The organism is Amycolatopsis sp. WQ 127309 (assembly GCF_023023025.1).
Classification (GTDB): Bacteria; Actinomycetota; Actinomycetes; order Mycobacteriales; family Pseudonocardiaceae; genus Amycolatopsis.
In genome coordinates this window covers 8,058,252-8,115,922 of sequence record NZ_CP095481.1, presented here as the reverse complement: position 1 = coordinate 8,115,922, position 57,671 = coordinate 8,058,252, and the positions used below count along the sequence as shown (strand labels likewise).

General features: G+C 74.5%; 7 protein-coding genes (2 of these 7 cut by a window edge). 3 read left to right on the top strand and 4 right to left on the bottom strand.

The genetic code is table 11. The features are described 5' to 3' along the window. On the bottom strand, nucleotides 1-3,005 hold the start of the coding sequence (locus MUY22_RS36320) for a type I polyketide synthase (protein ID WP_247051692.1). It extends 5,392 nt beyond the left edge of the window; 3,005 of the gene's 8,397 nt are visible here — the first part of the coding sequence; the start codon lies at nucleotides 3,003-3,005; its stop codon lies off the left edge, out of view. 372 nt (nucleotides 3,006-3,377) lie between these two features. Between MUY22_RS36320 and MUY22_RS36315 the strand changes: the two genes are divergently transcribed. From MUY22_RS36315 to MUY22_RS36305, 3 genes are read left to right on the top strand one after another with little or no spacing between them, the layout of a single operon-like run. Further along, a complete protein-coding gene (locus MUY22_RS36315) occupies nucleotides 3,378-4,769 on the top strand; it encodes a glycosyltransferase (protein ID WP_247051691.1) in 1,392 nt (463 codons plus the stop codon). A gap of 25 nt (nucleotides 4,770-4,794) precedes the next feature. Beyond that, entirely contained in the window at nucleotides 4,795-5,784 is a 990-nt protein-coding gene (locus MUY22_RS36310; RefSeq protein ID WP_247051690.1) for an ATP-binding cassette domain-containing protein, read from the top strand. Further along, nucleotides 5,774-6,541: an ABC transporter permease gene (locus MUY22_RS36305; protein ID WP_247051689.1), complete on the top strand. Its 768-nt coding sequence runs from the start codon at nucleotides 5,774-5,776 to the stop codon at nucleotides 6,539-6,541. Before MUY22_RS36310 ends, MUY22_RS36305 begins: the two co-directional genes overlap by 11 nt. A gap of 279 nt (nucleotides 6,542-6,820) precedes the next feature. On the opposite strand, the gene MUY22_RS36300 is transcribed toward MUY22_RS36305, so the two are convergent. The 3 genes in view from MUY22_RS36300 to MUY22_RS36290 are tightly spaced (at most 26 nt apart) and all read right to left on the bottom strand, a layout consistent with a single transcriptional unit that may run on beyond the window. Further along, nucleotides 6,821-16,513 carry an SDR family NAD(P)-dependent oxidoreductase gene (locus MUY22_RS36300; RefSeq protein ID WP_371827525.1) on the bottom strand — a complete coding sequence of 3,231 codons (9,693 nt, stop codon included), beginning with the start codon at nucleotides 16,511-16,513 and terminating at the stop codon, nucleotides 6,821-6,823. Beyond that, nucleotides 16,476-41,948 carry a type I polyketide synthase gene (locus tag MUY22_RS36295; protein ID WP_247051687.1) on the bottom strand — a complete coding sequence of 8,491 codons (25,473 nt, stop codon included), beginning with the start codon at nucleotides 41,946-41,948 and terminating at the stop codon, nucleotides 16,476-16,478. Before MUY22_RS36295 ends, MUY22_RS36300 begins: the two co-directional genes overlap by 38 nt. 26 nt (nucleotides 41,949-41,974) lie before the next feature. Further along, on the bottom strand, nucleotides 41,975-57,671 hold the 3' portion of the coding sequence (locus MUY22_RS36290) for a type I polyketide synthase (RefSeq protein WP_247051686.1). Its footprint extends 11,450 nt past the window's final position; only the last 15,697 of its 27,147 coding nucleotides appear in the window; the start codon falls outside the window, past its right edge — the gene reads right to left on this strand; its stop codon occupies nucleotides 41,975-41,977.

The window sequence follows — 57,671 nt, the reverse complement described above, 5'->3', positions numbered from 1 at the left end:
TGGGTCCAGTCCGGCACGTCGGTGCCGGCGGGCGCGCTGTGGACGTCGATCGGGCGGCTGCCGTCGGCCTCGGGTGAGCCGACGCGCACCTGCAGGACCAGGGCGTCGGACGGGCCGAGCACCAGCGGCGTGGTGAGCGTCAGCTCGGTGATCTCCGGGCAGCCGAGGTTGCGGGCCGCACGCAGGGCGAGTTCGAGGAAACCCGCGCCGGGGAAGGTGATCCGGCCGTCGTCCAGGTGCGCGGCGAGCCACGGCTGGGTGGCCAGCGAGAGCGTCCCGGTGAGCAGGGACTCGGTCGTCCCGGCGACGTCGAGGGCGGCGCCGAGTAGCGGGTGGCGGACGGCCGCGAGACCGAGCCCGGCGGCGTTGCCGGCGCGGACGGTGAGCGTGGGCCAGTACCGCTCGCGCTGGAACGGGTAGGTGGGCAGGTCGACCAGGCGGGCCCCGGCGAGCACGGCCGTCCAGTCGACTGTCCCGCCGCCGACGTGCAGTGCGGCGAGCCCGGTGACCAGCGCGGTGTCCTCGTCGTGGTCACGGCGGGACAGGGGCACGACGACGGCCGCGTCGACCAGGCCGGACAGCACGGCGTCCGGGCCGACCTCGGCGAACCGCGTCACGCCGGCTTCGGCGAGCCGGGACAGGGCGTCGCCGAAGCGGACGGTGTCGCGGACCTGCCGGACCCAGTACTCCGGGTCGGTGACGTCGCCGGCCGAGACGACCGGAACGCGCGGGGTGGAAAAAGCGAGTTGCGCGACGACCTGGCGGAACTCGTCCAGCATCGGCTCCATCAGGACCGAGTGGAACGCGTGCGAGACGCGCAGGCGGCGGTGCTTGGCGAACTTGGCGGCGACCGCGACGACGGCGTCCTCGACGCCGGAGAGCACGACCGACTCCGGGCCGTTGACGGCGGCGATGTCGACGCCGTCCTCCAGCACCAGCTGAACGTCCACTTCGGACGCGCGCACGGCGACCATCACGCCGCCCTCGGGCAGCGCGCCCATCAGCCGGGCGCGGGCCGCGACCAGCGTGCAGGCGTCGTCGAGGGTCAGGACGCCGGCGACGTGCGCGGCGGCGATCTCGCCGACCGAGTGCCCGGCGACGTGGTCCGGGCGCACGCCCCAGGTGTCGAGGAGCCTCGCCAGCGCGACCTCGAACGCGAAGAGCGCGGGCTGCGCGAACTCCGTCCGGTCGATCCGGTCGTCGCCGAGGGCGTCGCGCAGGTCCGGGAATCGCTCGACGATCTCGTCGAAGGCGGCCGCGAAGGCCGGGTAGACCTCGGCCAGGCGGCGGCCCATGTCGCGGTGCTGCGCGCCCTGGCCGGAGAACAGGAACGCCGTCTCGCCGCGGACCGCGGACGCCGTGGTGACGCCGGGAGCCGCGCCCTTGTCGAGCCAGCCGCGCAGGGCTTCGCGCAGGGTCGCGGAGTCCGGGCCGACGGCGGCCAGGCCGTGTTCGAACCCCGCGCGCGTCACCGCCGACGACAGGGCGACGTCGGCGGCGGGTGTCGTGTGGGTGGTGGCGGCGAGAAGGCGCTCGACCTGGGCTCGCAACGCCGTCTCGGAGCGGGCCGAGGCGAACCACGGCACCGGGCCCGCGGTGGTCGTGGGCTCGACGGTTTCGGGCTCGGGGGCCTGCTCGACGATCGTGTGGGCGTTGGTCCCGCTGACCCCGAACGACGACACCGCCGCGCGGCGCGGGCGGTCGGTCTCGGGCCAGGACACCTGCTCGGTCACCGGGGTGACGGCGCCGGCGGACCAGTCCACCTCGGACGACGGCGTCTCGGCGTGCAGCGTGCGCGGCACTTCGCCGTGGCGGATCGCCATGACCATCTTGATGATCCCGGCGACCCCGGCGGCGGCCTGGGTGTGGCCGAAGTTCGACTTCACCGAGCCCAGCAGCAGCGGCGTCTCGCGGTCCTTGCCGTAGGTCGCGAGCAGCGCCTGGGCCTCGATCGGGTCGCCGAGCTTCGTGCCGGTGCCGTGGGCCTCCACGACGTCGATGTCGTTCGTCGTCAGGCCGGACGCGGCGAGCGCCGAGCGGATCACGCGCTGCTGCGACGGTCCGTTGGGGACGGTCAGGCCGCTGCTGGCGCCGTCGGAGTTCACGGCGGTGCCACGCAGCACGGCGAGCACCGGGTGGCCGTGGCGTTGCGCGTCGGAAAGCCGTTCCAGCACGAGGATGCCGGCGCCTTCGGACCAGCCGACACCGTCGGCGCCGTCGGCGAAGGCCTTGCAGCGGCCGTCCGGCGCGAGGCCGCCCTGCTTGCTGAACTCGGCGAACGCTTCGGGCGTCGCCATGACCGTGACACCACCGGCGAGGGCCAGGGAGCATTCGCCGGAGCGCAGGGACTGCGTCGCCCAGTGCGCGGCGACCAGCGAGGACGAACAGGCGGTGTCGACGGTGACCGAGGCGCCTTCGAACCCGAAGGCGTAGGCGATCCGGCCGGACAGCACCGCGGCGGTGTTGCCGGTGCCGGTGTGCCCTTCGACGGTCTCGCCGGACGCGGCGAGGAGCTTGCCGTAGCTCTGGCCGTTGGTGCCGACGAAGACGCCGGTGCGGCTGCCGCGCAGGCTCGCGGGGACGATCCGGGCGCGTTCGAGGGCCTCCCAGGTGACCTCCAGCAGCACGCGCTGCTGCGGGTCCATGGCGAGGGCCTCGCGCGGGGAGATGCGGAAGAAGCCGGCGTCGAAGCGGTCGGGTTCGTCGACGAAGCCGCCGCGCCAGGCGTCGACGTCACCGAGGCTGACGGTGCTGCGGTCGACGCCGGCGAGCAGCGCGTCCCAGCCGCGGCCCGCGGGCAGCGGCCCGATCGCGTCGGTGCCGGCCGCGACGAGGTCCCACAGCTGCTCCGGCGAGGAGACGCCGCCGGGAAACCGGCAGCCGATCCCGATCACGGCGATCGGCTCGGACGCGGCCGTCTCGAACTCGCGCACGCGCTGCCGGGACCGGTGCAGGTCGGCGGTGACGCGCTTGAGGTAGTCACGAAGCTGGCTCTCGCTAGCCATCCTGGCCTCTCGGTGTCGTCCGGACGGGTCCGGCGGCGCCGGATCCCGGGGCCGGGTCCGGATTCCGCATCGCGTGAGTCAAACCCACCCCACGCCCGCAAACCCTTAGTCTTTCCGGCCGCCCCCGGAGCCCACACCGGCCAACACACGCGCGAGAGCGGCCAACACGCCAACGCTTGGCCCCTCCGGACGCCGTGTCGGCCCTTCCGGGCGCCGTGTTGGCCGCTGCAGACGCCGTGTTGGCCGCTCCCGGCGCCGTGCCGGCCGCTCCCCCAGCGCCGCGGACCGCGCGCAACAGTAGGTAAATCACGGAAACTCCGCTGTTACGGTCGCCCGGTCCGCGCGCTTCCCGTCCGTGAAAGGTGCTCGACCATGAGCCGAGATCGGCGCCCGATCCTCTTCGTCAGCTCGCCGGACAGCGGACTGATCAACCCCCAGCTGGTGCTGGCCGCCGAACTTTCCCGGCGCGACGTTCCCGACCTGTACTTCGCGACGAGCGACAACCGCCGTGACGAGGTCGAGGCGATCGGCAGCGTCGCGTTCCGGTCGCTCGGCGCGCCGATCCCCGAGCTGTCCTCGGGTGCCTGGGACGACGAGACCTACGCGGCCGTCACCCAGCAGTCCCGCTGGAAGGCGCACAAGGCGCTGATGCGCCAGACCTTCGACACCCGCTTCCGCAACGCGACCTACCGCGCGCTCGAGGAGATCGTCCGCGAGGTCGAGCCGGCGCTCATGGTGATCGACTCCCTGCTGCACGCGGGTTTCGAGCTGGCCGTCACCTACGGCATCCCGTACGTCGTCAGCGCGCCGTTCTCGCCGAGCAACCTCGTCAACAAGCTCCCGAAGACCTACCCCGCCCCGCACTCCGGGCTGCCGCAGGACATGACACCCAAGCAGCGCCGGGAGAACAACGCCTTCCGCCGCCGCCGCGGCCGTCTGTTCATCGCGGACTCGCTGCTGCGCAGGCGGGTCGTCGAGTACGTCAAGTCCAACAAGGAGCTGGGCGTGTCGCGGCTGGCCGCGAAGTACACGTCCCGGATCGACCAGGCGAAGCTGGTGTTCAGCTACACCCTGGCCGAGCTCGACTACCCGCTCGAGATCCCGGAGCACTTCCGGATGCTCGGCGCGATCCTGCCGCCGATCCCGGAGCTGCCGGACGAGCAGGACGTCAAGGGCTGGCTCGACCGGCACGAATCCGTGGTGTACATGGGGTTCGGCACGGTCGCCCGGCTGGGTGCGACCGAGGTCGCGAACCTCGTCGAGGTCGTGCGGCGCCTCTACGGCGACCACTCCGTGCTGTGGCGGCTGCCCGCCGCGGCCCACAAGCTCCTGCCCGACGACCTGCCCGCGAACCTGCGGATCGAGAAGTGGCTGCCCTCGCAGCTGGACGTCCTCGCCCACCCGCACGTGCGCGCCCACTTCACCCACGGCGGCGGCAACGGGTTCGTCGAGAGCCTCTACTTCGGCAAGCCGCTGCTGACCCGCCCGCTGTTCGTCGACTGCTACGACCAGGCTGTGCGCGGCCGGGACCTCGGCGTCGGCCTGGTGGTCGACCGGCCCGAGATCGTCGACGTCGACGACACCGTCGCGAAGCTGACCGAAGTGCTGCGGAACCCCGAGTTCACCACCCGGGCCCGGGAAATCGCCCGGCTGCAGCACGAACCCGGCCGCGGCCGCGAAACCGCTGCCGACCTGCTGCTGTCCCTCGTCACCGGCGAGCCGGCCGCGCAGTCACCCACCCCGTCGGCCCGGCTCGCCCGGTGACCGGCCGGCGCACCCGGAGGTATCGATGATCAAGGCCCAGGGGCTGGCCCGGACGTTCACCGCGCAGGGCCGCACGGTCGAGGCGGTGCGCGGCGTCGACCTGGACGTCGGCGCCGGCGAGATCGTGGCGTTCCTCGGCCCGAACGGCGCTGGGAAGACCACGACCATGCGCATGCTGACGACGTTGATCAAGCCGACGGCCGGCACGGCGACCATCGCCGGTGCCGACCTGCTCACCGAACCGACGAGCGTGCGCCGGCACATCGGCTACGTCGCCCAGGGCGGCGGTACGGTCGAGGAGCGCAAGGTCAGCGAGGAACTGGTGCTGCAGGGCCGGTTGTACGGCCTCAACAAGTCCGACGCGCTCGAGCGGGCGCGGGACATCTCGCACCAGCTCGACCTCGACGGCCTGCAGGACCGCCTCACGGTGACGCTCTCGGGCGGCCAGCGGCGCCGGCTCGACCTGGCGCTCGGCATGGTCCACAGCCCGGCGCTGCTGTTCCTCGACGAGCCGACCACCGGTCTCGACCCGCAGAGCCGCGCCCACCTGTGGAGCCACATCCGGCGGCTGCGCGACGAGCAGGGCGTCACGGTGTTCCTCTCGACGCACTACCTCGACGAGGCCGACGCGCTGGCCGACCGGATCCAGATCATCGACAACGGCGTGATCGTCGCCGAGGACACCCCGGACGCGCTGAAGTCGCGGCTGCTCGGCGACGGCGTCGAGGTCACGGTGCCCGAGGAGCTCGCCGACCACGCCGAGCTGGTCGTCGCCGGCCTGGGCTCGGCGGAACGGCTGCGGCGCGACGGCGCGACCCTGCACTTCCAGGTCGCGCACAGCGAGGAGGTCCTGTCGCCGCTGGTCCGGGCGCTGGACCGGGCGGACATCCCGCTGGTCGCGCTGCGCGTCCAGCGGCCGACGCTCGACGACGTGTTCTTCACCCTGACCGGCCGGAGCCTGCGCGAGCCGGCCGCCGCCGGACTCGAACCCGACGGAGTCACCGATGCTGCGTGAAGCGACCCTGATCTACCGCAGCGAACTGGCCGTCACGCTGCGGAACAAGCCGTACCTGATGATGGGCATGATCCAGCCGGTGCTGTACCTGGTGCTGTGCGGGCCGCTCCTGGCCGTGCTGGTGACGCGCGCGCCGGGCACCCCGGCGGGCACGTCGTGGGTGGACCTGACCCCGGCGCTGATCGTCCAGATCGCGGCGACCAACGGCATCTACGGCGGCTACATCCTGCTGAGCAACCTCCGCAACGGCACCCTGGACCGGCTGCGCGTCACCCCGGTCAGCCGGACGTCGCTGAGCCTGGGCAAGGCCCTGCCGTCGGTGACGCTGTCGCTGATCCAGAGCGTGATCATCCTGGTACTGGCGGGCGGCGTCTTCGGCGTCTCGCTGAGCATCGTGGGTGTGCTGCTGGTGCTGGCGATCGCGGCGCTGACGTCGATGACGATCGCCTGCTGCTCGCACGCGATCGTGCTGAAGCTGAAGAACGAGGACGCGTTCTCGTCGCTGGTGAACATCGCGATCCTGCCGCTGACGCTGCTGTCGGGCATCCTGCTCCCGATCACCCCCGACCGCGCCCCGACGTGGCTGTACGTCCTGTCGCGCTTCAACCCGCTCGCGTACATCGTGGACATCAGCCGCGCGAGCTTCCGCGAGACCCTCCCGCTGGTCCCGACCCTGATGGGCGCGGTGGTCATCATCGCGCTGGCGGCGTTGGCCCTGCGCTGGAACACCCGCACGTTCCAGACCGAAACCGCTTAAGCTCCACACGAAAGCCGGGCCGGGGACACGTTCCCCGGCCCGGCTTTTGTCTGTCCGCGCCCGTGATCGGCGCCGGAACCGACGTGATCGGTCCCGTGACTCGCGTGATTGAGGGCGGAACTGACGTGATTGGGGCCGGAACTCGCGAGTTCCGGCCCCAATCACGTGGATTACGGGGCCAGACACGCGAGTTACGCGTCCAGTCACGCGGGTTACGGGTTTCCGCACACGCGAAACGGGGCCGACGGCACTTGCCGGCGGCCCCGTTTCGCGTTGGGGTTAGGAGAGTTCGGAGTCGATCAGGCGGAACAGCTCGCCGTCGCTGGCGGAGTCCAGGGAGTCGAGGAAGCCGTCGCCGCCGGCGTCCAGGCGGTCCAGCAGCGCGCGGAGGCGAGTGGTCAGGGTGGTCATCGCGGCCGGCGGGAGGTCCGGGGTTTCCGCCAGCTGTTCGAAGCGGGTCAGCTCCGACAAGACGCGCTCCGCGGGGTCGGTGTCCTCCGGGCTCAGGAGGTCGCGCAGGTGCTCGGCGAGGGTCCGGGGGTTGGGGTGGTCGAACAGGACCGTCGCCGGGAGGGTGAGGCCCGTCGCGTAGCTGAGGCGGTTGCGCAGCTCCACCACCGTCAGCGAGTCGAAGCCGATCTCGGTGAAACCGACGTCCGGGTCGATCGCCTGCGGGGTGTTGTGGCCCAGCACGCTCGCCGCCAGTTCGCGGACCAGCCCCAGCAGCTCCTTCTGCTGCGCCGCGGGCTCGAGGTCGCCCAGCTGCGGCACGAACGACCGCAGGCCCTCTTCGCTGATCTTGGCCGTGCGGCGGACCTTCGGAACGAGACCGTGCAGCACCGGCGGGACGACGTGACCGCGCAGGATCGCGAGGTCCAGGGCCACCGGGACGATGGTCGCGGTACCGGCGCGAAGAGCCGCGTCGAACAGGGCCAGGCCCTCTTCCGGACGCAGCCGCCGCATGCCGGACTTCTCCAGCCGCTGCGCGTCGACGTCGGCGAGCGTGCCCGCCATGCCGTCCGCCTGGGCCCACGGGCCCCACGCCAGCGACAGCGCCGGCCGCCCCTCGTCACGCCGGAGTTCGGCCAGCGCATCGAGGAACGAGTTGGCCGCCGCGTAGTTGCCCTGGCCGACGCCGCCGAGCAGGCCGCTCGCCGACGAGTACAGGACGAACGCCGACAGGTCGAGGTCGCGGGTCAGGTCGTGCAGGTGCCAGGCGCCGTCCACCTTGGGGCGCAACACCTTCTTCAGCCGCGCCGGGGTCAGCGACCCGACGACGCCGTCGTCGAGCACGCCCGCCGTGTGCACGACCGCCGTCAGCGGGTGGTCGACGGGCACTGACGCGAGCAGGTCCACGACGTCCTCGCGGTCCGACGTGTCGCACGCGGCCACCCGGACGTCGGCGCCGAGTTCCTTCAGCTCCGCCACCAGTTCCGCGGCCCCGGCGGAGCCGAGACCCCGACGGCTGGCGAGCAGCAGGTGCCGGACGCCGTGGGTGGTGACGAGGTGCCGGGCCAGCAGCCGGCCCAGTCCCCCGGTGCCGCCGGTGACGAGCACCGTGCCGTCGCCGAGGTCGAAGTCCGCAGCCGCCGCGGCAGGCGCTCGCACCAGGCGGGCGCGGTGCAGGACGCCGTCCCGCACCGAGATCTGGGTCTCCCCCGACGCCACGACGACGGGCAGCACACCCGCATCCGACGCGCCGAGGTCGGCCAGCAGGAACCGGCCCGGGTTCTCCGACTGCGCGGCCCGGACGAGCCCGTGCACGGCCGCGGCGACCGGGCCGCCGCCGCGGGTGACGAACACCGCCGGGACGCCGTCGAGGCCTTCGGCGGCCAGCAGGAACTGCAGCTGGTCCAGCACGGTCGCGGTCGCGCGGTGCGTGACGGCGGCCAGGTCGTCGCCTTCGGTCACGACCGGGATGACGAGCACCGCGTCGTCGCTCGCCGCGGCCACCAGGCCGGGCAGGTCGGCGTGGGTTTCGGCGTCCGGGAAGCCCGCGGAGTCACCGAGCACGAGCCAGCGGGCCACACGCGGCGACGGCGTTTCGGGCAACGGCGTCCACTCCAGGTGGAACAGCGAGTCGGAACCCGACTCCCGTGGCGCGACAGCGGCTTCGCCGAGCACCACCGTCTCCGCCGACGCGACGAGCGCGCCGGCGGCATCGGTGAGGTCGAGCGCGATCGTGTCCTCGGCCGTCCGCCGGACGTGGACGCGGGCAGCCGCGGCACCGGCGGCGTGCAGCGCGAACCGCGTCCAGCCGGTCGCCGCGCGGGACGTCGAATCCAGCAGTGACACGGCCTGCAGCGCCGCGTCGAGCAACGCCGGGTGGAGCCCGAACTTGGCGGCGTCGTCCTGCCGCTCGGCGGGCAGCGCGATCTCCGCGAACACCTCGTCCGCGGCCAGCCACGCCGTCCGCAGGCCGCGGAAAGCGGCGCCGACGACGTGCCCGCGCTCGGCGAGCCCGTCGTAGAAGTCCTCGAGATCGACCTCGGTCGCGTCCGGCGGCCACGTCGGGTCGACCGCGGGTTCGCCGGCGCCCATCGAGAGCCGGCCGGACGCGGTGCGCGTCCACGACGCCTCGCCGACCCCCTCGGGCCGGGTCCAGATGGTCAGGTCCCGGTCACCCGCGGGGTTCGCGGCGGCGACGACGACCTGGGCGTGCACCCCGCCGACCGGCGGCAGCGTCAACGGCGCCTCGACGGTCAGCTCGGCGACGACGTCGCAGCCGACCTCGTCACCCGCCCGCACGGCGAGTTCGACGAACCCGGCCTCCGGGAACACGATCGTCCCCTCGACGGTGTGGTCGGCCAGCCACGGCTGCACCTGCGGCGACAGCGCGCCGGTGAACAGGAACCCGCCGGACTCCGGCAGCGCGACCCCGGCGCCGAGCAGCGGGTGCTCGGCGGAGTGCAGGCCGGACAGGCGCAGGTCGCCGCCCGCGCCGTGGAAACCCTCGGGCCAGTACCGATCGGCGGCGAAGGGGTAGGTGGGCAGCGCCACCGGGACGCCGCCGCCGAAGAACGCGGCCCAGTCCAGGGGCACGTTCCGGGCGTGCAGGCGGGTCAGGGCCGCCACCAGCGCACGACACTCGTCGGTGCGGACGGCCGCGACGACCTCCCCCGCGTCCTCGGCCAGGCTGTCGGCGGCCATCGCGGCGGCGACGCCGTCCGGGCCGACGTCGAGGAACGTCGTCGCACCGGCCTCGGCGAGCGTCGTGACGGCGTCCGCGAACCGGACGGCCTCGCGCGCCTGACGCACCCAGTACTCCGGCGAGTCCAGCTCGGTCGCGAGAGCGCCGGTGACGCCCGAGACGACCGGGATCGACGGCGCCGCGAACTCCAGCTCCGCCACGACCTTGCCGAACTCGTCCAGAGCGGGCTCGATCAGCGGTGAGTGGAAGGCGTGGGAGACCGACAGCCGCCGCGTCTTCGCGAAGTGCGCACCCAGCGCGAGCACGGCTTCTTCGGTGCCGGAGACGACGACGGACCGCGGGCCGTTGAGGGCGGCGATGGCGACGTCGCCGGTGAGCAGCGGCCGGACCTCGTCCTCGGTCGCCACGAGCGACAGCATCGCGCCGCCGGGCGGCAGGGCCTGCATGAGCCGGCCGCGCGCTGCGACCATCCGGCAGGCGTCGGCCAGGTTCAGCACGCCGGTGACGTGCGCGGCCGCGATCTCGCCGATCGAGTGTCCCGTCACGAAGTCCGCCCGCACGCCCCACGATTCCAGGAGCCGGTAGAGCGCGACCTCGAAGGCGAAGATGGCGGGTTGGGCGTAGCCGGTCTCGTTGAGCAGCTCGGTGTGGTCGCCGTGCAGTACGGAGCGCAGCGGGCGGTCGAGTTCGACGTCGAGGTGGGCGAGCACGGCGTCGAGCGCGTCGGCGAACACCGGGTACGCGGCGGCGAGATCACGGCCCATGCCCGGACGCTGGCTGCCCTGCCCGGCGAACAGGATCGCGAGCTTCCCGCCGGCCGGTCCGGCCGCGGTGGGCGCCCGGGTCCCGCGCGCCAGCACGGTGAGGCCGTCGAGCAGTTCGTCCCGGTCGCCCGCGACGAGACCGGCGCGGTGGTCGAACCGCGCGCGGCCCGCCAGCGCGGCGGCGAGGTCGGCGACGGCGACGTCCGGGTGCTCGGTGACGAACGTGGCCAGCCGCTCGGCCTGCGCCGCGAGCTGGTCGGGCGTGCGAGCCGAGACCACGACGGGCACCGGACCGGCGACCGACGCAGGCGCCGATTCGAGCGCGGTGGCCTGCTCCAGGATCACGTGCGCGTTGGTGCCGCTGACACCGAACGACGACACGCCCGCGCGGCGCGGCCGTCCCGTCTCGGGCCAGTCCTGCCGGTCGGCCAGCAGCGTGACGGCGTCGGGCTGCCAGTCCACTTTGGACGTCGGGGTGTCGAGGTGCAGGGTCTTCGGCAGCACGCCGTGGCGGATGGCCTCGACCATCTTGATCACCCCGGCGACGCCGGCGGCGGACTGCGAGTGGCCGATGTTGGACTTGATCGAGCCGAGCAGCAGCGGCCGTTCGCGGCCCGTGCCGTAGGCGGCGATCAGGGCCTGGGCCTCGATCGGGTCGCCCAGCTGGGTGCCGGTGCCGTGCGCCTCGACGGCGTCGACCTCGGTGCCGGTCAGGCCCGCGTTGGCCAGGGCCTGGCGGATGACGCGCTGCTGCGACGGCCCGTTCGGGGCGGTGAGGCCGTTGGACGCGCCGTCGGAGTTGACCGCAGTCCCGCGCACCACAGCCAAGGGCGTGTGGCCGTTGCGGACGGCGTCGGACAGCCGTTCCAGCAGGAGCAGGCCGGTGCCCTCGGACCAGCCGGTGCCGCCCGCGGCCTCGTCGAACGACCGGCAACGCCCGTCGGCCGCGAGGCCGCCCTGGTAGCTGAACTCGACGAACGCGCTGGGCGTCGCCATCACGGTGACGCCGCCGGCGACGGCCAGGGAGCACTCGCCGGACGCCAGGGCGCGCGCGGCCATGTGCAGCGCGACCAGGGAAGACGAGCACGCGGTGTCGACGGTGACCGAGGGGCCTTCGAGGCCGAACAGGTAGGAGATCCGGCCGGACAGGACGCTGGTGGCGGCGCCGGTGAGCAGGTGCCCGGCCAGCTCCGGCGGCGGTGAGTAGCCGTTGCCGGAGCCGCCGACGTAGACGCCGGTGTCGCTGCCGCGCAGGCTGTCCGAGGCGACGCCGGCGCGTTCGAACAGCTCCCAGGCCGTTTCGAGGAGCTGGCGCTGCTGCGGGTCCATGGCGAGGGCTTCGCGGGGCGAGATGCCGAAGAAGCCGGCGTCGAAGTCGGCGACGCCGTCGACGAACCCGCCTTCCTGGACGTAGGACATGCCGCCGCTGAGGCCGAGCAGGTCCCAGCCGCGGTCGACGGGGAACTCGGTGATCGCGTCGGTGCCGTCGGCGACGAGGCGCCACAGGTCCTCGGGCGAGCGGACGCCGCCCGGGTAGCGGCAGCTCATGCCGACGATGACGATCGGGTCGCCGTCGACGATCCCCGACGCCGCCGGGGCGGCCGCGAGGTCGCCGCCGCCGAGCAGCTCGGTCGCCAGCAGGCGCGCGACGGCGTCCGGGCGCGGGTGGTCGAACACGAGTGTGGAGGGCAGGGTGAGGCCGGTCGCGGCGTTGATCCGGTTCCGCAGCTCCACCGAGGTGAGCGAGTCGAAGCCGAGGTCGCGGAACGGCCGGCGCGCCTCGATGGCGGCGCCACCCGCGTAGCCGAGCAGGCCCGCGACCTGGTCGCGGACGAGGTCGAGCAGCGCGTCTTCGCGTTCGCGCTCGGACAGGCCACGCAGCCGGTCCAGCAGCGCCGACGCGGTCGAGACGGCGTCGGCGGACGGGCCGTCCGCCAGGTCCCGCACCTCGGGCAGCTCGTCGAGGAGCGTGCCCGCGCGGCGGGAGGTCAGGGCCGGGACGAACCGGTCCCACCGGACGTCGGCGAGCACGACGGCGGTGTCGTCGTGGGCGACGGCCTGGCCCAGCGCGAGCAGCGCCTGGTCGGGGTCGAGGGGCGGCAGGCCGCGCGCCCGCAGGAACTCGGCCGTTTCCTCGTCGGCGGCGACGCCGGTGCCGGCCCACGCGCTCCAGGCGATCGACGTCGCGGCCAGGCCGCGGTCGCGGCGGTGGCGGGCCAGGGCGTCGAGGCCGGTGTCGACGGCGGCGCGGTCGCGCTGGCCTTCGGCGCCCCAGATCGCGGACACCGACGAGAACAGCACGAACGCGTCGAGGTCGTGGTCGGCGAGGACGTCGTCGAGCAGGACGGCGGAGTCGTAGGCACCGGCTTCCGCCATGCCGGCGGTGTGCAGCACGGCGGTCAGGGGCCGGTCCGCTGGGACGGTGGCGAGCAGGGCGGTCAGCGCGTCGCGGTCGGCGAGGTCGTCCGGGCCCGCGTGCAGGACGTTGACGTCGGAGAGCCAGCGCGTGACGTGCTCGCCGAACCCTTCGTGGCCACCGGTGACCAGGACGGTCCCGTGCGGGCGCCACGGCTCGGCCGCTCCCCCGGCCGCGGAGCGGACCAGACGGCGGCCGAACAGGCCGGAGGCGCGCACGGCGACCTGGTCTTCAGGCCCACCGACGGCGGCGGCGAATCGCGCCGCGGCCCGAGCGTCGAGCGTCTCGGGCAGGTCGATCAGGCCGCCCCAGGCGCGCGGGAACTCCAGGGCCAGCACCCGCCCGGCGCCCCAGAGCGCGGCGCGGGCGGGGTCGTGGACCGGCTCGGAGCGGCCGACCGACACCGCGCCGCGGGTGACGCACCACAGCGGCACCACGGTCTCGGCGTCGGCCAGTGCCTCGGTGAGCGCGGCCGTCGTCGCGAAGGACGTCCCGTCGAGGTCGAGCAGTGAGATGACTCCGGTGTAGTCCTGGCCCGGCAAGGCTTCGCGCAGGGCCTCGACGGCGTCGGTCTCGACGCGGACCTGGACGGCGTTCAGTGAGTCGAGGGCTTCCGCGATGTCGGCGGGCAGGTCGGCGGGGACGAGCGCGAGCCACCGGCCCGGCGCGGACGTCTCGACCGGCAGCGGCTTCCACGTGATGCGGTAGCGCCAGGCGTCCACAGCGGACTGTTCGCCGCGTCGGCGGCGCCACGACGAGAGCGCGGGCAGGACGCGGGTGAGCGCGTCCTCTTCGACGTCGAGGGTGGTGCTGAGCGCGGCGAAGTCGGCGTCGTCGACCGCCGTCCAGAACTCGGCCTCCGCTGGGTCCGCGACGGCGTCGGCCGAGGCCGGCTCGGGCCAGTAGTACTCGTGCTGGAAGGCGTAGGTCGGCAGCGGGACGATCCGCGCGCCGGTGGCCAGCAGCGCCTTCCAATCCGGGCTGACGCCGCGGACGTGCGCCTCGGCGACCGACGCCAGGAACCGGTCGAGGCCGCCGTTGTCGCGGCGCAGGGTGCCGGTGACGACCGCGCGGGCGTCGGCGGACTCGGCGGTGTCCTGGATCGCGACGGCCAGCACCGGGTGCGAGCTGATCTCGAAGAACACCTGGTACTGCAGGGAAAGCAGCTCACGGACGGCGTCCTCGAAGCGGACCCGCTGACGCAGGTTCCGGTACCAGTAGGACGCGTCCATCTTGGTCGTGTCGAGCCAGTCGCCGTCGACCGTGGAGAAGAACGGGATGTCCGACTGTCGCGGCGAAAGCCCGGCCAGCGCGGTGTGCAGTTCCTGCTCGATCAGCTCGACGTGCGCGGAGTGCGACGCGTAGTCGACGTCGACGCGGCGGACGCGGATCTCGGCCGCCGTCAGCTCGGCGATCAGCTGCTCCCCCGCCTCCGGGTCCCCGGCGACGACGACGGACGACGGGCTGTTGACCACGGCGATCGACAGCTTGCCCTCGTACGGCGTCAGCCGCGCCTCGACGTCGGCGACCGGCAAGGCCACCGAAATCATGCACCCGGCACCGGCCAGCCGGCGGGCGATGGCCTGGCTGCGCAACGCGACGACGCGGGCGGCGTCGGCCAGGCTCAGCGCGCCGGACACGCAGGCGGCCGCGATCTCGCCCTGGGAGTGGCCGGCGACGGCGTCCGGCCGGATGCCGGCGGACTGCCACAGCGCGGCCAGGCCGACCATGACGGCGAACGACGCGGGCTGGATGACGTCGACCCGGTCCAGCTTGGGCGCGTCGTCGTCACCGCGCAGGACGGCGGTCAAGGACCAGTCGACGTGCGCGGACAAGGCTGCTTCGCACTCGGCGATCCGGGCCGCGAACACCGGCGACTCGGCCAGGAGCCGCGCGCCCATGCCGGCCCACTGCGCGCCCTGGCCGGGGAAGACGAAGACGATCTGGCCGTCGACGTCGGCGGCGCCGGTGGTCACGGCCGGGTCCGGGGTGCCGGCCGCGAGCGCGGCGAGGCCCGCACGCGGGTCGTCGGCGACGACCACCGCGCGGTGGTCGAGGGCGGCGCGGGACGCGGCCAGCGACCACGCGAGGTCAGGTGCGTCGAGGTCGCCGTCGCCGAGGTGGTTCAGCAGGCGGGCGGCCTGGGCTTTCAAGGCGGCTTCGGTGCGGCCGGCCAGCACGAACAGGCGGACTCCGGCGGGCGCGGTTTCCCCGGCGGTCGCTTCGGCGGGCTCGGCCTGTTCGAGGATGACGTGGGCGTTGGTACCGCTGATGCCGAACGAGGAGACGGCGGCGCGGCGCGCGCGGTCCACCTCGGGCCAGGCGGTGTTCTCGGTGACGACCTCGACGGCGCCCGCGGTCCAGTCGACCTGGGACGACGGGCCGTCCAGGTTGACCGACTTCGGCACGACGCCGTGGCGCAGCGCCTGGACCATCTTGATCACGCCCGCGACGCCGGCGGCGGCCTGGGTGTGGCCGATGTTCGACTTCACCGAGCCGAGCAGCAGCGGCGTCTCGCGGCCGCGGCCGTAGGTGGCCAGCAGGGCCTGGGCCTCGATCGGGTCACCCAGGGGCGTGCCGGTGCCGTGGCCTTCGACGACGTCCACATCGGACAGTCCGAGCCCGGCGCCGGTCAGCGCCTGGCGGATGACACGCTGCTGCGACGGGCCGTTCGGCGCGGTGATGCCGTTGGACGCGCCGTCCTGGTTGACCGCCGAGCCGCGCAGCACGGCGAGGACTTCGTGGCCGTTGCGGCGCGCGTCCGTCAGGCGTTCCAGCATGATCAGGCCGACGCCCTCGGACCAGCCGACGCCGTCCGCGGCGTCCGCGTAGGACTTGCAGCGGCCGTCGCGGGCGAGGCCGCCCTGCGCGGAGAAGTCGACGAACGAGCCCGGCGTCGCCATGATCGTGACACCGCCGGCGAGGGCCAGGTCGCAGTCGCCAGCGCGCAGCGCCTGCGCGGCCCAGTGCATCGCGACCAGCGACGAGGAGCACGCCGTGTCGATCGTGACAGCGGGGCCTTCGAGGCCCAGGGAGTAGGAGACGCGGCCGGACATGACGCTGCCCGCGGTGCCGACGCCCAGGAAACCGAGGGCCTCTTCGGGGAACTGCGCGCCCTGGCCGTAGTCGTGGTACATCACCCCGGCGAACACGCCGGTTTTGCTTCCCCGCAACGAAAGCGGGTCGACGCCGGCGCGTTCGATGGCCTCCCACGACGTCTCCAGCAGGAGGCGCTGCTGCGGGTCCATCGCCAAGGCCTCACGCGGCGAGATGCCGAACAGGCCGGGGTCGAACTTCCCGGCGCCGTCGACGAAACCGCCTTCGCGGACGTAGGAGCGGCCGCGCTCGTCGCCGAACAGCGAGTCCAGGTCCCAGCCGCGGTCCTCGGGGAACCCGGCGATGCCGTCGCCGCCGGAGAGGACGAGGTCCCAGAGGTCCTCCGGCGACCGCACGCCGCCCGGGTAGCGGCACGCCATCGACACGATCGCGACCGGCTCCTGCTCCGCCGACTCCAGCTCCTCGACGCGCTTGCGCGTCTTGGCGAGGTCGGCGGTGACCCACTTGAGGTATTCGACGAGCTTCTTGTCCTCGGTCATGGCGGCCTCAGCCTTCCTGGTCGAAGGGGGACCCGGGTGCGTCACCGAGCCGGCCCAGTTCGTTGTCGATGAAGGCGAACACCTCGTCGGTGCTGGCCGCGTCGATCCGGTCGGTGACGTCTTCGGGCGCGGCCGCGCCGCCGATCTTCGCCAGGATCCGGCGCAGCCGGGCCGCGACCTCCGCCTGGGCGACGTCGTCGGCCGAGCTGGTGTCCATCAGCTCGTCGAGCCGGTCGAGCTCCGCCGGCAGCGACGTCGCCGCGGCGGGAGCGGGCGCGAGTTCGGTCCGCAGGTGCCGGGCGAGCCCGGCCGGGGTCGGGTAGTCGAAGACGAGCGTCGCGGACAGCGTCAGGCCGGTGGCCGCGGCCAGGCGGTTGCGGAACTCGACGGCGGTCAGCGAGTCGAAGCCGAGTTCGCGGAACTCGAGGCCGCCGTCGATCCGGTCGGCCGGGTGGCCGAGCACGGCCGAGACCTGGGCCCGCACGAGCGTCAGCAGCGTCCGGTCCTGCTCGTTCTCCCGCATCCCGGCGAGCTTCAGCCGCAGGTCGCCGGCCGCGGCCCGGTCGGCTCCGGCGGCGGCGCTGCGCCGTCCCGGACGGCCGATCGGCCGCAGCAGCCAGGGCAGCTCGCCGCGGGTCCGCAGCACCGGCAGGTCGACGAGCACCGGCACAAGCGCCGATTCCGTCGACGCGACGGCACGGTCGAACAGCTCCGCGCCCTGCTCGCGGCCGAGCGGCGGCATCCCGCCGCGGACCATCCGTTCGCGCTCGGCGTCGGTCAGGTCGCCGGTCATGCCGGTGTCCCACGCGCCCCAGGCCAGCGACAGGCCAGACAGACCCCGGTCGCGGCGCAGGTCGGCGAGGGCGTCGAGGAAGGCGTTGGCCGCCGCGTAGTTCGCCTGACCCGGCGTACCGATGGTGCCGGCGACCGAGGAGAACAGGACGAACCCGGCGAGGGGCAGGTCGGCGGTCAGTTCGTGCAGGTGCCAGGCCGCGTCGAGCTTCGGCGCGAACACGGTGTCCAGGCGCTCGGCCGACAGCGAGCCGACGACGCCGTCGTCGACCACCCCGGCGGTGTGCACCACGGCGGTGAGCGGGTGCTCGGCCGGGATGCCCGCCAGCAACGCGGCCACGGCGTCGCGGTCGGCGACGTCGCAGGCTTCGACGCGGACGTCGGCGCCCGTTTCGGAGAGTTCCGCGACCAGCTCGGCGACGCCGTCGGCGGCCGGGCCGCGGCGGCTGGCCAGCAGCAGGTGCCGGGCACCGCCGGTGACGAGGTGCCGGGCGAAGACCCGGCCCAGGCCACCGGTGCCGCCGGTGATGAGCACGGTGCCGTCGGGGTCCCAGGTCGTCTCGGTGGTGTCGAGGGTCGCGCGGGCCAGGCGGGCCACGTTGAGGACGCCGTCACGCAGGACCAGCTGGGGTTCGCCGGTGGCGACCGCGGCACGCAGCGCGTCCGCGTCGGGCTCGTCGACGTCCAGGAGCACGAACCGCCCGGGGTCCTCGGACTGGGCCGAGCGCACCAGGCCCCAGACGGCGGCGGCCGCGACGTCGGTACGGCCCGGGCCGGCGGCACCGCGCGTGACGAACACGACCTTGGTGGCCGAGTCCGTCTGGAGCTGGTCGAGCACCGACGCGGTGAGCGCGTGCGCGGAGGCTCCGGCGTCGGCGTCCCCGGACACCGGGACGGCGACCACTCCGGCACCGGACGCCACGGCGGCGGCCAGGTCGGGGTGCGTGTCGCAGCCCAGGGTTCCGGCCAGGCCGAAGCCGTCGCCGACCACGGCCCAGGTGCTGTCGTCCGGTTCGGGGACCGGGACCGGCAGCCAGTTCAGGCGGAACAGCGGGTCGGCCGCGTCCGGCGCGGTGGCCGCGCGGAGCGTGACGCCGGTGGCCGACAGCACGGGCTTGCCCGCCTCGTCGGCGATGGCCAGGGAGACGGAGTCGCCGCCGGCCGGGGAGATCCGGACGCGGGCGCGGCTCGCGCCGGCCGCGTGCAGCGACACGCCCGTCCAGGCGAACGGCAACCCGGCCGGGGCGCCTTCGCCGAAGCCGATGGCCTGCAGAGCGGCGTCGAGCAACGCCGGGTGCAGCCCGAACCGCGCGGCTTCCTGGCCCTCGGGCAGCGCCAGTTCGGCGAAGACCTCGGCGCCGTCCTGCCAGACGCGGCTGAGGCCCTGGAACGCGGGCCCGTAACCGAATCCGGCTTCGGCCGACGTTTCGTAGAAGCCCGTCAAGTCCACTTCGGACGCTTCGGCGGGCGGCCAGGTCTCGGGCACCGGCTCGGCGGCCACCGCCTGCGGCGACAGCGTGCCGGTCGCGTGGCGGACCCACTCGTCGGTGTCGTCGGCGCGGGAGGAGATCGTCAGCTCACGACGGCCGGACTCGTCCGGCTCCCCCGCGGCCAGCTGCAGGACGACGGCGCCGTCCGGCTCGAGGACCAGCGGCACGGACAGGGTCAGGTCGGCCACCGACGCGCAGCCGACCTCGTCGGCCGCACGCACGGCCAGTTCGAGGAAAGCCGCGCCCGGGAACAGGATCCGGCCGCCGATGACGTGGTCACGCAGCCACGGCTGGGTGGCCGCGGACAGCCGTCCGGAGAACAGGACGCCGAGCGAGTCGGCCAGGGTGACGGTCGCACCGAGCAGCGGGTGGCCCGTCGGTGCGAGGCCGAGGCCGGTGGCGTCGCCCCCGGCGGCCGGCAGCGGCCAGAACCACTCGTGCTGGAACGCGTAGGTCGGCAGCGAGACGCGCTGGGCACCGGCGAAGTAGTCGTTCCAGCCGACGCTGACGCCGGCGACGTGCAGCCGTGCGATCGCCTCGGTGACCGCGGCTGCCTCGTCACGGTCCTTGCGCAGCAACGGGATCACGCTCGCGGACGGCTCGTCCACGGAAGCGGACAGCGTCGCGTCCGGGCCCACCTCGGCGAAGACGGTCACGCCGGCTTCGGTGAGCCGCTCGACCGCGTCGCCGAAGCGCACGGTGTCGCGGATCTGGCTGACCCAGTACTCCGGCGACGTGACGTCCCCGGCCGAGACGACCGGCACGCGCGGCTTCGCGAACTCCAGGTTCGCCACGACCTCGCCGAACTCGGCGAGCATCGGCTCCATCAGGACGGAGTGGAAGGCGTGCGACACCCGCAGGCGGCGCTGCTTGGCGAACTTCGACGCCACCGCGACGACGGCGTCCTCGTGCCCGGACAGGACCACCGAGCCCGGGCCGTTGACGGCCGCGACGTCGACGCCCTCGCCGAGCAGCGGCAGGACGTCCGACTCGGACGCGCGCACCGCGACCATGACGCCGCCGGTCGGCAGCGCGCCCATGAGCCGGGCGCGGGCGGACACGAGGGCGCACGCGTCGGGCAGGGACAGCACGCCGGCCACGTGGGCGGCGGCGATCTCGCCGACGGAGTGCCCGGTCACGAAGTCCGGGTGCACGCCCCACGACTCCAGGAGGCGGAACAGCGCGACCTCGAAGGCGAACAGCGCGGGCTGCGCGAACTCCGTGCGGTCGATCAGGACCTCGTCGTTCAAGGCGTCCCGGACGGCCGGGTCGAGCAGGGCCAGGATCTCGTCGAACGCGCCCGCGAACACCGGGTACACCTCGTGCAGGCGGCGGCCCATCCCGATCCGCTGCGAGCCCTGCCCGGCGAAGAGGAACGCGACCGGCGGGGCGACCCGCGCCTCGCCGCGCACGACTCCGGCCGGGGTCTCGCCGGCGGCCAGCTCACGCAGGCCGCTGACCAGGCCGTCGAGGTCGTCGGCGACGACCGCCGCGCGCTGGGCCAGCGCCGCGCGCGTCACCGCGGCGGAGTAGGCGAGGTCGGCCGGGGCGAAGGTGTTGTCGGCCTCGATCCGGTCGGCCAGGCGCGCGGCCTGGGACCGGAGGGCCTCCGGAGTCCGTCCGGAGACGACGACCGGCACCGGGCGGGACAGCGGCGCGGACGCACGCGGCGCGGGCCGGTCGGCCGGGGCGGGCTGCTCCAGGATGACGTGGGCGTTGGTGCCGCTGATGCCGAACGACGACACCGCCGACCGGCGGACGCGGTCCACCTCGGGCCAGGACGTGTTCTCCGGCACCAGCGAGACCGCGCCTTCGGTCCAGTCCACATGGGACGAGGGCTCGGCCGAGAACCGGGACTGCGGGACGACGCCGTGGCGCATGGCCTGCACCATCTTGATCACGCCCGCGACGCCGGCGGCGGCCTGGGTGTGGCCGATGTTCGACTTCACCGAGCCCAGCAGCAGCGGCGTCTCCCGGTCACGGCCGTAGGTGGCCAGGAGGCTCTGGGCCTCGATCGGGTCGCCCAGCGGCGTCCCGGTGCCGTGGCCTTCGACGACGTCCACATCGGACACGCCGAGCCCGGACACCGACAGCGCCTGACGGATGACGCGCTGCTGCGACGGGCCGTTCGGGGCGGTCAGGCCGTTGGACGCGCCGTCCTGGTTGACGGCGGAGCCGCGTAGCACGGCGAGGACTTCGTGGCCGTTGCGCCGCGCGTCGGACAGGCGTTCCAGCATGACCAGGCCGACACCTTCGGCCCAGCCGACGCCGTCGGCGGAGTCGGAGAACGACTTGCACCGGCCGTCGCCGGCCAGCCCGCCCTGGGCCGAGAAGTCCACGAACGCACCCGGCGTCGCCATCACGGTCACGCCGCCGGCGAGCGCCAGTTCGCAGTCACCGGCCCGCAACGCCTGTGCGGCCCAGTGCATCGCGACCAGCGACGACGAGCACGCCGTGTCGATCGTGACGGCCGGGCCTTCCAGCCCCAGCGCGTAGGAGACGCGGCCGGACATGACGCTGCCCGCGGTGCCGATCCCGAGGAAACCGAGGGCCTCCTCCGGGAACTGCACGCCCTGACCGTAGTCGTGGTACATCACCCCGGCGAAGACGCCGGTCCGGCTGCCCCGCAGCGAAACGGGGTCGACGCCGGCGCGTTCGATCACTTCCCAGGACGTCTCCAGGAGGAGGCGCTGCTGCGGGTCCATCGCCAGCGCTTCGCGCGGCGAGATCCCGAAGAGCCCAGGATCGAAGCTTCCCGCACCACCGAGAAAACCGCCTTCACGAACATAAGAACGTCCCCGATCCGCCCCGAAGAGGCCACTCAGGTCCCAGCCGCGGTCGGCCGGGAAGGGTCCGACGCCGTCGCCGCCGGTCAGGACCATGTCCCACAGGTCTTCCGGCGACGTGACGCCGCCCGGGTAGCGGCAGGCCATCGACACGATCGCGATCGGCTCGTCGGCGACCGGCGTGGTCGTGGTCCGCGCCCGCAGCACCGGCGCCGCGTCCGCGCCGGACAGCTCGTCGCGGAGGTAACCCGCCAGGACGACCGGCGTCGGGTGGTCGAAGACCAGTGTCGCGGGCAGCCGCAGGCCGGTCGCCGAGGCGAGGTGGTTGCGGAACTCGACCGCCGTCAGCGAGTCGAAGCCGAGGCCGCGGAACTCGCGGGCGACGTCGACGGTGGCGGCGTCGAACCCGAGCACCGCGGCGACCTGCGTGCGGATGACGTCGAGCAGCACCTTCTGCTGCTCCCCCTCGCGCAGGCCGGAAAGCCGGTCGCGCAGGGCGTTCGCGGTCGGCGTCGACCGGCCCGCGCCGCGGCGACCCGGGCGGCCGACCGGGCGCACCAGCCACGGCGGCTCGGCCTGCGACCGGATCAGCGGCAGGTCCATCAGCACCGGCACCAGGGCCGGTTCGCCGGAGTCCAGGGCGCGGTCGAACAGCTCACAGCCCAGCTCGACCGGCAGCGGCGGCATGCCCGCGCGGGTCATCCGCTCGCGGTCGGCGTCGGTGAGGGTGCCGGTCATGCCGGTCTCCCACGCGCCCCAGGCCAGGGACGTCGCGGCCAGGCCGCGGTCGTGCCGGTGGGCGGCGAGCGCGTCGAGGAAGGTGTTGGCGGCGGCGTAGTTCGCCTGGCCCGGCGAGCCGATCGTGCCGGCCACCGAGGAGAACAGCACGAACGCGGCGACGTCGCCGGCCAGCTCGTGCAGGTGCCACGCGGCGTCGGCCTTCGGGCGCAGCACCGTGTCGAGGCGAGCGGCGTCGAGGGAACCGATGACGCCGTCGTCGAGGACACCGGCGGCGTGCACGACGGCGGTGAGCGGCCGGTCGGCCGGAATGGCGGCCAGCAGCGCGGCGACGGCGTCGCGGTCGGCGAGGTCGCACGCTTCGACGCTGACCTCGGTGCCGTGCGCGGCGAGTTCGGCGACCAGCTCGACGAGCCCGTCGGCCGCACCGCCGCGCCGGCTGGCCAGCAGGACGTGCCGGGCGCCGTACTCGGCGGCGATGTGCCGGGCGAAAACCCGGCCCAGGCCACCGGTGCCGCCGGTGATGAGCACGGTGCCGCCGGGGTTCCACGCCCGGCTCGAGGTCGCGGCGGGCCGGGGGCGGCCGAGGCGGGCGACGCGGGCGGTGCCGTCGCGCAGCAGCAGCTGGGGTTCGCCCGTGGCCAGCGCGGCGGGCAGGCCGGACAGCGACACGTCGTCGGCGTCGGCGAGCACGAACCGGCCCGGGTCCTCCGACTGGGCCGAGCGCACGAGGCCCCAGACGGCGGCCGCGGCGAGGTCCGTCGGCGCGGTGCCGGCGGCGCCGTGGGTCACGAAGACGACCCGGCCGAGGCCGCGTTCGCTCGCGGCCTGCACGACGGCCAGGACGTCGGCGGTGACGCGGCGGAGCGCGTCGGGGACGTCGCCGGTGCCGTGGACCGGGACGACGAGGACGTCCGGGTCCGCGGCCAGCGCGGTGTCGAGGTCCGGGTACTCCGGGCCGAGGTCGCCGAGGCGGGTGTCGCGGCCGAGCACGGCCCACTGACCGTCCGGCTCTCCGGCAGGCACCGGCAGCGGCACCCAGTCCAGGCGGAACAGCGGCTCGGGGCCGGACGCGGCCTGGGTCGTCGCGCGCAGCGTCAGGGCGTCGACCGAGAGCACGGCCGCGCCGGACTCGTCGGTCAGCGCGAGGGTGACGGAATCGTCGCCGGCCCGGGTGATCCGGGCGCGGACCTTCTCCGCACCGGTCGCGTGGAGCACGGCACCGGCCCAGGAGAACGGCAGGCCGCCGGGGATGGAGTCCACAAAGGACACCGCTTGGAGCACGGAGTCGAGCAGGGCCGGGTGCAGGCCGAACGCGTCGGCGTCCTCACCGGGCAGCTCCGCCTCGACGAAGACTTCGCCGTCGCGCAGCCAGACGCGCCGCAGGCCCTGGAACTCCGGGCCGTACGCGAAACCGGCACCGGCGAAGTTGTCGTAGAACGCGGTGAGGTCGACGGGCTCGGCGCCGGACGGCGGCCACTCGGTGTCCGGCGCGGCGGTCGGCAGCGTGCCGGGGGCGACGATGCCGGTGCCGTGGCGGACCCATTCGGCGTCCGGACCCTCGGCCCGCGACGAGACGCCGACCTCGCGCCGGCCCGAAGCGTCGGGGGCGCCGACGACGAGCTGCACCAAGCTGGCGGTGTCACCGAGCACGAGCGGCGCGGCGACGGTGAAGTCCTCGACCTGGCCGCAGCCGACCTGGTCCCCGGCCCGCACGACCAGCTCCAGGAAGCCGGCGCCCGGGAACAGGACCTGGCCGCCGATGACGTGGTCGCCCAGCCAGGGCGTCGTCTTGAGCGACAGCCGGCCGGAGAACACCAGGTCACCGGAGCCCGCGACCTCGGTGATCGCGCCGAGCAGCGGGTGCCCGGCCGCGGTCAGGCCGAGGCCGCCGAGCTGGCCCGCGCCGGCCACGAGCCGCGGCCAGAAACGCTGCCGCTGGAACGGGTAGGTGGGCAGTGCGACGCGCCGCGCGCCGGTGCCTTCGAACAGCGCGGCCCAATCCACGGCGACACCGCCGGTGTGGAGGGCGGCCAGCGCGGTGACGGCGGCCGTCTCCTCGTCGCGACCGGCGCGCAGCACCGGCGCGAGGACCTGGTCGTCGCCGTCGACGAGGGCGGTGAGCACGGCGTCCGGGCCGAGTTCGACGAACGCGCTGACGCCCGCGTCGGTGAGCCGGGTGACGGCGTCGGCGAACCGGACGGTGCCGCGGACCTGGCCGACCCAGTACTCCGGCGACGTGACGTCGCCGTCGCACACCACCGGGACGTCCGGCTCGGCGAAGGTCAGCGTCTCGGCGACCGCGCGGAACCCCGCGAGCATCGGGTCCATCGCCGCGGAGTGGAAGGCGTGGGACACGGTGAGCCGCTTGGTCTTCTCGAACCGCGCGGCGATGGCCAGCACGGCGTCCTCGACACCCGAGAGCACCACGGCCTCGGGTCCGTTGACGGCGGCGAGCGAGACGTCGTCGTTGAGGAACGGCCGGACGTCGTCTTCGGTGGCCCGGATCGCCACCATCGCGCCGCCCGCGGGCAGGGTCTGCATCAGGCGGGCGCGAGCGACGACGAGGGTGCAGGCGTCGGCGAGGGACAGCACACCCGCGCAGTGGGCGGCCGCGATCTCGCCGACCGAGTGCCCGGCGAGGAACGCGGGCCGCACGCCCCACGACCGCACGAGCCGGAACAGGGCCACTTCCAGCGCGAACAGCGCGGGCTGGGCCCAGCCGGTCTCGTCGAGCGCGGCCGCGTCCTCGCCGAAGACGACGTCGCGCAGCGAGCGCGGCAGCTCCGTGTCGAGGTGGGCGCAGACGGCGTCGAAGGCGTCGGCGAACACCGGGAAGCGCTCGTAGAGCCCGCGGCCCATGCCGAGGCGCTGCGAACCCTGGCCGGTGAAGAGGAACGCCGCTGTGCGCTCGCGGGCGATGCCGCGAGCGACCTGGTCGCCGGGGGCGAGCAGCACCGCGCGGTGCTCGAACGCCGCCCGCGTCGTGACCAGGGAGAAGCCGGTGTCGATCGGGTCGAGGTCGCGGGGCAGGGCCGCGAGCTGCGCGTCCAGGGCGGCTTCGGACCGGCCGGACAGCACCCACGGCACGACACCCGGCGTGATGTCCCGTCGCGGTTCGACCGGCACGGAGACGGGGGCCTGCTCGATGATCACGTGGGCGTTCGTGCCGCTGAGGCCGAACGACGAGATGCCGGCGCGGCGCGGGTGGCCGTTCTCGCGCCACTCGGTCGCCTCGGTGACCAGCCGGATGTCGCCACCGGTCCAGTCCACGTGGGACGACGGCTCGGTGACGTGCAGCGTCGCGGGCACCAGTTCCCGTTGCAGGGCCAGGACCATCTTGATGATCCCGGCGACGCCGGCCGCGGCCTGGGTGTGGCCGAGGTTGGACTTGACCGAGCCGAGCAGCAGCGGCCGCTCGCGGTCGCGGCCGTACGCGGCGAGCAGCGCCTGGGCCTCGATCGGGTCGCCCAGGGTGGTGCCGGTGCCGTGGCCTTCGACGACGTCCACTTCGGACGGCTGCAGCCCGGCCGACGCGAGCGCCTGCCGGATGACGCGCTGCTGCGAGGGCCCGTTGGGGGCGGTGAGGCCGTTGGACGCGCCGTCGGAGTTGATGGCCGAGCCGGCGACGACCGCCAGCACGTCGTGACCGTGGCGACGCGCGTCGGACAGGCGTTCCACGACGAGGACGCCGATGCCTTCGGACCAGCCGGTGCCGTCGGCGGAGTCGGAGTAGGCCTTGCAGAGGCCGTCCGGGGCGAGGCCGTTCTGGCGGCTGAAGCCGACGAAGCTGACCGGCGTGGACATCACCGTGACGCCGCCCGCGAGGGCGAGTTCGCACTCGCCGGCGCGCAGGGCCTGGGCGGCCAGGTGCAGCGCGACCAGCGACGACGAGCACGCCGTGTCGATCGTCATGGCCGGGCCTTCGAGGCCGAGCGCGTAGGACAGCCGGCCGGACACGACGCTCGCCGCGACGCCGGTGCCCGCGTGGGCCTCGACGTCGGTGGCGGAGTTGACGATCACCCCGGCGTAGTCCTGGCCGTTGGTGCCGACGAAGACACCGGTGCGGCTGCCGCGCAGGCCGCTCGGATCGATGCCGGTCCGCTCGACGGCCTCCCACGAGGTCTCCAGCAGGAGCCGCTGCTGCGGGTCCATGGCGAGCGCTTCGCGCGGGGAGATGCCGAAGAACTCCGGGTCGAACTCGGCCGCGTCCGGTAGGAAACCACCGCGGTCGACGTAGCTGCTGCCCCGCCCCTGGCCGCCGAGGGCGGTCATGTCCCAGCCGCGGTCGGCCGGGAAGCCGGTGATGGCGTCGCGGCCGTCGGAGAGCAGGTCCCACAGGTGTTCCGGGGTGCGGACGTCGCCGGGGAAGCGGCAGCTCATGCCGACGATGACGATCGGGTCGTCGGTGCCCGCGGCCGTGTTCGGCAGGAGCGCGACGGGCAGGTCGGTGCCGTCCCCGATCAGTTCGCCGAGGAGGAACTCGCCCAGTGCGGCCGGGTTCGGGTGGTCGAAGACGAGGGTGGCGGGCAGGCTCAGCGCGGTCGCGGTCTCCATCCGGTTGCGCAGTTCGATGGCGGTCAGCGAGTCGAAGCCGAGGTCGGAGAACGCCCGGGTGGCGCCGATCTCACCGGTGCCGGTGTGGCCGAGGACGGCGGCGACGTGGTCGCGCACCAGGTCCAGCAGGACCGTGCCGCGCTCGGCCGCGGGCGTCGTGAGCAGACGGGTGGCCAGCGCGCTGGTGCCGGGCGCGGGGGCCGCGTCCAGTTCCGCGACCACGCGGCGGACCGCGGGGAGGTCTTCCAGGAGCGGGCTGCGGCGGATGCTCAGCAGGGAGCGCAGGACGTCGGCGTTCTGGATGTCGGCGACGACGAGCTGCGCGGCAGGCCCGCCGGCGTCGGCGAGGACGGTGGCGGCGAGGTCCGGGTCGAGGCCGCCGCCGAGGCCGGCGGCCATGCCGTCGCCCGCCCAGGCGCCCCAGGCGATCGACGTCGCGTTCTGGCCGCGAGCACGCCGGGTTTCGGCAAGCGCGTCGAGGACGGCGTTGGCGGCGGCGTAGTTGGCCTGGCCGGGGTTGCCGACGGCGCCGGCGACCGAGGAGAACAGGATGAAGGCGTCGAGGTCGCCGGCCAGCTCGTCGAGCAGGACGGCGGACTCGACCTTGGCGCGGAACACCGCGGCGAAGCGGTCGGGCGTCAGGCTGCCGAGGACGCAGTCGTCGAGCACGCCGGCGGCGTGGATCACGGCGCTGGGGCGGTGGTCGGCGAGCAGCGCGGGGAGCTGGGCGCGGTCGGCGACGTCGCAGCGGGCGACGACGATCCGCTCGTCGTCGCCGGGTTCGCCGCCGGAGCGGCTGGCCAGCACGACCCGCTCGGCCCCCTGGGCCAGGAGCCACTTCGTGACGTGGCGGCCGAGCGCGCCGGTACCGCCGGTGACGAGGACGGTGCCGCGGGGCTGCCACGGCGAAGGCGCGGCCGCCGCCGGAGCAAGCCGACGTCCGTAGACGCCGGAGGCGCGGACGGCGATCTGGTCGTCGTCGCCTTCCAGGGCCCCGGCGAAGCGGGTGAGCAGCCGCGCGTCAAGCTCGGCGGGCAGGTCGGCGAGGCCGCCCCAGCGGCGCGGGTATTCGAGGGCCGCGACGCGGCCGAGGCCCCAGGTCGCGGCCTGGGCCGGCGCGGTGAGGCGGTCGGCCGGGCCGATGGTGACGGCGCCGCGCGTGACGCACCAGAGGACGGCGTCCGCGCCGAGGTCGTCGAGGGCCTGGACGAGGGCGGTGTTGCCGGTGAGGCCCGCGGACTCGTCGAGGGCGAGCAGCGAGACGACGAGGCCGGTGACCTGGTCGCGCAGGAGGTCGGCGAGCGTGTCGCGGTCGGCGCCGGCGGGGATTTCGACGGTCGTGCCGAGGGCGTCGGCGACCTGCCGCGCCCACGGATCATCGATGTGGGACGCGGGGATCAGGACCAGCCGCTCCCCCGCCGTCGCCGGGGTCGCGTCCAGCGGACGCCACTCGACGCGGTAGCGCCAGCCGTCCACAAGGGACTGACGCTGCCGCCGGGCGCGCAGGGCGGACAGCGCGGGCAGGACGGTTTCCAGGGCCGGGGCGTCGACCTGGAGGTCGGCGGCCAGCTCGGCGAGGTCGCCGCCTTCGACGACGGCCCAGAAGGCGTCGTCACCGGTCGAGGCGCGGACGGCCGCTTCCGGCCAGTAACGGCGGTGCTGGAAGGCGTAGGTGGGCAGGTCGACGGGCCGGGCGCCGGTACCGGCGAACCACGCGGTCCAGTCGATCCGGACGCCGGCGACGTGCAGCGCGGCGACGGCGGTGGCGACGGCGGTGCGCTCGTCCCGGCCGCGGCGCAGGACGGGGACGGCGGTCGCGCCGGGCACGTCGACCAGGCCGGTGAGGACGGCGTCCGGCCCGACCTCGACGTACGTCGTGACCCCGGCGTCGGCCAGCTTCCCGACGGTGTCGCCGAAGCGGACGGTGGCGCGCACGTGCTCGACCCAGTACTCCGGCGACGTCACGTCCCCGGACGCGACGACCGGCAGCTGCGGCTGCGCGAACTTCAGGGCCGAGACGACCTGGCGGAACTCCGCCAGCATCGGGTCCATCAGGTGCGAGTGGAACGCGTGGCTCACCTTGAGCCGCTTGGCCTTCTCGAACCGCGCCGCGACGTCGAGCACGGCGGCTTCGACGCCGGACAGCACGACCGAGCGCGGCCCGTTGACCGCGGCGATGTCGACGCCGTCGGCCAGCACCGCGCGAACGTCCGCTTCGGACGCTTCGACCGAGACCATGGCGCCGCCGGCCGGCAGCGCCTGCATCAGCCGGCCGCGCGCCGAGACCAGCGCGCACGCGTCGGCCAGCGACAGCACCCCGGCGACCTGCGCGGCGGCGATCTCGCCGATCGAATGGCCGGCCACGTAGTCGGGGCGGATGCCCCACGAGTCCAGGAGCCTGGTCAGCGCGATCTCGATGGCGAAGAGGGCCGGCTGGGCCCAGCCGGTCTCCGCGATCACGCCCGCGTCCGTGCCCCAGACGACGTCGCGCAGGTCCGGGTGGAAGTACGCCAGCACCTCGTCGAGGGCCTCGGCGAACACCGGGTACGTCTCCGCCAGCTCGCGGCCCATGCCGAGCCGCTGCGCACCCTGGCCGGTGAACAGGAACGCCTGGACGGGCTGGTGCGCGGTCTCGCCGGTCAGCGCCCCCGCGGCGGGCTCACCGTCGGCGAGGGCCCGCAGCGCGCGGACGGCGGTGCCGGTTTCGTCGGCGACGATCGCCGCGCGGTGCGCGAAGCTCGTGCGGGTGGTGGCCGCCGCGAAGGCGACGTCGAGCAGGTTCGAGTCGTCGGCCAGGACACTCAGCAGCCGTCCCGCCTGGGCGCGGAGGGCGTCCTCGGTCCGGCCGGAGACGAGCAGCGGCACGGTGGTCGCGGCCGGGGTCTCGCGCGGCACCTCCGGCGTCACGTCGGGGGCCTCGATGATGATGTGGGCGTTGGTGCCGCTGATGCCGAACGACGAGATCCCGGCGCGGCGAGCGCGGTCCGCCGCGGGCCAGTCGGTGGCCTCGGCCACGACCTCGACGGCGCCGGCCTCCCAGTCCACATGGGACGACGGTTCACCGGCGTGCAGCGACTTCGGCACGATCCCGTGCCGCATCGCCTCGACCATCTTGATGATCCCGGCCACGCCGGCGGCGGCCTGGGTGTGGCCGAAGTTCGACTTGATCGAACCCAGCAGCAGCGGCGTTTCCCGGTCCTGGCCGTAGGTGGCCAGCAGGGCCTGAGCCTCGATCGGGTCGCCCAGCACTGTGCCCGTTCCGTGGGCTTCGACGACGTCGACGTCCGAAGTGGACAGTCCCGCGTTGGCCAGGGCCTGGCGGATGACCCGCTGCTGTGACGGCCCGTTCGGGGCGGTGAGGCCGTTCGACGCGCCGTCCTGGTTGACCGCGGACCCGCGCACCACGGCGAGGATCCGGTGGCCGTTGCGGATCGCGTCGGACTGACGCTCGACCACGAGCAGGCCGACGCCTTCGGACCAGCCGGTGCCGTCGGCGTCGTCGGAGAACGCCTTGCACCGGCCGTCCGGCGCCAGGCCGTTCTGGCCGCTGAAGCCCACGAACCCACCCGGCGTCGCCATCACGGTGACACCACCGGCGAGCGCGAGGGAGCACTCGCCGGAGCGCAGCGACTGCGCGGCCAGGTGCAGCGCGACCAGCGACGACGAACACGCCGTGTCCACTGTCATCGCCGGGCCTTCGAGACCCAGCACGTACGACAGGCGGCCTGATGCGACGCTCCCGGCGATGCCGGTGCCGGTCTGCCCGCGCAGCTCGGCGTCGGTGCTCATCAGCAGGTCGGAGTACGACTGCCCGTTCGTCCCGACGAAGACGCCGGTGCGGGAGCCGCGCAACGTCGACGCGTCCAGTCCGGCCCGCTCGAACGCCTCCCACGAGACTTCCAGGAGCAGGCGCTGCTGCGGGTCCATCGCGACCGCTTCGCGCGGCGAGATGCCGAAGAAGCCCGCGTCGAACTCGGTGGCGTCGTAGAGGAACCCGCCCGCCTGCGTGTCGCTCCCGGCGAGGGAGGCGACGTCCCAGCCGCGGTCGGCCGGGAAGCCCGAGACGGCGTCGCCGCCCGACGCCACCAGGTCCCACAGCTCGTCGGGGCCGGTCACGCCGCCCGGGAAGCGGCACGCCATCCCGACCAGCACGATCGGGTCGCCTTCGACGGCTGCGGCCGTCACGACGGCGTCGGCGCCGCGGGCGCCGACCAGCTCGCCCAGCACGAACCCGGCCACCGCTACCGGTGTCGGGTAGTCGAAGACCAGCGTGGACGGCAGCCGCAGGCCCGTGACGCCGGCCAGCCGGTTGCGGAACTCCACCGCCGTCAGGGAGTCGAAGCCCAGTTCGCGGAATTCGCCGGTGGTGTCGACGTTCTCCGGCGCGTGGCCGAGCACGGTCGCGACCTCGGCGACGACCCGGCCGGTGAGCACGCGCAGCTGCTCGGGCTCGCGCATCCCGGCGAGCTGCTCGCGCAGCGAACCGCGGACGTGCTCGGCGTCGCCGCCGGCACGGCGGCGGCCGGGCTGGGTGACCGGGCGCAACAGCCACGGCAATTCGCCCTGGGCGCGCATGGCCGTCATGTCCACGCGCATCGGGACGACGACGGCGCTCGGCGAACGGGTGGCGCGGTCGAACAGCCGCATGCCGTGCTCGACGGTCAGCGGCGGCACGCCACCGCGTGCCATCCGCTCGCGGTCGGCGTCGCTCAGCGTGCCGACCATGCCGGTTTCCCAGCCGCCCCAGGCCAGAGAGGTCGCGACGCGGCCTTCGGCGTGGCGGTGGACGGCGAAGGCGTCGAGGAACGCGTTGGCGGCGGCGTAGTTGCCCTGCCCGGCCGAGCCGACGGTGCCGGCGACCGAGGAGAACACGATGAACGCGGCCAGGTCGGCCTCACGGGTCAGCTCGTCGAGGTGGACGACGGCGTCGGCCTTGGGCCGCAGCACGTGGTCGAGCCGGTCGGCGTCCAGCGACGCGACGACGCCGTCGTCGAGGACACCGGCGGTGTGCACGATCGCCTTGAGCGGATGCTCAGCGGGAATCTGGCCGAGCACGGCGGCGAGCTGGTCGCGGTCGGCGGCGTCGCAGGCCTCGACCGTGACGTCGACCCCCAAAGCGGTCAGCTCGTCGCGGAGTTCCGCGGCGCCAGGCGCGTCCGAGCCACGGCGGCTGGTGAGTACGAGGTACCGGATGTCGTAACCGGCGACGAGGTGGCGGGCCAGCTCGCGGCCCAGGCCACCGGTGCCGCCGGTGATGAGCAGCGTGCCTTCGGGGTCCCAGCGCGGCGGCAGCGTCAGCACGATCTTGCCGATGTGCCGCGCGCGGCTCATGAACCGGAACGCGGCGGCGCTCTGGCGCAGGTCCCAGCTGCGGATCGGCAACGGTGTGAGCACGCCGTCGCCGAAGAGCCGCAGCAGCTCGCCGAGCAGCTCCTGCGTCCGGTCGGGGCCAGCCTCGCCGAGGTCGAACGCGCGGTAGCGGATCCGGCTCAGCGCGGCGGCGTCGCGGACATCGGTCTTGCCCATCTCGAGGAACCGGCCGCCGTCGGCGAGCAGGTTCAGCGACGCGTCGGCGAAGTCGCCGGCCAGGGCGTTGAGCACGACGTCGACGCCCTGGCCACCGGTGACCCGGCGGAAGGCGGCTTCGAAGTCCAGGGTCCGGGAGGAGGCGATGTGGTCGTCGGCGACACCCAGCTCCCGCAGGACGTGCTGCTTGCCGGAACTGGCCGTCGCGAAGACCTCGGCGCCGAGGTGGCGGGCCAGCTGGATCGCGGCCATGCCGACACCGCCGGCACCCGCGTGGATCAGGATCTTCTCGCCCGGCCGCAGGTCGGCCAGGTCGACGAGCGCGTAGTAGGCGGTGAGGAAGACCAGCGGCACCGACGCGGCGGTCCGCGAGGACCACCCGGCCGGCACCGGAGCCACGTACCGGGCGTCGAGGGTGGTGTACGGGCCGAACGGGCCCGGCATCATGCCGAAGACGCGCTCGCCGACGCGGGCCGGGTCGACGCCGGGGCCGGTGGCCTCGATGACGCCCGCGCCCTCGGCACCGAGCTTGCCGGCTTCGCCGGGGTACATGCCCAGGACGTTGAGCACGTCGCGGAAGTTGAGGCCGGCGGCCTCGACGCGGACGCGAATCTCGCCGGGTCCGAGGTCGTCGAGCACCTCCGGGCACGTTTCGGCGGTGAGGCCGTCGATCCCCGCGGCACCGGCGGTGAGCCGCCACGCCGGTACCGCGGGAGGCAGGATGTCGCCGTTGCCGGCGAGGCGCCCGAGCCGGGCGACGCGGATGCTTTCGCCGCGGACGGCGAACTGCGGCTCGCCGGAGACGACGAAGCCGGTGCCCGGCAGCGCCGCGCCGGGTTCCAGGTCGACCAGGACGAAGCGGTCGGGCTGCTCGGACTGCGCCGAGCGGATCAGGCCCCAGGCCGCGGCGGCGGCGAGGTCGCCGATCCGGTCGCCCGGGTCGACGGCGACGGCACCGCGCGTCACGAAGACGATCCGGCCGGCGCGCTCGTCGGTGAAAGCGTGCTGCAGCACCGAAAGGACCCGCGCGGTGACCTCACGGACGGCGGTGAGGACGTCGCCGTCACCCGCGACGGGCACGAGCAGGACGTCCGGTTCGAGGGAAAGGGCCTGCTCCAGGTCGGCGCAGCGCCGGGCGACCGGCGCCAGCAGCGGGTCGTCGCCGAGCAGCGCCCACGTGCCCGCCGGGGCGTCCTTGGCCAGCGCGGCCGGGACCCAGGTGGTCTGGAACAGCGACTCGTCGTCGGCGCTGCGAGGCGTGGCTTCCCGTAGCTGCAGGGATTCCGCCGACAGCACCGGCGCGCCGGTCTCGTCGGCGACGGCGATCGCGACCGACTCCTGGTCGACCGGGGTGATCCGGGCGCGGATCCGGGTCGCGCCCGTCGCGTGCAGGGAGACGCCGGACCAGGCGAACGGCAGGCCGGGGGCGATCGAGTCGAGCCGGTGGATGGCGTGCAGCACCGAGTCGAGCAGCGCGGGGTGCAGGCCGAACGCGTCGCCGTCCTCGGGCAGCGCGGCTTCGACGAGCAGGTCTTCGCCGTCGTGCCAGGCCTTGACCAGTCCGCGGAATGCCGGGCCGTATTCCAGACCGTTGTCGGCTAGTTCGTTATACAGCGTGGTGACGTCCACCTCGGCCGCGCCGGCCGGTGGCCAGTCACCGACCGTGGCGGCCGGGCGTTCGCCGACCGCGACGACGCCGGCGGCGTGCTGCGTCCACTCGGCGTGCGGGTCGGTGCCGCGGGAGGAGATGGTCAGCTCGCGCAGGCCCGCGTCGTCGGGGCCGCCGACGGTCACCTGCAGCAGGGTCGGCTCGTGCTCGCGCAGCCACAGCGGCGCGGCGACGGTGAGGCTTTCGACGGCCGAGCAGCCGACCTGGTCGGCGGCGCGGACGGCGAGGTCGAGGAAGCCGGTGCCGGGGAACAGCACGTGCCCGCCGACGACGTGGTCGGCCAGCCACGGCTGCCCGGCCAGGGACAGCAGGCCGGAGAAGACGACGCCGCCGGAGTCGGCTAGGTCGACGGCGAAGTCGAGCAGCGGGTGCCCGGCCGGGGTGAGGCCGAGGCGCTCGACGGCGCCGCGGCCCGGCGTCACGCTGGGCCAGTAGTGCTGGCGCTGGAAGGCGTAGGTGGGCAGGTCGACGGTCCGGGCGCCGGTGCCGGCGAACCACGGCGTCCAGTCGACGTCGACTCCGGCGACGTGCAGCCGGGCCAGCGCGCCGAGCACGGCGTCGGGCTCCGGGCGGTCCTTGCGCAGCAACGGCGTGACGACGGCGTCCGGCGCGTCGACCATCGCGGAGAGGACGCCGTCCGGGCCGACCTCCAGGAACGCGGTGACGCCGGCCTCGGTGAGCCGGCCCAGCGCGTCGGCGAAGCGGACGGTGTCGCGGACGTGGCGGACCCAGTACTCCGGCGAGGTGACGTCGCCGGTGGTGACGAACGGGATGCGCGGCTGCGCGAAGGTCAGCGTCGAGACGACCTCGCGGAACTCGTCGAGCATCGGGTCCATCAGCCCGGAGTGGAAGGCGTGGCTGACCTTGAGCCGCTTGGACTTCGCGAACCGGCCGGCGACGGCCAGAACGTCGGCTTCGACGCCGGACAGCACGACCGAGCGCGGGCCGTTGACGGCGGCGAGCGAGACGCCGTCGGTGAGCAGCGGGCGGACGTCGGATTCGGACGCTTCGACGGCGACCATCGCGCCACCGCGCGGCAGGGCCTGCATGAGGCGGCCGCGGGCGGTCACCAGGGTGGCCGCGTCGGCCAGCGACAGCACGCCCGCGATGTGCGCGGCGGCGATCTCGCCGATCGAGTGGCCGGCGACGTGCGCGGGCCGGACGCCGTGGGCCTCGGCCAGACGGGCCAGCGCGATCTCGATCGCGAACAGCGCGGGCTGGGCCCAGCCGGTCTCGGCCAGGAGGCTCGGGTCGTCGCCCCAGAGGACGTCGCGGACGCCGGGGTCGAGGTGGCCGAGCACCTCGTCGAGGGCCGCGGCGAACGGCGCCGACGCGGCGTGCAGCTCCCGGCCCATGCCGAGCCGCTGGGAGCCCTGGCCGGTGAACAGCAGCGCGACCGACGGTGTCGCGGTGGCGGCCCCGGTGGCGGCTTCGCGGACGCCGTCGGGGGTGGCGAGGAGGACGGTGCGGTGCGGGAAGCTCGCGCGGGTGGTGACGAGCGAGTGCCCGACGTCGAGACGGTCGAGGCCGGTCTCGGTGATCCGGGCGACCTGCGCGGCGACGGCGGCTTCGGTCTTGCCGGAGACGATCCACGGCACGACTGACAGCTCACGGCGTTCGGTGTCCGGCTCGGCGACGGGCTCGGGCGCCTCGATGATGACGTGCGCGTTGGTGCCGCTGATGCCGAAGGACGAGATGCCCGCACGACGCGCACGGTCGGCGACCGGCCAGCCGACAGCTTCGGAGACGACCTCGACGGCGCCCGCCGTCCAGTCCACATGGGACGACGGCTCGCCGACGTGCAGCGACGGCGGCACGGTCCCGTGCCGCATCGCCTCGATCATCTTGATGATGCCCGCGACACCCGCGGCGGCCTGGGTGTGCCCGAAGTTGGACTTGATGGAACCCAGCAACAGCGGGGTTTCCCGGTCCTGACCGTAGGTGGCCAGCAGTGCCTGGGCCTCGATCGGGTCGCCCAGCACCGTGCCGGTGCCGTGCGCCTCGACGACGTCGACGTCCGAAGTGGACAGTCCCGCGTTGGCCAGGGCCTGACGGATCACGCGCTGCTGCGACGGGCCGTTCGGGGCGGTCAGGCCGTTGGACGCGCCGTCCTGGTTGACGGCCGAGCCGCGGAGCACGGCGTGGATGCGGTGGCCGTTGTGGAGGGCGTCGGACTGGCGTTCCAGCACCAGGACGCCGACACCTTCGGACCAGCCGGTGCCGTCGGCGTCGTCGGAGAACGCCTTGCAGTGGCCGTCCGGGGCGAGGCCGTTCTGGCCGCTGAAGCCGACGAACCCGCCGGGGGTGGCCATCACGGTGACGCCGCCGGCGAGCGCGAGGGAGCACTCCCCCGACCGCAGCGACTGGGCGGCCAGGTGCATCGCGACCAGCGACGACGAACACGCCGTGTCGACGGTCATCGCCGGGCCTTCCAGGCCCAGCACGTACGAGAGGCGGCCGGAGACGACGCTGCCGGCGATGCCGGTGCCGGTCTGGCCGCGCATGTCGACGTCGGCGGTGAGGAACAGGTCGGAGTAGGACTGGCCGTTGGTGCCGACGAAGACGCCGGTCCGGGAGCCGCGCAGGCCGGTGGCGTCGAGGCCGGCGCGTTCGAACGCCTCCCACGACACTTCCAGCAGCAGGCGCTGCTGCGGGTCCATCGACATCGCTTCACGCGGCGAGATGCCGAAGAAGCCCGCGTCGAACTCGGCCGCGTCGTAGAGGAAACCCCCGGCGCGGGTGTCGGAGGCGGCGAGCGCGGCGACGTCCCAGCCGCGGTCGACCGGGAAGCCCGAGACGGCGTCGCCGCCCGAGGCGACCAGGTCCCACAGGTCTTCGGGGTTCGCGATGCCGCCGGGGAAACGGCACGCGACGCCGACCACGACGACCGGGTCGTCCGCGAGCGCGCCCGTGTTCGCCACGACGTCGTCGACGCCGCGGGCGCCGAACAGCTCGCCCAGCACGAACCGCGCGACGGCCGTCGGGGTCGGGTGGTCGAAGACGAGCGTCGCGGGCAGGCGCAGGCCTGTGACGGCGGCCAGCTTGTTGCGGAACTCGACCGCGGTCAGCGAGTCGAAACCCAGGTCGGAGAACGACTTCCCGGCGCCGACGGCGGTGACGTCGGCGTGGCCGAGCACGGTCGCGGCGCGGCTGCGGACGAGGTCGACGACGGCGGTGAGCCGGTCGGCCTCGGTCAGCTCGCGCAGGCCGCGGGCGAGGTCGCCGGCGGCCGCGGAGGTGGCGACGGCGGCCGAGCGGCGGGTGCCGCCGACCAGGCCGCGCAGCAGTGGCGGGAGCTCGTCGAGCAGGCGCAGCGCGGCGAGGTCGACGGCGACCGGGACGACGAGCGCGTGCGGCAGGGTCAGCGCGGTGTCGAAGAGCGCGAGGCCGTGGTCGAGTTCGAGGGGCGGCATGCCGGTGCGGGCCATCCGCGCGCGGTCGGCCTCCGACAGGGAGCCGGCCATGCCGCCTTCGACGGCCCACGAGCCCCACGCCAGGGAGATCCCGGGCCGGCCGGTGGCGCGGCGGTGGGCGGCGAGGCCGTCGAGGAAGGCGTTGGCGGCAGCGTAGTTGCCCTGCCCGGCGCCGCCCATGATCCCGGCGACCGACGAGAACAGCACGAACGCGGCGACGTCGCCGGCCAGCTCGTGCAGGTGCCACGCGGACGCGGCCTTGGCGGTCAGGACACGAGTCAGCCGCTCGGGGGTGAGCGCGGTGACGACGCCGTCGTCGAGGACGCCGGCCGCGTGCACGACGGCGGTGAGCGGGTGCTCGGCCGGGATCGTGGCGAGAGCGGTTTCGAGCGCCGCACGGTCGGCGACGTCGCAAGCGGCGACGGTGGCGTCGACCCCGAGGGCGGCCAGGTCGTCGCGGAGGTCCTGCGCGCCCGGGGCGGCCGGGCCGCGACGGCTGAGCAGGAGCAGGTGCCGGACGCCGTGCTCGCGCACCAGATGCCGGGCGAGTTCCGCGCCGAGGCCGCCGGTGCCGCCGGTGATCAGGACAGTGCCGTCCGGGTTCCACGCGCGCGCTTCGGCGCCGGTCATCCGGGCTCGGGCGAGTCTCGCCGCGCGGACGTCGTCGCCGCGCAGCACGAGCTGCGGTTCGTCGAGCGCGAGGGCCCGCGCCACGGCGTCGGCCGACGTCTCGGCGTCGATGTCCACCAGCACGAACCGGCCGGGGTTCTCGGCCTGGGCGGTGCGGATCAGGCCCCAGACGGCCGCCGCGGCGAGGTCGTGGATCGGCTCGCCGTCCTCGGTGGCCACGGCGCCTTCGGTGACGAAGGCCAGCCGGGCGTGCGCGAAACGCTCGTCGGCCAGCCACTCCTGGGCCAGCACCAAAGCGCGCGTCGCCAAGCCGTCCAGGGGGTCCGACGCCGTGAGCCGGGCCGTGACGACGGCCGGGACGTCGGCCAGGTCGGCGAGCGGGCCGGTCAGGTCGGTGACGACGACGGCGTCCGGCGGGAGCACGACCGGCGCCCAGCGCGGCTCGAACAGCGAGTCCGCACCGGTGAACGTCACGGTGCCGACGTCTTCCGCGTGGACGGATCCGACCGACGCGACGGGCTGCCCGGCCGCGTCGGCCATGGCCAGCGAAACGCCGTCCTCGCCGTGGCGGATCCGGACGCGCACCCGGGCCGCGCCCGCGGCGTGCAGCGTCACGCGGGTCCACCGCGCCGGGTAGCCGCGCAGGCCGGCCGCGTGCAGCGCGCTCTCCAGCAGCCGCGGGTGCAGCCCGAACGCCGTGGTGTCGTCCTCGCCGAAGGCGACCTCGGCGAACACGTCGTCGCCGCGGCGCCACAGGCCGCGCAGCTCCGGGACGTCCGACGTCAGTTCTTCGGCGGCGGCCGGCGGCCACTCGGCCGTGGCGAAGTCTTCGTGGTGCCCGCCGGTGGCGAGCACGCCTTCGGCGCGGCGGACCCAGCTGCCGACGACCGACCCGGCGGCCCGGGTGTGGATGTCGAGGCGGCGGCGGCCGGTCGCGTCCGGCTCCCCCACCGACAGCTGCAGGTCGACGGCGTCGTCGGCGGCCAGCTCCAGCGGCGCGCCGAGGGTGAGTTCCTCCACCAGGTCGCAGCCCAGGTCGAGCCCGGCCCGCAGGGCCAGCTCGAGGAACCCGCTGCCGGGGAACCGCGCGTCGGTCAGCCACGGGTGGGTGCGCGCGGACAGCCGGCCGGTGAGCAGCAGGCCGTCGGACTCGGCGAGGGTGAGCGACGCGCCGAGCAGCGGGTGCTGCACCGGGGTGAGGCCGAGCCCGGCCGCGTCGGCGACGGCGTCCACAGTGGACGGCCAGTACCGCTCGCTCTGGAACGGGTAGGTCGGCAGGGCCACGGGCCGCGCGCCGGTGCCGGCGAAGAACGCCGTCCAGTCGATCCGGACGCCCGCGGTGTGCAGGGCGGCGAGCGCGGCCGTCAGCGTCTCGGGCTCGTCGAGGTCCTTGCGCAGCACCGGGATCGCGGTGACGTCGTCGGCGGTCAGGCCGACCAGCGGGGTGAGCACGGCGGCCGGGCCCAGCTCGGCGAACACCGTCGCGCCCCGCTCGGCGAGGCGGCGCACGGCGTCGCCGAAGCGGACCGGTTCGCGAACGTGGCTCACCCAGTACTCGGCCGAGGTGACGTCGCCGCCGGCGACGAACGGCAGCACCGGCTCGGCGAAACTCAGGCCGGTGACGATCTGCCGGAAGTCGCCCAGCATCGGGTCCATCAGCCGCGAGTGGAAGGCGTGGGACACGGCCAGCCGGCGCGGCCGGTCGAACCGCTCGGCCACGGCGAGCACGGCGTCCTCGGCACCGGACAGCACGACCGACGTCGGCCCGTTGACCGCGGCGACGCAGACGTCGTCGCCCAGGTACGGCCGGACGTCGTCTTCGGACGCGCGCACGGCGACCATCGCGCCGCCCGCGGGCAGCGCCTGCATCAGCCGGGCGCGCGCGCTGACCAGCACACAGGCGTCGTTCAGGGACAGCACGCCGGAGACGTGCGCCGCGGCGATCTCGCCGACGGAGTGCCCGGCGACGAAGTCGGGCCGCACGCCCCAGGACTCCAGCAGGCGGAACAGGGCCACTTCCACGGCGAACAGCGCGGGCTGGGCGTGCCCGGTCTCGTCGAGGGCACCGGTGTCGGCACCGGCCAGCACCTCGCGGACGCGCGGGTCGAGCAGGTCGAGCGTCGCGGACAGGGCGTCGGCGAAGACCGGGAACCGGGCGGCGAGGGTGCGGCTCATGCCGAGCCACTGCGCGCCCTGCCCGGAGAAGACGTAGGCGAGGGCCGGGGGCTGGTCGGCCGAGCCGGTGACCACTCCAGCGGCTTCACCGTCGTCCAGCCAGGACGCCAGGGCGGCCCGCGGGTCGCTACCGACGACCGACAGCCGCTCTTCGAACGACGAGCGGGTGGTCGCCAGCGACCACGCCACGTCCAGGGGTTCACGGTCCTCGGTGGCCGAGAGCACCTGAGCGACCTGGGCCCGCAGCGCGGCCGGAGTGCGGCCGGACAGCAGCCAGGGCACGGGAATCGAGGCTCGCGGCGTCTCCTCGGCGACCGGCGCGGGCGGGGCCTGCTCGATCAGCGCGTGGGCGTTGGTGCCGCTGACGCCGAACGACGACACACCGGCGCGACGCGGGCGGCCGGTCTCCGGCCACGGCGTCTGCTCGGCGGCGAGAACGACGCTGCCGGACTTCCAGTCCACATGGGACGACGGCTCGGCGGCGTGCAGGGTCTGCGGCACGACCCCGTGCCGGATCGCCTCGACGGTCTTGATGATCCCGGCGACCCCGGCCGCGGCCTGGGTGTGGCCGATGTTGGACTTGACGGACCCCAGCAGCAGCGGCGTCTCGCGGTCCTGGCCGTAGGTGGCCAGCAGGGCCTGGGCCTCGATCGGGTCGCCGAGTTTCGTGCCGGTGCCGTGCGCTTCGACGACGTCGACGTCCGAAGCAGCCAGTCCGGCACTGGCGAGGGCCTGGCGGATGACACGCTGCTGCGACGGGCCGTTCGGCGCGGTGAAGCCGTTCGACGCGCCGTCGGAGTTGACGGCGGTGCCGCGGACGACGGCGAGGACCTCGTGGCCGAGGCGCTGCGCGTCGGACAACCGCTCCAGCACCAGGACGCCGACGCCTTCGGACCAGCCGGTGCCGTCGGCGTCGTCGGAGAAGGCCTTGCAGCGGCCGTCACCGGCGAGGCCGCCCTGACGGCTGAACTCCATGAGCGAACCGGGCGTCGACATCACGTTGACGCCGGCCGCGAGCGCCAGCGAGCACTCCCCCGCCCGCAGCGCCTGCGCGGCGAGGTGCACCGCGACCAGCGACGACGAACACGCCGTGTCGATGGTGACGACCGGGCCTTCCAGCCCCAGCGAATACGCGAGCCGGCCGGAGATCGCGCTCGCGGCGATCCCGGTGCCGACCGAGCCGTCCGCGTCGGCGAGCGAGCGGACCATCAGGTAGGCGTAGTCCTGGCCGTTCGTCCCGGCGAACACGCCGGTCTTGCTGCCCCGCAACCGTTTCGGGTCGATCCCGGCCCGTTCGATCGCCTCCCAGGACACCTCCAGCAGCAGCCGCTGCTGCGGGTCCAGGGACACCGCCTCACGCGGCGAAATGCCGAAGAACCCGGCGTCGAAGTCGGCGACGCCGTCGAGGAAACCGCCGGCCTGGCTGACGCTCATGCCGCGCTCGTCGACGCCGGCGCCGGTGACCGCTTCGAGGTCCCAGTCGCGGTCGGCGGGGAACGGCCCGATGGCGTCCCCGCCGTTCGCCACCAGGTCCCAGAGGGCCTCCGGGGAGCGGACGCCGCCGGGGAACCGGCAGCTCATGGCCACGATCGCGATCGGCTCCGTCGACGCGGCCAGCAACTCCTGGTTCTGCCGCTTGAGCCGTTCGGACTCCTTCATGGCGGCACGGAGTGCTTCGACGACCCGGTCGTTCGGCGTGGACATGTGTCAGCTCCGTAGGTTCATCGGGATCAGGTGGCCTCACCGTCGAGCGCGGCGCGGACCAGGTCGTCGAGCGACATCCCGTCGATGTCTTCACTCGCCTTCCCGGTGCCGCCGACCGGGTCCGGGACCTGCCCGGCCAGGCGCCGCAGGGGTTCCAGCACGCCGATCTCACGCAGGCGGGCCAGGGGTACCGTCGCGAGCAGGGCTCGCAGTTCGGCGTCGTCGTCGGAATCGGTGGCCGGCACCAGCTGCCGGACCAGGTCCGCCGCCAGCACCGCCGGGGACGGGTGGTCGAACACCAGCGTCGCCGGCAGTTCCAGGCCGGTCGCCGCCGCGAGCTGGTTGCGCAGCTCGATCGCGCTGAGCGAGTCGAAGCCCAGTCCGGAGAACGGCCGTTCCGGGTCGACCGCGTGCGGCCCGGCGAAACCGAGCACCGCGGCGACCTGGGTGCGGACGACGTCCAGCGCGGCCTTCTCACGGTCCGGCGCCGGCAGCTTCGCCAGCTTGTCCCGCAGGGCCCCGGAGACGTCGGCCGGCGCCTCGGCCGTGAGCCGGTGGTACTCGGGCAGGTCGGTCAGCAGCGGGCTCGGCCGGGCCGCGGTGAACGTGCGCAGGAACGTGGCGTGGTCGATGTCGGCGACCACCGGGGTGGCGTCGCTCGCCAGCACGACCTGCGCGAACGTGGTGAGCGCGAGGTCCACCGGCACCGGCCGGGTCCCGGTGCGCTTGGCCCGGGCGGCGGCGTCGGCCGTCTCGGCCATCCCCGCTTGCCAAGCGCCCCAGGCGATCGACGTGCCCGGCAGCCCGGCGCGGGTCCGGTGTTCGGCGATCGCGTCGAGCACGGCGTTCGCCGCGGCGTAGTTGGCCTGGCCGGCGTTGCCGACCGAGCTGGACGCCGAGGAGAACAACGCGAAGACGTCGAGGTCGAGGTCGAGCTCGCGGGTGACCTGGTCGAGCACCCGCGCCGAGTCGGCCTTCGCCGCGAAGACGGCGTCGAACCGGTCGGCGTCGTAGCTTTCGAGGACACCGTCGTCGAGCACGCCCGCCGCGTGGACCACGGCGGACAGCGGCGCGTCCGCCGGGACGTCGGTCAGCAGAGTGCGCACGGCGGCCGCGTCGGTCAGGTCGCACGCCACGATCGACGCGCGCTCGCCCAGCTCGGCCAGCAGTTCCGTGGCGTCGGGGGTGTCCGGGCCGCGGCGGCCGGTCAGCACGACCTTGGCCGCGCCCTCGTCGAGCAGCCAGCGGGCCAGCCGCCGGCCGAGCGCACCGGTGCCGCCGGTGACGACGACGGTGCCGTGCGGGCGCCAGGCCTTCGGGGCCGCACCGGACGGCGTCCGGACGAGCCGGCGGGCGAACACACCAGCGGCCCGCACCGCGACCTGGTCCTCACCACCGGCGAGGATGCCGCCGAGCCGCGCGACCGCGTGGTCGTCGAGCTCGCCCGGCAGGTCGATCAGGCCGCCCCAGCGGCCCGGCTGTTCGAGCGCGGCCACCCGGCCGAGGCCCCAGAGCGCGGCCTGCGCCGGCGAGGTGAGCCGGTCGGACGGGATCGCGGTGACGGCGCCACGGGTCAGGCACCACAGGGGTGCGGTGCTGCCGGTCCCGGCGAGGGCCTGCAGCAGCGCGGTGGTCGCCGCGACCCCGGCCGTCGGCGCGGATTCGTCCAGGCCCAGCAGGGAAACGACGCCGGCGACGTCGTCGAACCCGCTGAGCGCGGCGGTCAGCGCCGCGCGGTCGGTGCCGGTGACGTCCATGCGCTCGGCCCCGAGAGCCTTGACCACACCGGCGGCCCAGGCGTCGTCGGTGCACCCGGCGGGCACGAGGACCAGCCAGGTGCCGTCCGGGACGACGCCGAGGGAGCCGCCGAGCGGCTTCCAGGCGATCCGGTAGCGCAGGTCGTCCACAGTGGACTGGGTGGCCCGGCGGTGCTTGAGGTCCAGCAACGCGGGCAGGACGGCGTCGAGCGCGGCGCGGTCGACACCGAGGCCGGCCAGGGATTCGGCGTCCAGCTCCGCCCACAGGTCCTCGCCGGTACCGGCGGTGACGTGGGTCTGGTCCGGCCAGAAGCGTTCGTGCTGGAACCGGTAGGTGGGCAGGTCGACCGGCCGTGCGCCGGTGCCGGCGAAGAAGTCCGCCCAGCGGACCGGGGTGCCGGCGACGTCGAGGCGGGCCAGCGCGGCGACCACGGACGACTCGTCCGAGCGGCCCTTGCGCAGGGCGGCGGTGACCGTCGCGGCCTCGCCGGCGAAGGAGCGGGTCAGCGCCGCGAGGGTGCTGTCCGGCCCGAGTTCGAGGTACTTGGTGACGCCGAGCGCGCCGAGGGCGGAGACCGCGCCGGTGAAGAGCACCGGACGGCGGGCGTGGTCGACCCAGTACTGCGCGTCCTGGATCTCCGGCCCGGCCGGGGAGGCCGTCACCGTGGACACGATCGGGAGCACCGCGGGGGCGTACACCACCCCCGCGGCGACCCGCCCGAAGTCGTCCATCATCGCGTCCATGTGGGACGAGTGAAACGCATGGCTGACCCGCAAATGTCTAGTCTTTCCGCCTGCAGCCGCGACGGCCTCGGCCACTTCGGCCACGGCGTCCTGGTCGCCGGAGACGACCACCGCGTCGGTCCCGTTGACCGCCGCGATCGACAGCCGCCCGGCGAACCCGGCGACGAGGCGCTCGGCTTCGGCCTCGGTGGTCTGCAGCGACACCATCGCCCCGCGCGGCAGCTCCTGCATGAGCCGGCCGCGGGCGGCGATCAGCGTGCACGCGTCGGCCAGGGACAGCACCCCGGCGACGTGCGCGGCGGCGAACTCGCCGATCGAGTGCCCGACGAGGTAGTCGGGCCGCACGCCCCACGACTCGACGAGCCGGAACAGCGCCACTTCCAGCGCGAACACCGCGGGCTGGGCCCACCGGGTCTCGGCCAGCAGGTCGGCGTCGTCGCCGAACATCGTCTCGCGCAGCGAACCGGGCAGTTCGAGGTCCAGGTGCGCGAACACGGCGTCGAGCGCCTCGGCGAACACCGGGAACCGCGCGTAGAGGTCGCGGCCCATGCCGGGGCGCTGGGAGCCCTGCCCGGAGAACAGGAACGCGAGCTTCCCGCCCGTCTGCGGGCCGGTGAGCACCAGCGGCGACGTCGTCCCGGCGGTGATCGCGGCGAGCCCGGTCAGCAGCTCCTCGCGGTCCTCGGCCACCACGGTGGCCCGCGACTCGAGCCACGCGCGGGTGGTCGCCGCGGAGTACGCGACGTCCGGCAGCGCCAGCTCCGGGCGCGCGGCGAGGTGGTCGCGCAGCGCGCGGGCCTGGGCCCGCAGGCCGTCGGGCGTCCGCGCCGACAGCTTGACCGGTACGGCCACGGCTTCGGCGGGCTCCCGCGCCGGCGTCGGCGGGGCCTGTTCGAGGATGAGGTGCGCGTTGGTGCCGCTGGCGCCGAAAGCCGACACCGCCGCGCGGCGCGGGCGGCCGGTGGCCGGCCACGGCGTGCTCTCGGCCAGCAGCGACACCGTGCCCGCCGACCAGTCGACGTGCTCCGAAGGGCGGTCGACGTGCAGCGTCTTGGGCAGCAGCCCGTGCCGCATGGCGAGCACCATCTTGATCACCGCGGCGGCGCCGGCGGCGGCCTGGGTGTGGCCGATGTTGGACTTGACCGAGCCGAGCAGCAGCGGCCGGTCGCGCTCGCGGCCGTAGGTGGCCAGCAGGGCCTGCGCTTCGATCGGGTCGCCGAGCTTGGTCCCGGTGCCGTGCGCCTCCACGGCGTCCACTTCGGACGCCGTGAGCCCGGAAACGGCCAGGGCGCGGGTGATCACGCGTTGCTGGGCCGGGCCGCTGGGCGCGGTGAGGCCGTTGGACGCGCCGTCGGAGTTGACGGCCGAGCCGCGCACGACGGCGAGGATCGTGTGCCCGTTGCGGCGTGCGTCGGATTCGCGTTCCAGCACGATCATCCCGACACCCTCGGACCAGCCGGTGCCGTCGGCGGCGTCGGCGAACGCCTTGCAGCGCCCGTCGGCCGACAGCGCGCCCATCTCGCCGAACTCGACGAACCCGGCCGGGCTGGACATGATCATCACGCCGCCGGCGACGGCGAGCGAGCACTCCCCCGCCCGCAGCGCCTGCGCGGCGAGGTGCATCGCGACCAGCGAAGACGAGCACGCCGTGTCGACGGTGACCGACGGGCCTTCCAGCCCGAAGGTGTAGGAGACGCGGCCGGACAGCAGGCTGCCGGCCTGGGCCGTGGACTGGTGGCCCGCGGTGTCGGTCGGCGGCCGGTAGTCGCCGGAGCCGCCGCCGATGTAGACGCCGGTGTCGCCGCCGCGCAACGCGGTCGCGTCGACGCCGGAGCGTTCGAACGCCTCCCACGCCACTTCGAGGACGAACCGCTGCTGCGGGTCCATCACGATGGCCTCGCGCGGCGCGATCCCGAAGAAGCCGGGGTCGAACTCGGCCGCGTCGTGCAGGAAGCCGCCTTCCTTGGCGGCGCTGCTGCCCGGGCCGTCGCCGGTCAGGGTGGCCAGGTCCCAGCCGCGGTCGGCCGGGAAGCCGCCGACGACGTCACGTTCGTCGACGATCGCCCGCCAGAGCTCTTCCGGCGAGCCGATGCCACCGGGGTACCGGCAGCTCATGCCGACGATGACGATCGGGTCGCCTGCGACGGCGGCGGCCACGCTCACCTGGGCGACCTCGGCCTCGCCGAGCAGCTCGCCGAGCAGGAACGCGGCCAGCTCGCGCGGGGTCGGCCGGTCGAAGACCAGCGTCGCCGGGAGCCGCAGGCCGGTCTCGGTGCTCAGCGCGTTGCGCAGGTCCATCGCGGTGAGCGAGTCGAAGCCCAGCGCGGAGAACGCGCGGTCGGTGTCGATCTCGGTCGTGTCCGGGTGCCGCAGCACCTCGGCGACGGCCGTCTTCACCACGTCCAGCACGACGTCCGCCCGGTCGCCCGCGGACTGGGCGAGCAGCCGGTCGCGCAGGCCGTGGGTCCGCTCGCCGGCCTCGGCCGGGCTGTGCAGCTGCGCCAGCAGCGGGCTCGGGCGCCGCGCGGTGAACGCCGGGCCGAACCGCTCCCACCGGACGTCGGCCACGACGGTGGTGACGTCGTCGGCGCGCACGGCCGTCGTGAGCGCCGTGACGGCGGTCGCCGGGTCGAGCGCGGGCAGGCCGCTGTCACGCAGGTGGTCGAGGTCCTCGTCGGCGCCTTCCCACGCCGAGAACGCGACGACGGCCGCCTTCTCGCCGCGGTCCCGGCGCTGCCGGGCGAAGGCTTCGAGCGCGGCGGCCTCGGCGGCTTCGTCGCCGCGGCCGCGCACGCCCCACACCCCGGCGATCGAGGTGAGCAGCACGAACGCGTCGAGTTCCTTGCTGTCCAGCAGGTCCGCGAGGTGCCGGGCACCCGCGAGACCTTCGCCGTGGATGACGGCGTCGGGCGGGAACTGCGCCAGCAGGTCGCGCAAGGCATCCGGGTCGGCGGTGGCGCCGCGGACGACGTGGACGCCGTCGCGCTCGGCGAGCCGGTCCGCGATGGCCGCGGCCGGCCCGTCGCCGGTGACGAGCACGGTGCCGAACGGCTCCCAGCGCTCACCGGGCGCGCCGGCGCGGGTCAGGCGGCGGCCGTAGGCCCCGGCCGCCCGGACGGCGACCTGGTCCTCGTCGCCGGCGAGCACGCCGGCCAGCCGGGCCGCGGTCCGCGCGTCCAGGTCGGCGGGGACGTCGACGAGCCCGCCCCAGCGCACCGGGTCGTGCAGCGCGGCGACGCGGCCGAAGCCCCACAGCGCGGCCGTTTCCGGCGACGCGATCCGCTCGGCCGGGGTAACGGCGACCGCGCCACGGGTCACGCACCACACCGGCGCGTCGAGGCCGGCGTCGTCGAGCGCGGCCAGCAGCGCGCGGGTGTCGGCGACGGTGTCGAGCAGGGACACGACCCTCGTGGCCCGCACCTGGGTCAGGTCGGCGTCCGGGCTGTGGATCTCGGCGCCGAGGGCCGCGGCGAGGGTTTCGGCCCATTCGGTGTCCGGGCCGGCGATGACCACGACGTCGGCGGCGTCGGCAGCGCCGACGGTGACGGGCTGCCAGGTGATCCGGTAGCGCAGGTCGTCGGCGGCGGACTTGGCGTCGCGCTTGCGGCGCCACTCGGCCAAGGCGGGCAGCACGGCGGTGAGTGCCGCCGGGTCGACGTCCAGGGCGGTCGCCAGCTCGGCGCCGTCGGCGCGGTCGACCGACGCCCAGAACTCGGCGTCGACGGCGGTCCCGGCCACGGCCGTGGCCGGCGCGTCGGGCCAGTGACGACGGCGCTGGAAGGCGTACGTCGGCAGTTCGGCGCGTCGCCCGGCGGTGCCGGCGAACCAGGCCGCCCAGTCCGGGTCGGTCCCGGCGGTGAACAGGGTGCCGAGCGCGGTCGCTGCACTGTCCTCTTCGGACTTCCCGCGGCGGAGCACCGGCACGACGACGCGGTCGTCCGCCTCGGCGACGAGCGGCGTCAGCACGGCGTCCGGCCCGATCTCGACGTACAGCGAGACGTCCGACTCCGCGAGCCGGTCCAGGGTGTCACCGAACCGGACGGTGTCACGCACGTGCCGCACCCAGTACTCCGGCGAGGTGACGTCACCCGACGTCACGACCGGGATCGACGGCGCCGCGAACCGCAGGCCCGCCACGACCGCGCGGAACTCGTCGAGCATCGGTTCCATCAGGTGCGAGTGGAACGCGTGCGAGACCGAAAGCCGTTTGCTGCTCTCGAAGTTCGCCGCGACGGCGAGTACGGAGTCCTCGGCGCCGGACAGCACGATCGACTCGGGCCCGTTGACGGCGGCGAGGTCGACGCCGTCGGTGAGCCGGACATCGGCCTCGGCCGCGCGGACGGCGACCATCGCGCCGCCCGTCGGCAGCGCTTGCATGAGCCGGCCGCGAGCCGCGACGAGCGTGCACGCGTCTTCGAGGGACAGCACACCGGCGACGTGCGCGGCGGCGATCTCGCCGATCGAGTGCCCGGCGACGAAGTCGGGCCGGATCCCCCACGACTCGAGGAGCCGGAACAGCGCGACCTCGACGGCGAACAACGCGGGCTGGGCCCAGCCGGTGTGGTTCAGCTCGGCCGCGTCGTCGCCCCAGGCGACGTCCCGCAGCGAGCCGGGCAGCCCGGCGTCGAAGTGGGCGCAGACCTCGTCCCACGCCTCGGCGAACACCGGGAACCGGTCGTACAGCTCGCGGCCCATGCCGAGGCGCTGGGCGCCCTGGCCGGAGAACAGGAACGCGCTCACGCGCTCGCGGGCCACACCTCGCGCGACGACCCGGCCGTCGGCGAGCACGGCCCGGTGGTCGAGCGCGGCGCGCCCGGTCGCCAGGGTGAACCCGGCGTCCAAGGCGTCGGTCTCGACGTCGGCCAGCAGGACGAGCTGCGCGTCGAGCGCGGCCGCCGAGCGGGCCGACACCGGCCACGGGACGACCGCCGGGCGAGTGCCGGTGACGTCCTCGCGGGCGGGCGGCGCCTCCAGGATCACGTGGGCGTTGGTGCCGCTGACGCCGAACGACGACACCGCGGCGCGACGCGGGCGGCCGGTCTCGGGCCACTCGGTCGCTTCGGTGACCAGCCGGACCGCCCCCGCGGACCAGTCCACGTGGGACGACGGCTCGCCGACGTGCAGCGTCTTCGGCACGGTGCCGCGGCCGAGGGCCAGCACCATCTTGATGACGCCGGCGGCACCGGCGGCGGCCTGGGTGTGGCCCAGGTTCGACTTCACCGAACCGAGCAGCAGCGGCTCTTCGCGCTCACGGCCGTAGGTGGCCAGCAGCGCCTGCGCCTCGATCGGGTCACCCAAGGTGGTGCCGGTGCCGTGCGCCTCGACGACGTCGACGTCCTCGGCAGCCAGTCCGGCGTTGGCCAGCGCCTGGCGGATCACGCGTTGCTGCGACGGGCCGTTCGGGGCGGTGAGCCCGTTGGACGCGCCGTCCTGGTTCATCGCCGATCCCCGCACCACGGCGAGGACGTCGTGGCCGAGGCGGCGTGCGTCGGACAGCCGCTCGACGACCAGCACACCGGCGCCTTCGGACCAGGTGGTGCCGTCGGCGTCGTCGGAGAAGGCCTTGCAGCGGCCGTCGGCGGCGAGGCCGCCCTGGGCGTCGAACTCGACGAAGGAGAACGGGCTGGTCATCACCGTGACGCCGCCGACCAGGGCCAGCGAGCACTCGCCCGAGGCGAGCGACTGGGCCGCCCAGTGCAGCGCGACCAGCGACGACGAGCAGGCCGTGTCGACCGTGACGGCCGGGCCTTCCAGACCGAGGGTGTAGGACAGCCGGCCGGACAGCACGCTCGCCGTCGTGCCGGTGGCCATGTGCCCGGCGACGTCCGCGCCGGAGGTGAGCAGCAGGCCGGTGTAGTCCTGGCCGTTGGTGCCGACGAACACGCCGGTGTCGGAGCCGCGCAGGGTCGCCGGGTCGATCCCGGCGTGCTCCAGGGACTCCCACGACGTCTCCAGCAGCAGCCGCTGCTGCGGGTCCATCGCGAGGGCCTCACGCGGCGAGATGCCGAAGAACCCGGCGTCGAAGTGCCCGGCGTCGGGCAGGAACCCGGCCTGACCGGCGCCGATCGTCGAGAGGTCCCAGCCGCGGTCGGTCGGGAACGGGCCGATCGCGTCGCCGCCGCCGTCCAGGAGGTCCCAGAAGGTGCGCGGCGAGGTGACGCCGCCGGGGAAGCGGCAGCCGATGCCGACGATGACGACCGGGTCGGTCGCGTCGGCCCGGGTGACCGCCGTGGTCGTGGTGAGTTCGGTGGTGCCGACCAGTTCGCCGAGCAGGAACGCGGTCAGCGCGCGCGGGGTCGGGTGGTCGAAGACCAGCGACGACGGCAGCGCGAGCGCGGTCGCCGCGCCGATGCCGTTGCGGAGTTCGACCGCGGTGAGCGAGTCGAAGCCGAGGTCGGCGAACGCGGCGTCCGGTGCGACGGCCCCGGCGTCGGAGTGCCCGAGGACCATCGCGACCTGCGTGCGCAGCAGGCTCAGCAGGTGCTTCTCGCGGTCGGCGTCGGGCAGCCCGGCCAGGGTGGTGCGCAGGTCGCCGCGCTCCCCCGCCTCGCGGGCCTGGCTGAGCACGGCCTTCGCCGCGGGCAGGTCGGCCAGCAGCGGGAACGGCCGGCCGATGCTGAACGCCGGGATGAAGCGGGTGAAGTCGATGTCGGCGACGACCACTTCGGCGTCACCGGCGCCGATCGCGCGACGCATGGCCGCGATCGCGCGGTCCGGCGGCAGCAGGGCGAGCCCACCGCGGCCGACGCGGTCCTGCACCCCGGCGTCGCCACCGAGCATGCCGGCGCCCGCCCAGGGACCCCAGGCGATCGACGTCGCGGCCTGACCGGCGACCCGCCGCCGGGCGGCGAGCGCGTCGAGGTAGGCGTTGGCAGCCGCGTAGTTGCCCTGCCCGGCCGCGCCGAACGTGCCCGCGGTCGAGGAGAACAGCACGAAGGCGTCGAGGTTTTCGGTCAGCTCGTCGAGGTTCTCGGCGCCCACGCACTTCGGGCCGAAGACGGTCGCGAACTGGTCCGGGGTCAGGGAATCCGTCGTGCCGTCATCGACGACTCCGGCGGTGTGCACGACGGCGTTCACCGTCGGGAGCGACGCGATCAGTGCGGCCAGGGCGTCGCGGTCGGCGACGTCACAGGCGGCGATCGTCACCTCGGCGCCTGCAGTCCGGAGTTCGGCTTCGAGGTCGGCCGCGCCGGGCGCGTCCGGACCGCTGCGGCTGACGAGCACCAGGTGCTCGGCACCGGCCGTGGCGAAGCGGCGCGCGACTTCCGCGCCGAGCCCGCCGGTGCCACCGGTGATCAGGACGGTGCCGCGCGGGGTGTAGGCCTCGACAGTCGTCATGGGGGCTGTGGCGAGACGACGGGCGAAGACTCCGGACGGCCGGACGGCCACCTGGTCCTCGTCGCCGATACCGGCCAGCACGGCGAAGAGCCGGTTGACCGCGCGGGTGTCCAGGGTCTCAGGCAGATCGACGAGGCCGCCCCAGCGCTGCGGCTGCTCCAGCCCCAGCACCCGGCCGAGGCCCCACAGGGCCGAACCACGCGGGTCCGCCGCGGGGTCGGCGGCACCGACGCTGACGGCGCCGCGGGTCGCCCACCACAGCGGCGCGGCGATCCCGGCGTCACCGAGCGCCTGCGCCACGGTGAGAGCGCGATCGGTTTCTCCCAGCAGGGAAAGCACGACGTCTGTGTCTACTTCGGACAGACGTGCGGCCAGGGTCTCGCGGTCTTCGTTGCCGACCTCGAACCGGACACCGTCCACAGCGGACAGGACCGACTCGGCCCACGGGCCGGGTTCGGCGGGCACGACGACCAGCACGCGGCGCGGGGTCGCGGGCTCGGTGCGGACCGGCGTCCAGACGACGCGGTAGCGCCACGCGTCGGCCTCGGACTCCGTCCGGACCTGGCGCCGCCAGGCGGTGAGCGCGGGCAGGACCGTGCCGAGCGCGTCGCGGTCGACGTCGAGCGTGGTCGACAGCGACGTGACGTCGGCGGCTTCGAGAGCGGTCCAGAAGCCCGTGTCGGCTTCGGCCGTGGACTCCGCCGGAGCGGGCTCCGGCCAGTACCGGGCACGTTGGAAGGCGTAGGTGGGCAGGTCGATCCGGCGGGCACCGGTGCCGGCGTAGAAGGCGGCCCAGTCGGGGCGGACGCCGTGCGCGTGCAGCTCGCCGAGCAGCGCCGCGACGGTCTCCCCCTCCGGCCGGTCGCGCCGCAGCACGGGCCGCACGGCGACGCCGGTGTCGGTGACGGTCTCGCCGACCATCGCCGACAGCACGCCGTCGGGCCCGAGTTCGACGTAGGCGGTGACGCCGGCGTCGTGCAGCGCGGTGATGGTGTCGCCGAAGCGGACGGCCTCGCGGGCGTGGCGCACCCAGTAGTCCGGAGTGGACACCAGGTCGGCGTCGCCGAAGCCGCCGGTGATGCCGGAGACGAGCGACAGGTCCGGCGCCGAATAGGTCAGCCCGGCGACGGCCGCGCGGAACTCGTCCAGCATCGGGTCCATCGCCGCCGAGTGGAAGGCGTGAGACACCGTGAGCCGGCGGGTCTTCGGGAACTGCTCGGCGAATGCGAGCACGGCGTCCTCGGGACCGGCGACGACGGTCGCGCGCGGCCCGTTGACCGCCGCGATGTCGATGCCCTCGGGCAGCAGCGCTCGCACGTCCGCCTCGGACTCGCGGATTGCGACCATGGCACCGCCGGACGGCAGCGCCTGCATCAGGCGGCCGCGGGCGAGCACCAGCGTGGCGGCGTCGGCCAGGGAGAACACCCCGGCGACGTGCGCCGCGGCGATCTCGCCGACCGAGTGGCCGGCGACGTGGTCGGGCCGCACGCCCCACGACTCCAGGAGCCGGAACAGCGCGACCTCGATCGCGAACAACGCGGGCTGGGCGTAGCGGGTTTCGTCCAGCAGCGCGGCTTCCGGCGTGCCCGGCTCGGCGAACAGCAGGCCGTGCAGCGGGCGCTCGAGCCCGGCGTCCAGGTGGGAGACGACCTCGTCGAGGGCTTCGGCGAAGACGGGGAACCGCTCGGCCAGCTCGCGCCCGGCGCCCGGGCGCTGGCTGCCTTGCCCGGTGAACAGGAACGCGGTGCCGGGGCCGCCGGTGGTGCCGCGCAGCACGCTCGCCGCGGGCTGGTCGGCGGCGACGGCGGCGAGCCCGTCGAGGACGTCGTCGTGTGTGGCGGCCAGGACGACCGCGCGGTGGCTCAGGTCGGCCCGGGCCGTCGCGAGCGAGAAGCCGAGGTCGGCGAGCGCGGGTTCGGGCTGGTCGGTCAGCCAGGTGCGCAGCCGCGCCGCCTGGGCGAGCAGCGCTTCCGGCGTCCGGGCCGACACGACCAGCGGAACGGTCCCGATCGTCTTCGGCTCGGCCTCGGCTTCCGGGACTTCGACGCCGGGAGCCTGTTCCAGCACGGTGTGGACGTTGGTGCCGCTCAGGCCGAACGACGAGACGGCGGCACGGCGCGGCGCACCGGTCTCGGGCCAGTCGGTCTGCTCGTCGAGGAGCGCGATCGTCCCGCTGGACCAGTCGATGTGCGACGACGGCGTCCCGGCGTGGAGTGTCTTCGGCAGCACGCCGTGGCGCATCGCCATGACCATCTTGAGGACACCGGCGATACCGGACGCCATCTGGGTGTGGCCGATGTTGGACTTCACCGAGCCGAGCAGCAGCGGTCGTTCGCGCTCGCGGCCGTAGGTGGCCTGCAGCGCTTGGACCTCGATCGGGTCGCCGAGCGCGGTGCCGGTGCCGTGACCTTCGATGACGTCGACGTCCGAAGCGGCCAGTCCGGAGTTGGCCAGCGCCTGCTTGATCACGCGCTGCTGGGACGGCCCGTTCGGCGCGGTCATGCCGTTGGACGCGCCGTCGGAGTTCATCGCCGAGCCGCGGACGACGGCCAGGATCTCGTGGCCGTTGCGCTGCGCGTCGGAGAGCCGTTCGACGAGGACCAGGCCGATGCCCTCGGCGAGGCTCATGCCGTCGGCCTCGTCGGAGTAGGCCTTGCAGCGGCCGTCGGGTGCCATCGCGCGCTGGCGGCTGAAGCCGATCCACGGCGCGGGTGTCGCCATCACGGTGACGCCACCGGCCAGGGCCATCGTGCTTTCGCCGTTGCGCAGGGACTGGCAGGCCAGGTGCAGCGCGACGAGGGACGACGAGCACGCCGTGTCGAGCGTGACGGCCGGGCCTTCCAGGCCGAACAGGTAAGCGACCCGTCCGGACAGGACACTCGACACCGAGCCGGTGATCATGTGGCCCTCGGAGCCCTCGGCCGCGTTCATGACGGTCGAGCCGTAGTCCTGGTAGCTGGAGCCGATGAAGACGCCCGTGCGGCTGCCCCGCACGGTCGCCGGGTCGACGCCGGCGCGTTCGAGGGCTTCCCACGAGACTTCCAGCAGGAGCCGCTGCTGCGGGTCCATCGACAGCGCCTCGCGCGGCGAGATGCCGAAGAAGCCGGCGTCGAAGTCCGCGGCGCCTTCGAGGAAGCCACCGAGCGTCGAGTAGGTCTTGCCGCTGCGGTCCGGGTCGGGGTCGTACAGCCCGGCCGCGTCCCAGCCGCGGTCGGCCGGGAACGACGAGATCGCGTCCCCGCCGCCGAGCACGAGGTCCCACAACGCTTCCGGCGACGCGACGCCGCCGGGGAACCGGCAGCTCATGCCGACGATGGCGATGGGCTCGTCGACCATCGCCCGCGTGACAACGGTTTCGGTGGTGTCCGATCCGTCCAGAGTGGACAGGATGAACCCGGCCAGCGCGTCGGCGTTCGGGTAGTCGAACACGACGGTGCTGGGCAGGCTCAGCCCGGTCACGACCTCGAGGCGGTTGCGCAGGTCGACGGCGGTGAGCGAGTCGAAGCCGAGGTCGCGGAAGGCACGGTCGGCCTCGACGGCGTCGCCACCGGCGTGGCCGAGCACGGTCGCGGCTTCGGCGCGGACGAGGTCGACGACGAGCCGGCGGCCGGCCGCGGCGGGCAGGGCGCGGACCCGGCCGGCGAACGCCGCGACGTCGGCCGTCTCCGGGGCGGCCTCGGCGAGCTTGCGGACCGCGGGCAGCTCGGCGAACAGCGGGCTGGGCCGCACCGACGTGAAGACCGGGTAGTACCGCTCCCAGTCGAGGTCGGCGATCATCAGCGACGTCTCGTCGTCCTCGAGGGCGCGCTTCAGCCCGGCGAGCGCGAGACGCGGTTCCATGAACTGCAGGCCGCTGCGCAGGATCCGGCCCGGGTCGACCCGGCCCAGCTCGCGGTCGTCGGCCCAGATGCCCCAGGCGATCGTCGTCGCCGGGACCCCGCGGGCGCGCCGCTGCTCGGCGAGCGCGCCGAGGTAGGCGTTGGCCGCGGAGTAGGCGCCGTGGTCACCACTGCCCCAGACGCCGGCGGTCGAGGAGTACATCACGAAGTGCTCGAGTTCGCCCTCGTCGAGCAGGTCGTCGAGGACGGCGTCGAGGTTGGCCGCGCCGGTGACCTTGGCGTCGAGGACCTCGGCGAAGGCGGTGGGGTTCGTGCCGGTCAGCGGCGCGAGCGCGATGTGCGCGGCGGTGTGCACCACGGTGGTGATGCGGCGGCCTTCGCCCTTGAGCCGGGTGATGAGCGCGGCGACGGCGTCGCGATCGGTGACGTCGAGAGCGACCACTTCGGCCGACGCGAGTTCGGCCTGGAGAGCCTCGGCACCCGGCGCGTCGAGGCCACGACGGCCGGTCAGCACGACGTGCTCGACGCCCTCACCGGCGAGCCAGCGGGCGAGGTGCGGACCGAGGGTGCCGGTACCGCCGGTGACGATGGCGGTGCCGTGGGCGCGCCAGGTCCGTTCGGGACGACGCCCGGCCACGGGAGCGGGCACGATCCGGCGCGCGAACACACCGGACGCCCGGACGGCGAGCTGGTCTTCATCGCCGGACCCGGCCAGCACCGCGGCAAGCCGCCGGGCGGCCGCGGCGTCGAGGGTTTCGGGCAGGTCGATCAGCCCGGCCCAGCGGCCGGGGTGTTCGAGGGCGGCGGACCAGCCGAGACCGTGCACCTGCGCCTGAGCGGGGTCGCGGACGGGATCGGCGGGCCCGGTGGAGACGGCCCCCCGGGTCAGCGCCCAGATCGGGATGGCGGGGTCCGTCTCGGCGACGGCTTGGACGAGCGAGAGGGTCCGCAGCAAGCCGCGGTCGAGGCCCGGGTGGTCGGTCGGAGTGTGATCGGAGGCGAGCAGCGAGACGATCCCGGTCACGCCGTCGGTGTCCCCGAGCGCGGTCGTCAACGCCTCGCGATCGGAGTCGCCGGCGAGGACGATCGGACGTACCTCGGCGCCTTGGCTGCGCAGGGCGGTGGCGACCTCGCCATCCGCGTCGTCGCCGAGGACCAGCCAGGTGCCGGACAGAGTGCCGCCTGCCGGGCGGGACGGGCGCCAGGCGACGCGGTAGCGCCAGGCGTCCACAGTGGACTCCTCGTCGCGGCGGGCGTGCCAGGCCGACAGGGACGGCAGCAGGTCGTCGAGCGCTCCCCGCTGGTGCTCGTCCAGGTCCAGCAGGCGGGTCAGCTCACCCGTGTCGGCGCGGCCGACCGCCTGCCACAGCTCGTCGTCGGCCGGGGCGCCCGCCATCGCCGTTGCGGCTTCTTCGATGGCCCAGTAGTGCTCGTGCTGGAACGCGTACGTGGGCAGGTCGGCGCGGCGGCCGCCGGTCAGGGTGTCCGCCCAGTCGACCGCCACCCCGCGGGTGTGCGCCTCGGCCAGGGACTTCAGGAACCGGTCGGACCCGCCGTCGTCGCGGCGCAGGGTGCCCAGCGCCGCGACCGGCACGCCGGCCGCCTCGGCCAGCTCGCCGATGGCCATGCTGAACACCGGGTGCGGGCTCGACTCGACGAACACCGGGTGGCCGTCGGCGACCGCCGCGGACAGCGCGGCGCCGAACTCGACGGTCCCCCGCAGGTTGCGGCACCAGTAGTCGCCGGTCAGCTCGGTGGGCTCGACGAGCCCGCCGGTCACCGTCGAGTAGAACCGGACGCCGGTCTCGCGCGGGGCCACCGGCGCCAGCAGCTCGGCGAGCTCGCCGGCGATCTCGTCCACCTGCGGCGAATGCGCGGCGAAGTCGACGCCGTCCAGCCGCCAGCGCATCATGCCCGCCTTGGCGAGCCGCCGTTCCAGCACGGCCAGCGCGTCCGGGTCGCCGGACACGGTGACCGAACGCGGGCCGTTGACCGCCGCGACGGCGATCCGGTCGGCCAGCTCGGCGATCAGCTCGCGGACGTCG

What these genes read in the sequence shown, in the direction of transcription:
- MUY22_RS36315 (WP_247051691.1), top strand. Translation starts at nt 3,378, where the DNA reads ATGAGCCGAGATCGGCGCCCGATCCTCTTCGTCAGCTCGCCGGACAGC.
- MUY22_RS36310 (WP_247051690.1), top strand. Translation starts at nt 4,795, where the DNA reads ATGATCAAGGCCCAGGGGCTGGCCCGGACGTTCACCGCGCAGGGCCGC.
- MUY22_RS36305 (WP_247051689.1), top strand. Translation starts at nt 5,774, where the DNA reads ATGCTGCGTGAAGCGACCCTGATCTACCGCAGCGAACTGGCCGTCACG.
- MUY22_RS36295 (WP_247051687.1), bottom strand. Translation starts at nt 41,948, where the DNA reads ATGTCCACGCCGAACGACCGGGTCGTCGAAGCACTCCGTGCCGCCATG.